53 protein-coding genes (2 of these 53 only partly in view) are annotated in these 56,577 nt (G+C 72.6%); 34 read left to right on the top strand and 19 right to left on the bottom strand.

The features are described 5' to 3' along the window. The 6 genes from ACGF3I_RS13195 to ACGF3I_RS13170 form a co-directional block, all read left to right on the top strand. Window positions 1-1,213 carry the 3' portion of a hypothetical protein gene (locus ACGF3I_RS13195; RefSeq protein WP_393131221.1) on the top strand. Its footprint begins 275 nt before the window's first position, so the window shows 1,213 of its 1,488 coding nt (coding positions 276-1,488); its start codon lies beyond the left edge, outside the window; it ends in the stop codon at window positions 1,211-1,213. 189 nt (window positions 1,214-1,402) lie between these two features. Beyond that, entirely contained in the window at window positions 1,403-1,558 is a 156-nt protein-coding gene (locus tag ACGF3I_RS13190) for a hypothetical protein (RefSeq protein WP_393131219.1), read from the top strand. Between the two features lie 327 nt (window positions 1,559-1,885). Further along, a complete protein-coding gene (locus ACGF3I_RS13185; RefSeq protein WP_393131217.1) occupies window positions 1,886-3,472 on the top strand; it encodes a phage tail sheath subtilisin-like domain-containing protein in 1,587 nt (528 codons plus the stop codon). 56 nt (window positions 3,473-3,528) lie between these two features. Continuing rightward, window positions 3,529-3,972, top strand: a complete 444-nt coding sequence (locus ACGF3I_RS13180) for a phage tail protein (RefSeq protein WP_393131215.1) — start codon at window positions 3,529-3,531, stop codon at window positions 3,970-3,972. A 20-nt stretch (window positions 3,973-3,992) separates the two neighbouring features. Further along, window positions 3,993-4,415, top strand: coding sequence for a hypothetical protein (locus ACGF3I_RS13175; RefSeq protein WP_393131213.1), 423 nt, complete (start codon window positions 3,993-3,995; stop codon window positions 4,413-4,415). Further along, window positions 4,412-4,570 carry a DUF6760 family protein gene (locus tag ACGF3I_RS13170; protein WP_162952566.1) on the top strand — a complete coding sequence of 53 codons (159 nt, stop codon included), beginning with the start codon at window positions 4,412-4,414 and terminating at the stop codon, window positions 4,568-4,570. The genes ACGF3I_RS13175 and ACGF3I_RS13170 overlap by 4 nt, the downstream gene beginning before the upstream one ends. A gap of 713 nt (window positions 4,571-5,283) precedes the next feature. Here ACGF3I_RS13170 and ACGF3I_RS13165 read toward each other — a convergent pair. Together ACGF3I_RS13165 and ACGF3I_RS13160 are read right to left on the bottom strand one after the other, a co-directional pair. Further along, a complete protein-coding gene (locus ACGF3I_RS13165) occupies window positions 5,284-6,246 on the bottom strand; it encodes a hypothetical protein (RefSeq protein WP_393131211.1) in 963 nt (320 codons plus the stop codon). A 273-nt stretch (window positions 6,247-6,519) separates the two neighbouring features. Further along, window positions 6,520-6,963, bottom strand: a complete 444-nt coding sequence (locus tag ACGF3I_RS13160) for a hypothetical protein (RefSeq protein WP_393131209.1) — start codon at window positions 6,961-6,963, stop codon at window positions 6,520-6,522. Between the two features lie 10 nt (window positions 6,964-6,973). Between ACGF3I_RS13160 and ACGF3I_RS13155 the strand changes: the two genes are divergently transcribed. From ACGF3I_RS13155 to ACGF3I_RS13120, 8 genes are read left to right on the top strand one after another with little or no spacing between them, the layout of a single operon-like run. Further along, window positions 6,974-8,317 carry a hypothetical protein gene (locus ACGF3I_RS13155; RefSeq protein ID WP_393131207.1) on the top strand — a complete coding sequence of 448 codons (1,344 nt, stop codon included), beginning with the start codon at window positions 6,974-6,976 and terminating at the stop codon, window positions 8,315-8,317. Window positions 8,318-8,364: 47 nt separating this feature from the next. Next, window positions 8,365-8,802: a phage tail protein gene (locus tag ACGF3I_RS13150; RefSeq protein WP_267058993.1), complete on the top strand. Its 438-nt coding sequence runs from the start codon at window positions 8,365-8,367 to the stop codon at window positions 8,800-8,802. Window positions 8,803-8,804: 2 nt separating this feature from the next. Next, the gene (locus ACGF3I_RS13145) at window positions 8,805-9,530 is read left to right on the top strand and encodes a LysM peptidoglycan-binding domain-containing protein (protein ID WP_393131204.1); all 726 of its coding nucleotides are present in this window, start codon (window positions 8,805-8,807) and stop codon (window positions 9,528-9,530) included. Continuing rightward, on the top strand, window positions 9,527-11,452 hold the full coding sequence (locus tag ACGF3I_RS13140) for a VgrG-related protein (protein WP_393131202.1): 1,926 nt from the start codon (window positions 9,527-9,529) through the stop codon (window positions 11,450-11,452). The genes ACGF3I_RS13145 and ACGF3I_RS13140 overlap by 4 nt, the downstream gene beginning before the upstream one ends. Window positions 11,453-11,463: 11 nt before the next feature. Beyond that, a complete protein-coding gene (locus tag ACGF3I_RS13135) occupies window positions 11,464-11,904 on the top strand; it encodes a GPW/gp25 family protein (protein WP_393131200.1) in 441 nt (146 codons plus the stop codon). Further along, window positions 11,904-13,850, top strand: a complete 1,947-nt coding sequence (locus ACGF3I_RS13130) for a putative baseplate assembly protein (protein WP_393131198.1) — start codon at window positions 11,904-11,906, stop codon at window positions 13,848-13,850. Before ACGF3I_RS13135 ends, ACGF3I_RS13130 begins: the two co-directional genes overlap by 1 nt. After that, window positions 13,847-14,416, top strand: a complete 570-nt coding sequence (locus ACGF3I_RS13125) for a phage tail protein (protein WP_393131196.1) — start codon at window positions 13,847-13,849, stop codon at window positions 14,414-14,416. Before ACGF3I_RS13130 ends, ACGF3I_RS13125 begins: the two co-directional genes overlap by 4 nt. A 6-nt stretch (window positions 14,417-14,422) precedes the next feature. Next, on the top strand, window positions 14,423-15,694 hold the full coding sequence (locus ACGF3I_RS13120; RefSeq protein ID WP_393131194.1) for an NADase-type glycan-binding domain-containing protein: 1,272 nt from the start codon (window positions 14,423-14,425) through the stop codon (window positions 15,692-15,694). A 363-nt stretch (window positions 15,695-16,057) separates the two neighbouring features. Here the strand turns inward: ACGF3I_RS13120 and aspS are convergent, their stop codons facing one another. Then, window positions 16,058-17,824, bottom strand: coding sequence for an aspartate--tRNA ligase (aspS, locus tag ACGF3I_RS13115; protein ID WP_393131257.1), 1,767 nt, complete (start codon window positions 17,822-17,824; stop codon window positions 16,058-16,060). Window positions 17,825-18,056: 232 nt separating this feature from the next. Here aspS and ACGF3I_RS13110 point away from each other — a divergent pair, with 232 nt between their 5' ends. Beyond that, window positions 18,057-20,213: a SpoIIE family protein phosphatase gene (locus ACGF3I_RS13110; protein WP_393131192.1), complete on the top strand. Its 2,157-nt coding sequence runs from the start codon at window positions 18,057-18,059 to the stop codon at window positions 20,211-20,213. A 3-nt stretch (window positions 20,214-20,216) separates the two neighbouring features. Here ACGF3I_RS13110 and ACGF3I_RS13105 read toward each other — a convergent pair whose 3' ends face one another. Continuing rightward, window positions 20,217-20,414: a hypothetical protein gene (locus tag ACGF3I_RS13105; RefSeq protein WP_393131190.1), complete on the bottom strand. Its 198-nt coding sequence runs from the start codon at window positions 20,412-20,414 to the stop codon at window positions 20,217-20,219. Window positions 20,415-20,530: 116 nt separating this feature from the next. Between ACGF3I_RS13105 and ACGF3I_RS13100 the strand changes: the two genes are divergently transcribed. From ACGF3I_RS13100 to ACGF3I_RS13060, 9 genes are all read left to right on the top strand, one after another. Continuing rightward, complete coding sequence (locus ACGF3I_RS13100) at window positions 20,531-21,376, top strand: helix-turn-helix domain-containing protein (RefSeq protein ID WP_393131188.1); 846 nt, start codon at window positions 20,531-20,533, stop codon at window positions 21,374-21,376. After that, window positions 21,377-21,538 carry a DUF397 domain-containing protein gene (locus tag ACGF3I_RS13095; protein WP_393131255.1) on the top strand — a complete coding sequence of 54 codons (162 nt, stop codon included), beginning with the start codon at window positions 21,377-21,379 and terminating at the stop codon, window positions 21,536-21,538. Between the two features lie 44 nt (window positions 21,539-21,582). Beyond that, complete coding sequence (locus tag ACGF3I_RS13090) at window positions 21,583-22,044, top strand: SseB family protein (RefSeq protein ID WP_393131186.1); 462 nt, start codon at window positions 21,583-21,585, stop codon at window positions 22,042-22,044. 181 nt (window positions 22,045-22,225) lie between these two features. Then, window positions 22,226-23,197: a pirin family protein gene (locus ACGF3I_RS13085; RefSeq protein ID WP_393131184.1), complete on the top strand. Its 972-nt coding sequence runs from the start codon at window positions 22,226-22,228 to the stop codon at window positions 23,195-23,197. Window positions 23,198-23,424: 227 nt separating this feature from the next. Beyond that, on the top strand, window positions 23,425-25,260 hold the full coding sequence (locus ACGF3I_RS13080; protein ID WP_393131182.1) for an acyl-CoA dehydrogenase: 1,836 nt from the start codon (window positions 23,425-23,427) through the stop codon (window positions 25,258-25,260). 449 nt (window positions 25,261-25,709) lie between these two features. Continuing rightward, complete coding sequence (locus ACGF3I_RS13075; RefSeq protein WP_393131180.1) at window positions 25,710-27,005, top strand: M18 family aminopeptidase; 1,296 nt, start codon at window positions 25,710-25,712, stop codon at window positions 27,003-27,005. 89 nt (window positions 27,006-27,094) lie between these two features. Continuing rightward, window positions 27,095-27,316 carry a DUF6458 family protein gene (locus ACGF3I_RS13070; RefSeq protein ID WP_393131178.1) on the top strand — a complete coding sequence of 74 codons (222 nt, stop codon included), beginning with the start codon at window positions 27,095-27,097 and terminating at the stop codon, window positions 27,314-27,316. Between the two features lie 207 nt (window positions 27,317-27,523). After that, window positions 27,524-30,220 (top strand): BTAD domain-containing putative transcriptional regulator, encoded by a 2,697-nt coding sequence (locus ACGF3I_RS13065; RefSeq protein WP_393131176.1) that lies wholly within the window; start codon window positions 27,524-27,526, stop codon window positions 30,218-30,220. Window positions 30,221-30,514: 294 nt separating this feature from the next. Continuing rightward, window positions 30,515-31,261: a DUF4232 domain-containing protein gene (locus ACGF3I_RS13060; RefSeq protein WP_393131174.1), complete on the top strand. Its 747-nt coding sequence runs from the start codon at window positions 30,515-30,517 to the stop codon at window positions 31,259-31,261. Window positions 31,262-31,374: 113 nt separating this feature from the next. Here the strand turns inward: ACGF3I_RS13060 and ACGF3I_RS13055 are convergent, their stop codons facing one another. The 3 genes from ACGF3I_RS13055 to ACGF3I_RS13045 form a co-directional block, all read right to left on the bottom strand. Beyond that, window positions 31,375-33,192 (bottom strand): NHL domain-containing thioredoxin family protein, encoded by a 1,818-nt coding sequence (locus tag ACGF3I_RS13055; protein WP_393131172.1) that lies wholly within the window; start codon window positions 33,190-33,192, stop codon window positions 31,375-31,377. 66 nt (window positions 33,193-33,258) lie between these two features. Next, window positions 33,259-33,960 carry an SAM-dependent methyltransferase gene (locus ACGF3I_RS13050; protein WP_393131170.1) on the bottom strand — a complete coding sequence of 234 codons (702 nt, stop codon included), beginning with the start codon at window positions 33,958-33,960 and terminating at the stop codon, window positions 33,259-33,261. A gap of 92 nt (window positions 33,961-34,052) precedes the next feature. Further along, window positions 34,053-34,508, bottom strand: a complete 456-nt coding sequence (locus tag ACGF3I_RS13045) for a glycine-rich domain-containing protein (RefSeq protein ID WP_393131168.1) — start codon at window positions 34,506-34,508, stop codon at window positions 34,053-34,055. Window positions 34,509-34,842: 334 nt separating this feature from the next. Here ACGF3I_RS13045 and ACGF3I_RS13040 point away from each other — a divergent pair, with 334 nt between their 5' ends. Continuing rightward, a complete protein-coding gene (locus tag ACGF3I_RS13040) occupies window positions 34,843-35,622 on the top strand; it encodes a helix-turn-helix domain-containing protein (RefSeq protein WP_393131166.1) in 780 nt (259 codons plus the stop codon). Between the two features lie 201 nt (window positions 35,623-35,823). Here the strand turns inward: ACGF3I_RS13040 and ACGF3I_RS13035 are convergent, their stop codons facing one another. Further along, window positions 35,824-36,231 carry a VOC family protein gene (locus ACGF3I_RS13035; protein WP_393131164.1) on the bottom strand — a complete coding sequence of 136 codons (408 nt, stop codon included), beginning with the start codon at window positions 36,229-36,231 and terminating at the stop codon, window positions 35,824-35,826. Window positions 36,232-36,330: 99 nt separating this feature from the next. Here ACGF3I_RS13035 and ACGF3I_RS13030 point away from each other — a divergent pair, with 99 nt between their 5' ends. Then, window positions 36,331-37,095 carry a TetR/AcrR family transcriptional regulator gene (locus ACGF3I_RS13030; RefSeq protein ID WP_393131162.1) on the top strand — a complete coding sequence of 255 codons (765 nt, stop codon included), beginning with the start codon at window positions 36,331-36,333 and terminating at the stop codon, window positions 37,093-37,095. 50 nt (window positions 37,096-37,145) lie between these two features. Next, the gene (locus ACGF3I_RS13025; RefSeq protein ID WP_393131160.1) at window positions 37,146-37,640 is read left to right on the top strand and encodes an LURP-one-related/scramblase family protein; all 495 of its coding nucleotides are present in this window, start codon (window positions 37,146-37,148) and stop codon (window positions 37,638-37,640) included. 226 nt (window positions 37,641-37,866) lie between these two features. On the opposite strand, the gene ACGF3I_RS13020 is transcribed toward ACGF3I_RS13025, so the two are convergent. Next, window positions 37,867-38,640 (bottom strand): carbon-nitrogen family hydrolase, encoded by a 774-nt coding sequence (locus tag ACGF3I_RS13020; RefSeq protein WP_393131158.1) that lies wholly within the window; start codon window positions 38,638-38,640, stop codon window positions 37,867-37,869. A gap of 165 nt (window positions 38,641-38,805) precedes the next feature. On the opposite strand from ACGF3I_RS13020, the gene ACGF3I_RS13015 reads away from it, so the two are divergent. Next, entirely contained in the window at window positions 38,806-39,630 is an 825-nt protein-coding gene (locus ACGF3I_RS13015) for a maleylpyruvate isomerase family mycothiol-dependent enzyme (RefSeq protein WP_393131156.1), read from the top strand. 25 nt (window positions 39,631-39,655) lie between these two features. Here the strand turns inward: ACGF3I_RS13015 and ACGF3I_RS13010 are convergent, their stop codons facing one another. The 6 genes from ACGF3I_RS13010 to pdhA all read right to left on the bottom strand — a co-directional run bounded on the left by ACGF3I_RS13010 (window position 39,656) and on the right by pdhA (window position 45,833). After that, a complete protein-coding gene (locus ACGF3I_RS13010) occupies window positions 39,656-40,954 on the bottom strand; it encodes a nitrate/nitrite transporter (RefSeq protein ID WP_393131154.1) in 1,299 nt (432 codons plus the stop codon). Further along, complete coding sequence (locus ACGF3I_RS13005; protein ID WP_393131152.1) at window positions 40,951-41,613, bottom strand: GntR family transcriptional regulator; 663 nt, start codon at window positions 41,611-41,613, stop codon at window positions 40,951-40,953. The genes ACGF3I_RS13010 and ACGF3I_RS13005 overlap by 4 nt, the downstream gene beginning before the upstream one ends. Before the next feature lie 85 nt (window positions 41,614-41,698). Beyond that, a complete protein-coding gene (locus ACGF3I_RS13000) occupies window positions 41,699-42,112 on the bottom strand; it encodes a hypothetical protein (RefSeq protein ID WP_393131150.1) in 414 nt (137 codons plus the stop codon). Between the two features lie 160 nt (window positions 42,113-42,272). Continuing rightward, the gene (locus tag ACGF3I_RS12995) at window positions 42,273-43,688 is read right to left on the bottom strand and encodes a dihydrolipoamide acetyltransferase family protein (protein WP_393131148.1); all 1,416 of its coding nucleotides are present in this window, start codon (window positions 43,686-43,688) and stop codon (window positions 42,273-42,275) included. Window positions 43,689-43,698: 10 nt separating this feature from the next. After that, a complete protein-coding gene (locus tag ACGF3I_RS12990) occupies window positions 43,699-44,679 on the bottom strand; it encodes an alpha-ketoacid dehydrogenase subunit beta (protein WP_393131146.1) in 981 nt (326 codons plus the stop codon). 2 nt (window positions 44,680-44,681) lie between these two features. Continuing rightward, window positions 44,682-45,833, bottom strand: coding sequence for a pyruvate dehydrogenase (acetyl-transferring) E1 component subunit alpha (pdhA, locus tag ACGF3I_RS12985; RefSeq protein ID WP_393131144.1), 1,152 nt, complete (start codon window positions 45,831-45,833; stop codon window positions 44,682-44,684). Window positions 45,834-46,217: 384 nt separating this feature from the next. On the opposite strand from pdhA, the gene ACGF3I_RS12980 reads away from it, so the two are divergent. The 3 genes from ACGF3I_RS12980 to ACGF3I_RS12970 all read left to right on the top strand — a co-directional run bounded on the left by ACGF3I_RS12980 (window position 46,218) and on the right by ACGF3I_RS12970 (window position 48,426). Then, a complete protein-coding gene (locus ACGF3I_RS12980; protein WP_393131142.1) occupies window positions 46,218-46,880 on the top strand; it encodes a response regulator in 663 nt (220 codons plus the stop codon). Window positions 46,881-46,980: 100 nt separating this feature from the next. Beyond that, entirely contained in the window at window positions 46,981-47,397 is a 417-nt protein-coding gene (locus tag ACGF3I_RS12975; RefSeq protein WP_393131140.1) for a pyridoxamine 5'-phosphate oxidase family protein, read from the top strand. 15 nt (window positions 47,398-47,412) lie between these two features. After that, on the top strand, window positions 47,413-48,426 hold the full coding sequence (locus ACGF3I_RS12970) for a phosphotransferase (RefSeq protein WP_393131138.1): 1,014 nt from the start codon (window positions 47,413-47,415) through the stop codon (window positions 48,424-48,426). A gap of 80 nt (window positions 48,427-48,506) precedes the next feature. Here the strand turns inward: ACGF3I_RS12970 and ACGF3I_RS12965 are convergent, their stop codons facing one another. Further along, on the bottom strand, window positions 48,507-50,192 hold the full coding sequence (locus tag ACGF3I_RS12965; RefSeq protein WP_393131136.1) for a protein kinase: 1,686 nt from the start codon (window positions 50,190-50,192) through the stop codon (window positions 48,507-48,509). A 323-nt stretch (window positions 50,193-50,515) separates the two neighbouring features. Between ACGF3I_RS12965 and ACGF3I_RS12960 the strand changes: the two genes are divergently transcribed. The 3 genes from ACGF3I_RS12960 to ACGF3I_RS12950 all read left to right on the top strand — a co-directional run bounded on the left by ACGF3I_RS12960 (window position 50,516) and on the right by ACGF3I_RS12950 (window position 53,544). Next, window positions 50,516-52,132 carry a protein kinase gene (locus ACGF3I_RS12960; RefSeq protein ID WP_393131134.1) on the top strand — a complete coding sequence of 539 codons (1,617 nt, stop codon included), beginning with the start codon at window positions 50,516-50,518 and terminating at the stop codon, window positions 52,130-52,132. A gap of 198 nt (window positions 52,133-52,330) precedes the next feature. Next, entirely contained in the window at window positions 52,331-52,858 is a 528-nt protein-coding gene (locus ACGF3I_RS12955) for a hypothetical protein (RefSeq protein ID WP_393131132.1), read from the top strand. 137 nt (window positions 52,859-52,995) lie between these two features. Beyond that, complete coding sequence (locus ACGF3I_RS12950) at window positions 52,996-53,544, top strand: bacterial proteasome activator family protein (protein ID WP_393131130.1); 549 nt, start codon at window positions 52,996-52,998, stop codon at window positions 53,542-53,544. A 237-nt stretch (window positions 53,545-53,781) separates the two neighbouring features. Here ACGF3I_RS12950 and ACGF3I_RS12945 read toward each other — a convergent pair whose 3' ends face one another. The 3 genes from ACGF3I_RS12945 to ACGF3I_RS12935 form a co-directional block, all read right to left on the bottom strand. Continuing rightward, window positions 53,782-54,759, bottom strand: coding sequence for an NAD(P)H-quinone oxidoreductase (locus ACGF3I_RS12945; RefSeq protein WP_393131128.1), 978 nt, complete (start codon window positions 54,757-54,759; stop codon window positions 53,782-53,784). A gap of 10 nt (window positions 54,760-54,769) precedes the next feature. After that, window positions 54,770-55,858 carry a potassium channel family protein gene (locus ACGF3I_RS12940; protein WP_393131126.1) on the bottom strand — a complete coding sequence of 363 codons (1,089 nt, stop codon included), beginning with the start codon at window positions 55,856-55,858 and terminating at the stop codon, window positions 54,770-54,772. 70 nt (window positions 55,859-55,928) lie between these two features. Further along, window positions 55,929-56,577, bottom strand: the end of a protein-coding gene (locus ACGF3I_RS12935; RefSeq protein WP_393131124.1) for a molybdopterin molybdotransferase MoeA. Its footprint extends 842 nt past the window's final position; 649 of the gene's 1,491 nt are visible here — the last part of the coding sequence; its start codon lies off the right edge, out of view; its stop codon occupies window positions 55,929-55,931.

Here is a 56,577-nt window from a genome sequence, read left to right as displayed (position 1 = left end):
CCAGGGGCCCGAGCCGCGCTGGGCGATGGGCGGCGGCGACGGACGCGAGCCGCGCGACATCCGCGAGCGGCTGCGCTACGAACTCGCCGAAGTGGGCCCCGCGAACGCCCCGTTGAGGGTGGCCGACGACGGCACGCTCGCCGTGCACGGCGTGGACGAACCCAAGGAGTTCTACGCCGTGCAGGCCGTCGTGGACAACGCCAACGCGGCGCTGCGCGCGGTCAACAGTACGGTCGAACTCACCACCGGCGGACGCAGCATCGGCGTGGGCGGGCAGCGGCTGCTGCGGGTGCAGCCCACCGTGATCGGGGACCAGGCGGCCGACAGCAGGCCGGGGCAGTTCGTCTCGCTGCTGCGCTCCACGTGCATCTCGGTGGCGTGCAGCCTCATCGGCTCCGAACACGCCAAGCGCGCCCAGGCGGTGCTGGCCGACGACAGCGACTTCCTGCTCACTCCCGGCTCGGACAGCGACACCCGCGCCAACCGGCTGGCCGACGCGGTCGCCGGCGACCACACGGACACCCTGGGCCCGGACGGCGCGCTCGCCGCCGCCCGGGGCGAGGGCCGGCCGGCCGCCGACCTCGGCCGCCGATACGGCGAGGCCACCCGGGACGGCGGCCGGGACACCACCGAGCGGCGGCTCGGCATCAACAAGTACGCCTCCCCCGCGCCCGGCGAGGGCTTCGCCATCTTCAGCATGCTGGCGGCGGACCAGCGCGACCACTCGGTGTCCCCGCCCGCCACGCGCGGCGAGAACGTGTGGGGCTACCACTTCGCGGCCGTCGTCGCCCGCTCCCTGGACGGCAGCTGCCAGGTGACCCTGGAGAACTACAGCCGCAACGAGTTCGACGAGAAGGCCCGGGCCGAGCTGTACGCGGTGCTGCTGCGCCGGGCCAACGCCGGGCGCGGCTGGTTCGCCCAGCTCAAGCCGCTCCTGGAGAGCGACGACCAGCAGGCGTTCAAGGCGAAGTTCGACGAGGTGCTCGCGGCCCTGGTGCGCGACCCCGAGGTCCGGCGCAACCGGGGCATGCCGCGCCTCCAGCTCCAGCAGGACTTCGAGGACCACACCTGTCGCTCCTGGTTCTTCCGGGTCTACGGCGGCGGCCCCGGCGAGAGCTTCCACGAACAGCAGGCGGCCTCGGGCTACTTCAACAACCCCATGACGCTGCGGGTGCAGCGGCCACGGGCCGAAGCGGGGGCACCGGCGCAGTAGCGGGCGCCCGGCGCTTCCGTGCGCCCCCGTGCCCACCCGCGTTTTCGGACAAAGGAGTTGGAGGGGCGCGCCCACTTTCCAGGTCCGTGCCCCGGGGAGCACGCTGCTTGACGTACGGACAGCGACCGCACGATCACGGACTGGGGCGGGCCGGACGGGGAGCCGGCATCCGCCCAGGGGGTGCGCGCCATGAGGGACAGCAGTGCGGAACAGCAGGCGGCCGAGGACAGACGGCGCAGGGAGGAACTCCTGGAGAAGGTGCGCGAGGCCAACCGGCTGAGCACCGGGCGGCTCGGCTCACCGGCGGGCCCGGCGGGGCCGGCCGACGACGAGGACGAGAACTGACCGGCCCCCTTCCGGGGTTTTCACCGCGCGAGCGCGGGCACCGGAGCGGCACGCGCCGTACCCGATCCGGCCGGGCGATCCCGCGCCGATGACCGGAAGGGCAGCTTGGCCTGCCCTCGTCCACGCACCTTCTTCCCTCCCGGCGCCGCTCGCGCTACGGAAGCCTGGAGGGGTAATTGGCCGGTGGCAGCGTTTCGGGGGGCGGGACAGCCGCATGCAGCTCGGATGCGGAGCGAGCCGTCCGCCCCGCGCTCTGCCGGGGCAGGGCCCCTCAGCTTCCGGGCGCCAGCCCACCCTCCGTACACCAGCATCAAGGAGCAGCTTCCCGTGCCCAACTACCTGTCCCCCGGCGTGTACGTCGAGGAAGTCGCCAGCGGATCCCGCCCCATCGAAGGGGTCGGCACCTCGGTGGCGGCCTTCGTCGGGCTCGCACCCGTGGGGCCGCTGAACGAGCCGACGCTGGTGACCAACTGGTCCCAGTACGTCGCCGAGTTCGGTGAGTTCACGGACGGGTACTACCTGGCGCACTCCGTCTACGGCTTCTTCAACAACGGCGGTACCGCCGCGTACGTGGTGCGTGTGGGCGGGACCGACGCCGGCGTGCACCAGAGCGCCCCGCAGTCCTCGGCCGCCGCCGCGCCCCAGGCGATCACCGCCGGTGAAGCCGTCGCGCTCGGCTCGTTCAAGGTCTCCGCGATCACGGCCGGCACCGCCAACGGCGGCGCGCTGACCGTCGAGGTGCAGGACGCCGAGGGCGAGGGCAACGGCGACCGCTTCAAGCTGATCGTCAAGGACGGCGAGACCGTCGTCGAGAACTTCGACGTCAGCGCGAAGAAGTCGGCGCGCAACTACGTAGTCACGCAGGTCAAGCAGCGCTCCAAGACGATCACCGTCGAGGAGGCCACGGCCGGCGCCCAGCTGGCCAAGCCGGACGCGCAGGCCGTCACCCTGGCCCCGCCGGCCGCCGCCCCCGCCCCGGCCGCCCCCAGCGGCACGGTCGCCCGCATCGAGTCCGGCCAGTTCATCGGCGACTCCGCGGACCGCACCGGCTTCGGCGGCCTGGAGGCCCTCGACGAGATCAACATGGTCGCGGCGCCGGACCTGATGGCCGCCTACCAGCAGGGCCTGATCGACCTGGAGCAGGTCAAGGCCGTCCAGCTCGGCATGGTCTCGCACTGCGAGCTGATGGGCGACCGCATGGCCGTCCTCGACCCGCCGCCCGGCCTCAACGCCCGCGACATCCGCAAGTGGCGCATGGAGGTGGCGGGTTACGACTCCCGCTACGCCGCGCTGTACTACCCCTGGATCAAGGTCTTCGACCCCGCCAGCGGCCAGACCAAGGTCGTCCCGCCGTCGGGTCACATGTCGGGCATCTGGGCCCGCAACGACTCCGAGCGCGGTGTGCACAAGGCCCCCGCGAACGAGATCGTGCGCGGCGCCGTCGACCTGGAGCTCCAGATCACCCGCGGTGAGCAGGACCTCCTGAACCCGGTCGGCGTCAACTGCATCCGCGCCTTCCCGGGCCGCGGCATCCGCGTCTGGGGCGCCCGCACCCTCGCCTCCGACCCGGCCTGGCGCTACCTGAACGTGCGCCGCTACTTCAACTACCTCGAAGAGTCGATCCTCATCGGCACCCAGTGGGTGGTGTTCGAGCCGAACGACCAGGCGCTGTGGGCCCGTATCCGCCGCAACATCTCCGCGTTCCTGGTCAACGAGTGGCGCAACGGCGCCCTGTTCGGGCAGCGCCCGGAGGACGCCTTCTACGTGAAGTGCGACGCGGAGACCAACCCGCCGGAGTCGGTCGACCTCGGCCGCGTGGTCTGCGAGATCGGCATCGCGCCCGTCAAGCCCGCCGAGTTCGTCGTGTTCCGGCTCGCCCAGTTCTCGGGCGGCGGCGGCGAGCTGGAGGAGTAGGCCGCCCCAACTCGCCCAGCCCACAGCCCTTTTCGCACGAACAGGAGTAAACCAGCATGTCGCTTCAGCCTGGTGATGCGCTCACCACACACAACTTCGGCCTGCAGATCGACGGCGTCATGGTCGAGTACCTCCAGGAGGTCTCCAGCCTCTCGATGGAGCAGGACGTCATCGAGTACCAGCAGGTCTCGGCCGACGGCAAGCCGATCATCAAGAAGCTCCCCGGCGTCAAGAAGGCCGGCGAGTGCACGGTGACGCGCGGTGCCACCCAGTCCTCGACGTTCTCCGAGTGGATCAAGCAGTCCATCGACGGGAACATGGGCTCGGCCCGCAAGAACGCCTCGATCATCATGATGGACTACCAGGACAGCCCGGTGAAGCGCTACAACCTGCGCAACGCCTGGTGCACCAAGGTCGAGGTCAGCGCGGTCAAGGCGGGCGACGCCTCGGCCATGACCGAGCAGGTCACCATCACCTTCGAAGAGCTGGTCATCGAGTAATGCGCCGCGAAGGTCCTGGAATGGCCGGCGCGCCCGGGGTCGACACCCCGGCCGCGTCCGGCGCGCGGGAGACCCTGCGCACCGAGTTCGAGTTCGAGCTGCCGCGCGGGTACGTCGACGAGTCGGGCACCGTGCACCGGCGCGGCGCCATGCGGCTCGCCACGGCACGCGACGAGCTGGTGCCGCTGCGGGACGTCCGGGTCCGCGAGAACCCGGCGTACCTGTCGGTGGTCCTGCTCGGCCGGGTCATCACCCGGCTCGGCACGCTCGGTGACGTCCACGACGGCACGGTGGAGAGCATGTTCGCCTCCGACCTGGCCTTCCTCCAGGACTTCTACCGGCAGATCAACGCCGAGGGCCACACCCGCGCGGCCGTGGCCTGCCCGCACTGCGAGCAGTCCTTCGAGGTCGAACTGGCCGGGAGCCGCCTGGGGGAATCGTGACGTACGCGGCCGACCGGATCGAGGAGGAGACCGCGTACCTCGCCTACCACTTCCACTGGGACATGGACTCCATCCTCGACCTGGAGCATGCGGACCGGCGGGCGTACGTACGGCGGGTGGCGGCACTGGTGGAACAAGGCGAAGGGGAGCGGTGACGGGGGATGGCCCTGTTCAAGCGCCGGCGTAACCGGCCGTCCGAGGACGGATCCGCAGCCGGGTACGGAACCGGGTCCGGGGCCCCGGCCCCCGGGGCCGCGCCCCAGGCCGCCCCGTCGCCGTCCCCCGCGCAGGGGGACGGCGGCTGGGCCGCCGCGCCCCTGATGCAGCGTTCGCTGGCCGCGCCCCGCCTCACGGCGGAGTCGGCCTTCGGCTCCACCCTGGCCGCGCACCAGGACCTCTCGGTGGTGCGCCCGCTCACCCACGCGGTCTCGCCCACGGCCCCGCACGGCGTCCTGCACAACGCCCTGACGCCGGTCGCGGGCCGGCCGTCGTCCCTTCCGCTGCCCGCCCTGCGCCTGCCGGTCGCGGGCCGCGAGGCCCCTGCCGCCCCGGGTGCCGAGCCCACGGGGGCTCCGGCCGCCGGGGTCGTGCAGCGCGCGGCCGCGTCCCGGCCCGCGCCGGCCGCGCCGGCCCCCGGTGCCGGGGCGGCGCCTCGCGCCAACTCCTCGGCCCCTCCTTCTGGTTCGGCCCGTACCGGCGGTGCTGCCCCGGCTGCCGCCTCCGCACCGAGCGGCCCTGCGTCCCGCTCCGCCGGGCCGACTCCGGCCGGTGGCGCGGCCACGGGGAGCGGCTCCGCACCGAGGGGTGCGGCTCAGACCGGCGGCTCCGGGCTTCCGGTCGGGGGGTCGGGTCCGGTTGCGGCGTCGGCTCAGGGTTCGGCTTCGGGCACGGGATCGGTGCCGGGTGCGGGCTCGGCTTCGGGTACGGGATCGGTGCCGGGGACGCGCCAGGCCCCGGGCACGGGTTCGCTGCCAGGTACGCGACCGGCTCCGGCGGCTCCGAGCCGGGGCACGGTACCCGCCGCTCCGACCGGCGCTTCGGCGACGCCCGCCGGTGCCTCGGCGGCTCCCGCCTCCGGTTCCGCTCCCTCCGTACAGCGGGCGCCCTCGTCGGCACGGCCGTCCCCCAACACCCCGGCCGGGCCCGCCGCTTCGGCGCCCGGCAACACCTCGACCAGGGGGCGCACGCCGTCGTCCCCGAGCGGATCGGCCCCGGCAGGCGGATCGGCTCCCGTCGGCGGTTCCACCCCTGCCGTGCAGCGCTCGGCCGCTCCGGCACAGGGCCCCACCGCCGCGCCGCGCAGCTCCACCGCGCCGGGCGCCGGCCCGACGCCCCCCGTGCGACGCTCGGCCACCCCGTCGCAGGGCGCCTCCAACACCCCGGCCGGCTCCACGCCGAGCACCCCCGCCGCCGGCTCGACCCCCGCAGGGCAGCGGGCCGCCTCGCTTCCGCGCGCGACGCCCAACTCGACGTCTCCTGGCGCCACTTCAGCCACCCCCGGCCCCTCCACACCGCCCAGCGGGCCGTCCCCCGCCACGGGCTCCGCGCCCTCCGTACAGCGAGCGGCCACGCCCCCGCCGGGGACGCCCAACGCCCCGTCGACCCCTCCCGCGCCGACGCCGCGCAGCGCCTCCGCTCCGGCCGCCGGATCGACGCCGTCCAGCGGCCCGGCCCCCGCCGTGCAGCGTGCTGCCGCGCCCTCGCCGGGCCGTGCCCCGAACGCCCCGACGGCTGCGCCCGGTTCGACCCCGCCCGGCGGCCCCGCACCGGTCGTGCGCCCCTCCGTCCCGCCTGCCCCTGCGGCGAGCACCCCCGCCGTGACACCCGGCACGGGCCCTTCTGCCTCAACTCCCGCCATTCCGCCGCCCGTTCGCCCCAGCACGACGCGGGCCGCGGGCGACCCCGGCCGTTCTGCCGCACCGAACCCGTCCCCCGCCGGCCCCGCCGTCCAGCGCGCGGTTCAAGCGCCGCCGCCCGCGTCCGGCGGCACGAAGAGCCCGGCTCCGGCGACCCCGGCCGCGCCCGGCACGAGCCCCTCGGCCCAGCGCGCCTCCACGCCGCCGAAGTCCGCACCCGGCTCAACTGCGCCTAGCTCACGGCCTGTTCAGCCCTCGGCGGAGTCCGTGAGCGGCCCGTCCGCCGCCCCGGCCCAGGGCTCCGGTCCGGCATCGAGCCCGTCGGCCCCGGCCGCGCCCACGCCCGCCGTCCAGCGCGCCACGACCCCGCCCGCCCCGCCGACGCGCCCCGAGCCGCCGCGGGCCGGGGGCCCCGACCTGCCCGTGCGCAGGAGCGGCCCCGGCGCGGAGGGCAGCGCGGCGCAGACCGGTACGCCCTCGGTGCAGCGGGCCGCAGCACCCGGCCGGACGCCGGACACCGCGTCCAACCCCTCTGCCCGCGCGGGCAGGCCCGCTCCCGCGAGCCCCATCGGGCCCCCGATCCAGCGGTCCGCCGCGACGCCGCCCGGCACGCCCGCGCGCCCCGCGAACTCCGGACCGTCCTCGGGCAGCCCCGCCGTCCAGCGTGCGGTCTCGCCGTCGTCCGGCCCCACCCCGCCCGGGGTGACGAGCGCTGCGGCCGAGCTTCCCCTCGCGTCGGTGCGCCCGCCGATCGGGGCGGCTCCGGCCGGCCCGGCGCAGGGCGCGGACGCGGGTGTCCCCCCGGTGCGGCGGGACGTCGGCGCCCCGGCGGGCCCCGCCGGGTCCGCCGCGGCCTCCGCGGGCCCGCGGTCCGCCGGGCAGAACCCGGCGCGGGCCGCGGTGCCGGTACGCCGGGTGGCCCCGACCGGAACAGCGCCCGCGGGCGGTGCGGCCGGGGCGGGGTCGACTCCCGTGCTGCCCCTGCCCGTTCAGCGGGCCGCCGCACCGGGGCGGGGGCTCACCGCGGCTCCGCGTCCGGTGGTGCCCTCCTACCGGCTCGATCCGGTCGGCATGGTGCGCCGCCCGGCCGAGCCCGCGCAGGCCCCGGCGCCGGCCCCTGCCGCCGAGCCCGCCGTCCCGAGCGAGGCCGCCCGGCCGGCGCCCGCCGCGCCGCCCGCGCCCGCCACCCCGCCCCCGGCCGCGCCTCCCGTCCAGCGCAAGCCCATGGTGCGCCGGGTCAGCCGGGTGCAGAGCCAGGGTCCGGACGCGGCCCGGCGCCGTCCTCTGATCGGGGCGCCCCTCACCCCGCCCCCGGCGCAGCCCGCCGCCCCGGCCCCCTCGCTCCCGTCGCCGTTCACGCCGCCGGCAGCGGCGGGCCCGGCCGTCCAGCGCGCCGCCGCGACCGGTCCCGCCCTCGCCCCGCCCCCTGCCCCCGAGCCGGTGGCCGCGCCGGCCCCGGCCGCGCCCGCCGCACCCCCGTCCCCGCTGCGCAAGGTGCGCCTGCCCGCGCCAACTCCCTTGCAGCGCGCGGCGGTTGGCGGGCCGCCGCTCGCCTCGTCCCGGCCGCTCACCACCCGGCACCAGAGCGCCCCCGCCGTGCCGAGCCCGGCCGGTGCGCCCGCGCCCGCGGCCGTCCCCGCGCCGCTCACCCGTGCGCCCGCGTCCGGCGACAGCCGTCCCGTGGTGCCGCTGCGCGGCCCCGCCCCGCGGCCCGGCATGGCGCAGCCCTCCGTACAGCGGGCGGTGACGCAGCAGGCCCCGGCGCCCGTCGTGCCCGTACGCCGCAGCCCCGCGCCGCCACCGCCCCCGGCGCCCGCGCCGGGCCCCGCGTACTCGGCCCCCGTACAGCGGCGGGCCGATCCGCCGCCCGTGCAGCGCACCGCGCAGGCGCAGGCCCCCGCGCCCGAACCGGCCGGTGCCGACGCCGAGCAGACGCCGCACGACATCGACGCGCTCGCCCGGCGTCTCGTCGCCCCGCTCTCGCGGTTGCTCCGCGCCGAACTGCGCGGGGACCGCGAACGCCTGGGCAAGCTGCGCGACCGATGACCCGCCACGACCGCCCGTAACCACTCCCACCGACGGAAGACCACCCCATGCCCACCACCCTTGACCCCGGCTCCACCGTCTTCTTCAAGCTGACCATCGACGGCCAGAACCTCGGCCTGTTCAACGGCTGTGACGGTCTCGCCTCGGAGGTCGAGGTGGAGCAGCGCCAGGAGGGCGGCAACAACGGGTTCGTGTGGCAACTGCCCACCCGGGTCACGTTCTCCACGATCCGGCTGACCCGCCCGCTGACCGCCGACACCTCGAAGGTCGCCTCCTGGATCTCCTCGCTCGCCACCGGCATCACCCGGCCCACCGCCCAGATCGCGGCGCTGCGCGCCGACGGCTCGATCGTCGCGCAGTGGGGTCTGGTCGAGGTCCTTCCGGTGCGCTGGACGGGTCCGAGTCTGGACCCGGCGAGCCCGAGCGTGGCCACCGAGACCCTGGAGATCGCCCACCACGGCTTCACCGACGCGGGAGGTGCGTGAGCATGGCCGCCCCCTCCGGAGGCAAGTCCGCCAAGGGACTGTCCCGCGCCACCCTCGCCATCCACCAGCCGCCCACCGACCTGGGCGGCTCGATGGGCGGGCGCATCGGCGAGGTCAAGTTCCAGTTCAACCCGTCCCAGGTGCAGCTGGGCCGCTCCGCGAACTGGGTCACCACCCCCGCCATCTCCTACAACCGGGGCGCTCCGCCCAAGTTCACCGGAGCGATGCCGGCCTCGCTCCAGCTGGAGGTGTTCCTGGACGCCTCGGGCACCCCGAGCTCCAACACGGTGCAGAACCAGGTGGAGTTGCTGCTGTCGTGCTGCGAGGTGACCTCGCAGAGCATCAGCGCGAAGGCGCCCTCGCCGCCGTGGGTCGAGTTCAGCTGGGGTTCGTTCTCGACGGTCCAGTTCGTCGCGTACGTCACCAGTGTCAACGCCCACTACACGCTGTTCAGCCCCAACGGCATTCCGCTGCGGGCCACGTGCAGCCTGTCGCTGACCGAGGTCGCCAGCGAGACCAAGCGCCAGAACCCGACCTCCGGCGCGCTGTCGGCGCGCCGGGTGCACCGCACGGTCGCCGGGGACACCCTGGCCTCGCTCGCCTGGCGCGAGTACGGCGACGCCACCCAGTGGCGCGTCATCGCCGAGGCCAACGAGATCGACGACCCGATGCGGCTGCGCCCCGGCACCGAGCTGCTCCTGCCTGCTTCCTCGGAGGGCCCCGCGTGACCGAGAAGACCTTCACCACCGTCCTGCACGTGCAGCTGAACGGCACCGTGCTGCCGGATCCGCTGGCGCTGCGCCTGGTCGAGGGCTGGGTGGACTCCTCGGTCAACGTACCGGCGGCCTTCCAGCTCACGTTCAGCGACAAGGACAGCAAGCTCACCACCAAGTTCCCGATGCTGAAGATCGGGGCCAAGGTGGTGATCAGCCCGTTCACCGACGGCCGGCGCGGCGATCCGATGATGACCGGCGAGGTCACCGCGCTGGAGATGGACTCCGAGCCCGGCAGCGGCCGCCACCTGCTGGTGCGCGGCTACGACCCGGGCCACCGGCTGCTGCGCAACCGCCGGGTCGAGGGCTACCCGAACATGACGGCCTCCGACATCGTGCGCCGCGTCGCCGGGCAGAACGGCCTCAAGATCGGCAAGATCGAGTCGACGTCCACGGTGTACGACCTGGCGACCCAGCCCAACATCACCGACTGGGACTTCCTGTCGCGGCTGGCCGCCGAGAACGACGTGCGCCTGTCCTTCGACAACAAGGGCAAGCTCAACTTCGCCGGACTCGACCCGGCCTCGGGCGCCCCCTCCGACACCACCCCGGCCGCGCAGAGCCCGTACGTCCTGGACTTCGGGTCGAACAACCTGCACAGCCGGGCCACGATGACGGCCGCCGGGCAGGTCAGGAAGGTCAATGTGCGCGGCTGGGACATGCGCACCCGGCAGAAGCTCCAGGCGCCCGTCCCCGCGGTCACCAGCAAGGACATCGACGCCGACATGACCCCGGGCCAGGTGACGCTGCCCTTCGGCGCCTCCGAGCTCACCGCCACCCAGGTCCCGTACACCACCCTGTCCCAGGTCACCCACGCCTCCAAGGCGCTGGCCGACGACGTCACCGGCGCGTTCGCCGAGCTGGAGGTCGCCATCACCGGCAACCCCGCGCTCCAGCCGGGCACCCCCATCGCCGTCAAGGGCGCGGGCTTCCCCTTCGAGGGCAAGTACACGGCGACCGGTGTACGGCACGTCTTCGCCTCCGGCGACCTGTACACGACGTGGCTGACCGTCTCGGGCCGTCAGTTCCGCTCGCTGTACGGCCTCGCCTCGGGCGGCACCGACCAGGCGCCTCCGATGCCGGGCGTCGCGGTCGCGCTCGTCACCAACACCAAGGACCCGCTGCGCATGGGCCGGGTCAGGCTGTCGTTCCCGTGGCTGTCCGCCACGTACGAGAGCGACTGGTGCCGGGTCGCCCAGTTCGGCGGCAAGGGCGGCGGCGGGCTGCTGCTGCCCGAGGTCAACGACGAGGTGCTGTGCGCCTTCGACCGGGGCTCCCTGGAGCACCCCTATGTCATCGCCGGGCTCTACAACGGCATCGACAAACACACCCGCGAACCGGACAACTACCCGGCCGTCGACCCGACCAGCGGCGAGATCAACTGGCGCTCGCTGACCGGACGCAGCGGCCACACCCTCGAAATCCTCGAATCGGGCGGGGCGGCCCGGATGGAGAGCGGCATCCGGCTGCGCACCGGCAAGGGGCGGCTGCACATCCAGATGAACGAGGCCCGCACCTCCCTGACGATCAACAGCGACGGCAGCGTCGACATCAGGGGCATGCGCAGCGTCGACATCGAGGCGGGCGGCGACCTGTCCCTGAAGGCCGGCGGCAATCTGAGCCTGAAGTCGGGCGGCGCCATCGAGATCGACGCGGGCATGGCCGTCAACGTGAAGGCGGGCCTCGCGTTCGACGTGAAGGCGGGCGGCGAGGCGTCCATCGGCGCGGGCGGACTGCTGGCGCTGAACTCGGTGGCCGAGACGACCATCAACGCGATCGCCAATGTCTCCATCGACTCGGCGACCGTCATGGTCAACACGCCTGCCTTCACACTGCAGTCGGCGCTGCCGCTGGTCAACGGCATGCCGATCGTCTAGGAAGAGTTGAGATGAGCGAACACTTCGTCGGGGCCGGCTGGGCCTTTCCGATGCGCATCGAGCCGGGCGGCGGCATCGCGCTGGCCCGCCGCGACCGCGAGATCGAGGAGTCCATGCGCCTGGTGCTCGCCACCGCACCGGGCGAGCGGCCGATGCGTCCCGAATTCGGCTGCGCCGTCCACGACTTGGTGTTCGCGCCCGTCAACGACGCCACCGCCGGGCGGATCCGCTACGAGGTGCGCACCTCGCTCGACCGCTGGGAGCCGAGGATCGAGGTCGAGGACGTCACGGTGACCCCGGCGCCCGACGAGCCGACCGTGCTCCACATCGACGTGCGCTACTCGGTGCGTGGCACCAACAATCCGCGCAGCCTCGTCTTCCCCTTCTACGTGATTCCCTCCGAGGGCGGCGACCAGCCAGGCCCGACGCCCGGCGAAAGCGAACGAAACTGATGGCCCTGCCCGCACCCCATCTCGACGACCGCCGCTTCCAGCAGTTCGTGGACGACGCCAAGCGCTACGTCCAGCAGCGCTGCCCCGAGTGGAGCGACCACAACGTCTCCGACCCCGGCGTCACCCTGATCGAGGCCGTCGCGCACATGGCGGACCAGCTGGTGTACCGGCTCAACCGGGTCCCCGAGAAGAACCAGCTCGCCTTCCTCGACCTGCTCGGCGTCACGCTGTTCCCGCCGTCGGCGGCCAAGGCGGCGGTGACGTTCTGGCTGTCCGCGCCGCAGGCCGAGCCCGTCGTGCTGCCCCGGGGCACCGAGGTCGCCACCGGGCGCACCGAGACCGAGGAGGCGGTGGTCTTCGCGTCGGACGAGGACCTGACCATCGTGCCCTGCCGGCTCGACCACGTCCTGCGCCAGCCCGCCGGATCGGCCCCGGAGAACTGCTCGCAGGACGTGCTCGGCGGCACCGACGTGTCCGTGTTCAGCTCCGGCCCGCTGCCCGGCGACATCCTGCTGTTCGGCCTGTCGGCGGCGCTGCCGCACTGCACGGCGGCGCTGCGCCTGGAGAGCCGCGTCGACGGTGTCGGCGTCGACCCGCGCCAGCCGCCCCTGGTGTGGGAGGCCTGGACGGCCGAGGGCTGGGCCGAGTGCGAGGTCGCCGAGGACACCACCGGCGGACTCAACCGCCCCGGCGAGGTCATCCTGCACATGCCGACCGCGCACACCGTGTCCCGCATGGGCGGTCTCGACGCGGGCTGGCTGCGCTGCCGCGTCGTGGAGGCCGCCGCCGGCCAGCCGTTCTACAGCGTCTCGCCGACCGTGCGCGGCGCCTCCGCCTTCACCATCGGCGGCACCACCCGCGTCTCGCACGCCGAGACGGTGCGCGACGAGTCGCTCGGCGACTCCGAGGGCGTCCCCGGCCAGCGGCTCATGCTCGCGCACGCCCCGGTCGTCGGCGGCGTACGCCTGGAGGTCTCGGCGGGCGAGGGCTGGGAGGAGTGGGAGGCGGTGGACGACTTCGCCTCCTCCTCCCCCCTCGACCGTCACTTCACCCTGGACGCGGCCACCGGCGAGCTCGCCTTCGGCCCCTCGGTGCGCCAACCCGACGGCTCCGTGCGGCAGTTCGGCGCCGTGCCCATCAAGGGCGCGGCCATCCGGGCCTCCCAGTACGGCACCGGCGGCGGGCGCGCCGGCAATGTGGCCCGGGGCGCGATCCAGGTGCTGCGCAGCTCCATCCCGTACATCTCCCGGGTGGAGAACCGGGAGGCGGCGCGCGGCGGCGTGGACGGCGAGACCGTCGAGGAGGCCAAGACGCGGGCGCCGATCGCGCTGCGCGCCCAGGAGCGCGCGGTGACCGCGCGCGACTACGAGGAGCTGGCCCGCCGGGCCGCGCCCGAGACCGCCCGCATCGCCTGCCTCGCGGCGGACGCCGTCGAGTCCGGCGACAACGCGGTGCGGGTGCTGGTCGTCCCGCAGGCCGTGCCCGACCGGGGCGGACGGCTGCGCTTCGAGCAACTGGTGCCGGGCGAGGAGCTGTTGGGCCGGGTGACGTCCTTCCTGGACGAGCGCCGTCCGCTCGGCACCCGCCTCGCGGTGGGCCCGCCGTTCTACCAGGGCGTGACGGTGGTCGCCACCCTGCACTCCTTCCGCGCGGCCAAGGCCGACCACGTCCGCGAGGAGGCGCTCAACGCGCTGTACTCCTATCTGGACCCGCTGACCGGCGGCGCCCACGGCACCGGCTGGCCCTTCGGCCGTCCGCTGCGCGCGGGCGAGATCTTCGCCGCGCTCCAGCGGGTGCCCGGCGTCGAGCTGGTGGACGAGGTCCTGCTGCACCCGGCGGACCCGCTGACCGGCCGCCGCGGCGACGCCACGGACCGCATCGAACTGGCCCCGTCGGCGCTGCTGTTTCCCTTCGACCACCGCGTCCGCGTCATCGAGGCCCGATGAGCGCGCGCGGATCCGTCGACGGGCTCGCCTCCTCGCACCCGCTGGGCGCCCAGCTGCCCGCCGTGTACGCGGACGACGACCTGGCCCAGCGTTTCGTCGAGGGCCTTGACGTGGTGCTCGCGCCGCTGTTCAACGTCCTGGACTGCCTGGAGGCGTACTTCGATCCGGCGCTGGCCCCCGAGGACTTCGTGGACTGGCTGACCGGCTGGGTCGGCACCGAGCTCGACGGCACCGAGCCGCTGGCGATCCGCCGGCACGCGGTGGCCACCGCGGTCTCGCTGCACCGGGTGCGGGGCACCGCCCTCGGGCTCGCCCGCGCGGTCCACCTCGCCTTCGGGGTGCGCCCCGAGATCACCGAGAGCGGCGGCGCGAGCTGGGCGGCCCGGCCGCTCGGGCCCTTCCCCGGCGACCCCAAGGCCTCGCTCCGGGTGACCCTGCGGGTCGCCGACCCGTCCACCGTCGACCCCTACCGCCTCCAGGCGGTGGTGGCGGCGGCCCGCCCCGCGCACCTCCCTTTCACGGCCGAGGTAACCGCCCGCAAGACCCTCACCCCCGAAGGGAACTGACCTCTCATGTCCACCCCGGCCATGGTCCCCTGCCCCGACTGCGGCACCCCGGCCCGCGCCACCGGCCAGTCGTTCTGCGACTCCTGCGGGGCGTTCCTGCGCTGGACGGCCCCGGGCGCCCCGGCCCCCGACGCCGCCCCTTCGGCGCCCGCCGCCTCCGCGCCGGCCGCGCCCTCCGCCCCGGCCGCGCCGCCGGCCCGCCCGGCCCCGGAGCAGGCGCGGCCGGCCGCGCAGCCGGCCGCCGAGCCGGTCCGCCGGAGCATCGCCCCGGACGCGCCGACGCCGCCCGCGGGCACGCCCGTGTTCGTCCCCGGCACCCCGGCGCAGCCCTCCCGGCCGCCGCAGACCGACGCGGTCACCGTCCCCACCCCGGCGGTACAGGACCCGGCGCGCGACACCCGGGACACCGCGGCGGTGCCGGAGGCCCGCGCGGCCTCGGCCTCCGACGCGGCCCGGGCCCTGCTGGTCCCCGTCGCCGAGGCCTCCGCGGCGCAGCCGCCCGAGGCCCCCGGCACCGTGCTGCCCGGCCGCCCGGAGGCCGCCCGGCCCCGGGTCGCGGCGGCCCAGGCCCCCGCGCCGGAGAGCGGCGCTCCCTGCCCGGCCTGCGGCATCCCCAACCACCAGCACCGCAACTTCTGCCGCAGCTGCGCGACGCCGCTCGGCCCGCGCCGCGAGGACAACGCGAGCGGCCCGTACGCCGGGCAGCGCCCGCCGCTGCACCGCAACCGCAAGCGCTGGATCGCGCGGGCCCTGGTCGCGGTGGCCGTGGTGGGCGTGGTGGTGGGCGGTTTCATCGGCGGACCGCCGGCCGCGCGGGCCGTGCAGGACCACTTCGCCAAGCGCGTGGCCGTCCACCCCACGGAGTGGAAAGCCTCCCACTCCGACCCCAAGCACGGTCCGGACCTGGCCGGCGACAGCTACTCCAACACCTGGTGGGGCACCGGCTACGCGGAGGACGCCGAGGGCACCTACCTGGAGGCGACCTTCGGCCAGCCGACCGACCTGCTGGCCCTGCTGATCACCCCCGGCACGTCCAAGCGCACCGGCCAGCAGTCGGAGCAGGCACGGCCGCAGGAGTTCGACCTGATCGTCACCGACACGAGCGGCAAGCAGCACCTGTCGCACCGCGCGATCAACGACGGCGGGGTCCAGCAGATCAACGTCCGGGTACGCGACGCGGCCTCGGTCCGCCTGATCCTGCGGTCGGCCTTCGGTGCGGCGAAGGACAAGCAGGTGGCGATCGCCGAACTGGAATTCTTCGCCCGCTCCAAGAACTAGCCGACGCCCCGGCTCCTCCGTCGGGAGGAGCCGGGCCACCGGTCACCGTCCGTGCCCCGACTCCGTCGCTCCGGACGCGGTCGTGCGGTGCCGCGCCGCGTGCGGCATGCCCCGCGCCGCCCCGTCACGGCCCGTTGAGCCGCTCCAGCGCCGCACGGCTCGCGCCGTCGGCCGCCCGCAGGAGCAGCACCCGCTGACCGGGGTCGTGCAGCGGTGCCGGCACCTCGGCGTGCAGCGCGGGCATCGACGGCCGCGGCCGGAACCGGGCCGACCCCCCGGGCCGCAGGGCCCGGGGGGTCGGTAAGGGGCACGAGCCCCCCGGGGAGACCGCCCCCGGGAGGGCCAACTCCCTTGCGCGAAGCCCTACTTGTCGGCCACCGGCTTGCGCAGCGCGATGTTCAGCTCGCGCAGGCGCGACTCGTCCAGCTCCGTGGGCGCACCCATCATCAGGTCCTGCGCGTTGCCGTTCAGCGGGAACGCGATGGTCTCCCGGATGTTCGGCTCGTCCGCGAGGAGCATCACGATGCGGTCGACGCCCGGCGCGATGCCGCCGTGCGGCGGGGCGCCGAGACGGAACGCGCGCAGCATGCCCGCGAACTCGGCCTCGACCGTCTCGCGGTCGTAGCCCGCGATCTCGAACGCCTTCAGCATCAGCTCGGGCTCGTGGTTGCGGATCGCGCCGGAGGACAGCTCGATGCCGTTGCAGACGATGTCGTACTGCCAGGCCAGGATGTCGAGCGGGTCCTTCTCCTCCAGGTCGGCGAGGCCGCCCTGCGGCATGGAGAACGGGTTGTGCGAGAAGTCGATCTTCCCGGTCTCCTCGTCCTTCTCGTACATCGGGAAGTCGACGATCCAGCAGAACCGGAAGACGCCCTCCTCGAAGTGCCCGGCCCGCTTGGCGGCCTCGACGCGTACACCCGACATGATCTTGGAGACCTCGTCGAACTCGCCCGCGCCGAAGAACACCGCGTGCCCGGGGACCAGGCCGAGGCGCTCGGTGAGCACCTTGACGTTCTCCTCGGTGAGGAACTTGGCGATCGGGCCGGACAGCGAGCCGTCCTCGCCGACGCGCACCCAGGCCAGGCCCTGCGCACCGAGCGAGACGGCGTACTCGCCGAGCCCGTCGAAGAACTTGCGGGACTGCGCCGCCACGTCCGGCACCGGCAGGGCGCGCACGTGCTTGCCGGCGAACGCCTTGAACTCCGAACCCTCGAACACATCGGTGATGTCGGCGAGTTCGAGCTTGGCGCGCAGGTCGGGCTTGTCGTTGCCGTACTTCAGCATCGACTCGCGGAACGGGATCCGCGGGAACGGCGAGGTGACGTGCCGGCCGCCGCCGAACTCCTCGAACAGCTCCGTCATGAGCTTCTCGATCGGCTGGAAGACGTCCTCCTGCTCGACGAAGCTCATCTCGACGTCGAGCTGGTAGAACTCGCCCGGCGAGCGGTCCGCGCGGGCGTCCTCGTCGCGGAAGCAGGGCGCGATCTGGAAGTACCGGTCGAAGCCGGAGATCATCAGCAGCTGCTTGAACTGCTGCGGCGCCTGCGGCAGGGCGTAGAACTTGCCCGGGTTCAGGCGGGACGGCACGACGAAGTCGCGGGCGCCCTCGGGGGAGGTCGCCGTCAGGATCGGCGTCGCCATCTCGTTGAAGCCGAGCGCGACCATCTTGGAGCGGATGGAGGCGATCACGGCGCTGCGCAGCATGATGTTGCGGTGCATGCGCTCGCGGCGCAGGTCGAGGAAGCGGTACTCGAGGCGCCGCTCCTCGTTGACGCCGTCCTCGGCGTTGATGGTGAACGGCAGCGGGTTCGCGGTGCCGAGCACCTCGACCTCGCCGACCTCGATCTCGATCTCGCCGGTCGCCAGCTCGCCGTTCACGTTCTCGGCGCCGCGCGAGACGACCTTGCCGTCCACGCGGACGACGGTCTCCTTGGACAGCTTGTCCAGCGCCTCGGCACCGGCCGTGCCGGGGCGGGCCACCAGCTGCGTGATGCCGTAGTGGTCGCGCAGGTCGATGAAGAGGATGCCGCCCAGGTCTCGGCGATTGTGCAGCCACCCGCTGAGCCGGACGTCGCTGCCGACGTCGGAGGCGCGGAGCTCACCGCAGGTGTGGGACCGGTACCGGTGCATCATTCGTCCAATTCTTCGCGCGACGGCGCGACTCTTCGCGAGATTCTTCGCGAGACAGGCGGGAATCAACTTGTCCAGGTTACCGCCCGGTGCGCCCCCCGTTCCGCCCGCCCGGAAGGCCCCCCGGGCCCGGCCCGGGGTGCGCACCGGGCGGCCCGCGCGGGACGGCCGGCCCGGCGCGCGGCCCGGGTCGCGGTGGCGACGGATGCGGACATCTTCTTAAATAGGGGCAATGCGCACCGAGGACGTCCTGGCCGCCATCGCGACCGGCCTGTGGCGCTGGGACAACGGATCCGGGACGGTCACCCTCGACGCAGAGGCCGCCCGGCTCCTCGGGCTGCCCGCGCAGCCGGTCACCCTGACGGAGGCCGCCGTACGGTCCCGGTTCCACCCCATCGACTGGAACGAGGTCGACGGCATCGTCAACCTCGCGGTCGCCGAGGGCACCCTCGCCGAGGTGCGGCTGCGCATCATGGACGAGCACGGCCACGTCCTGCGCACCGTGCGCAGCCGCTCCAAACCGATGCTCAAGGGCGACGACTACCTGCTGATCGGCACCATCCAGGAGGTCGCCGAACCCCAGCCGGGCACCACCGCCGCGCACCCCTCCATCACCGGCGACTGGCGGCGCTCGCGCGAGGCCTTCCTCCTCGACGCCGGCCGCGCGCTCGCCGAGGCCCGCTCCACCTCCGAGGTGCTGCGGGTCGCCGCGTCCCTGTCCATGCCGGGGTTCTCGCCGGACGGGCTCGCCGTGTTCGGGGTGGCAGGCGAGCGGCTGACGATCATCGGGCACCACGGCCACAATCCCGGCGACGACGGCCCCTTCACCGACATGGCCCTGGACACCGACTATCCGGCCGCCGACGTCGTGCGCAACGGACGGGCCATCTACCTGCCGACCCCGCAGGAGTACCGGCGCCGCTTCCCCGCCACCTGGCCGCTGGCCCAGCGCTTCGACCGCGAGTCGTGGGCGTTCGTCCCGCTGATCGTCGCCGGGCGCACGATCGGCGCGTGGATGGCCGCGTTCAAGAACCCGGTCGCCTTCACGCCCGACGAGCGCTCGGTCCTCACCACGGTCGCCCGGATGCTCGCGCAGGCCCTGGCCCGGGCGGGCGAGGCGGAGAGCGAGCGCGAACTCTCGCTCGGCCTCCAGCGCTCGATGATGCCGACGCTCGGCCCCGAGATCCCCGGCATGACCGTCGCCGCCCGCTATGTGCCGACCGGCGGCGGCCTCCAGGTCGGCGGCGACTGGTACGACATGATCCCGCTGCCCGGCGGCGGCTCCCGCACGGACGGGGGCGGCGGCAGGTTCGCCCTGGTCATCGGGGACGTACAGGGCCACGACGTCCGCGCGGCCGGCCTCATGGGCCAGCTGCGGATCGCGCTGCGAGCGTACGCGAGCGAAGGCCACAGCCCCGACGCGGTCCTCTCCCGCGCCTCCCGCTTCCTGTACGGGATCACCGAGTCGTACGGGGTACCCGACCCCTACGGCGACGGGTACGAGGACTATGCCCCGCGCTTCGCGACCTGCCTGTACATCGAGGTCGACCCGGCCACCGGCACCCTCGACATCGCCCGCGCCGGCCACCCCGACCCGGTGATCCGCACCGCCGACGGCACCGCCCTGATCCGCTCCACCGCCGGCGGCCTGCCGCTCGGCATCGAGGCGGACTCCGACTACCCGACGACCCGGCTCGTCCTCGACCCGGACGAGACCATCATGATCTGCACCGACGGTCTGATCGAGACCGGCGGCCACGACATGGCGAGCGGCTGGACGCGGCTGCGCCCGGTCCTGGAGAAGCACACCGGGGACAGCCTGGAGCAGCTCGCCGACGAACTCGTCCAGGCGGTGCACGGCCCCTCCTCGCACCACACCACGGGCCCGCTGGTGGACCGCCGCGAGGACGACATCGCGCTGCTGCTGCTGCGCCGCAACACCCCGGCCGACCTCGCCGGGACCGTCCCGCCCGCCGCGGTGCGCCGCACCGCCCTCACGATCGCCCAGGCCGAACCCGAACGCATCGCGGGCGCCCGCCGCCAGCTGCGCGAGCTGCTGCACGACTGGGCGGACGAGGAACAGGTCGACTCGGCGGTCCTGATGATCTCCGAGATGATCACGAACGTCCTGGTCCACACGGACGGCGACGCGCTCCTGGTGGCCGAGGCGCGCGGCCCCCTCGGCACCCGCCGCCTGCGCGTCGAGGTCGCCGACGCGAGCGACGAGCTCCCGCACCGGCGCCGCCCCGGCGAAATGGCCTCCAGCGGGCGGGGGTTGATCCTCATGGAGATGCTGGCGGACGCGTGGGGAGTGGATCCCCGGGGCGACGGCAAGTCGATCTGGTTCGAGCTGTACGAGCCCGGCCCCGACAGCGCCCCGGCCCCCTAGCTCTCACCCGTCCCGCAGGGCCTGCGTCAGGGCCCGCGCGGTGGCGGTGTTGCAGTTCCCGAGGATGACGAGCGGGGGCGCCCCGAAGTCCCGCCCCAGCGAGGGGAGGGTGATGCCGTGTTCCGCGAGCGCGGCTCGCAGCTCCATGACGACGGCGTAGGTGTCGTCCTTGCGGGGTGGGAGGGGGGTGGTTGCGTTCATGGGGGCCTCCTGTGAGTGCGGTGTGTGACGAACCCCGCACAGGATGAAGCCATGCCCTTTACCTTTGGAAGTGCTTTGCGTTTCACCCGTCAACTGGCAAATGGTGGTGGCGAGTTATGCCCTCGCGTAAGGACCCGGATGCGTCGGCGAGCGTGCCGTCCTTCTACGGTGCGGAGCTGCGTTACAGACGCGAGGCGGCAGGCCTCACCCTTGCTCAACTGGCCGACGACAGCTTCCGCGGCGTGCCGTTCCTGAGCCAGATCGAACGCGGCGAACGCCGCATGCCCATGGATCTGGCCAAGCATGTGGACGCCCGCCTGGGCACGGACGGCTTTTTCCAGCGTCGCTGTGAAGACGTCTATCGCGCCCGGCAGTCCGGGCACGCGGAGTACTTCGCCGATGTCGTGGCGATGGAGCAGGGAGCGGAGACGATTGAGGAATGGTCTCCCCTCCTGGTACCGGGCCTGTTGCAGACCGCCGCCTACGCACGGGCGGTTGTTCAGGCGGCCCAGCCCAGGTACACCCATGAACAGGTGGAGGAGAAGGTGTCGGCCCGCATGTCCCGCGCCTCCCTTTTCAAGCAGGAAGCGCCCCCCGAGTTCTGGGTGATCCTCGATGAGTCGGTGCTCCGGCGCCGGGTGGTGCCGCCCTCGCATATGGCCGAGTTGCTGGAGCACGTCGTCGACGTCATCCACGCTGCACGCGGCGTTTTGCAGATCATTCCGGAAACGGTGGGTGCCCATCCGTTCATGACGGGAACGACCAGGGTGGTGACCTTTCCGGACGCTCCGGCCATGACGTACATGGAGAGCATGTACTCCGGCCAAGTCATCGACCAGCCCGATCTCGTGAAGACGTACCGGAGGTCCTACGACCGGCTGAAGGCGGCTGCCCTGCCCCCCAGTGCCTCGCTGGCCATGATGGAAAAGGCGGCCGAGGGCTACCGAACTGCCAGACGCTGAATTCGACTTGAGCGGTGCCCGTCGGCGCAAGGACAAACCACAGCGAGCGGGATCGTCCCCATCCGGGACAGCAAGGCCACCGACGGCCCGGCACTGATCATCGCGGCCAGCGCCTGGGCACCCTTCATAGAGGCCGTGAAGGGCACGGCCCCCCGGGGCTGAGATCGCGGTGTTCGGCGGGAGCCCGCGTCGGTAGTCTTGGGCCCATGTACGGCTACGACCAGAACCCGGGCGCGCAGCAGCAGTACGCCCCGCCCCAGCAGCAGATGCAGGGCGGGTACGGCGAGCAGCCGCTGTACCCGGAGCCGTCACCGCCCTCGCTCGCCGACGCGGTGCGGGCGTTCACGACGGGGTCGCTCTCGGCCGAGGACTTCCAGCAGATCTTCGCGGGGTCCAAGGTGTACTGCCCGCGCGGCGACAACCCGGGGTTCCTGGCGCTGCACAACACGCAGCAGCCGGTGATCCCGATGTTCACCTCGCTCAAGGAGCTGCGCCGCTACGCCGGCAAGGAGTCCAAGTACTTCGTGATCACCGGCGCCGAGGTGATCGACCTCCTGCCGACCGGGTACGGCTTCGTGCTCGACATGGAGGGCGACCACCGGATGGTCTTCGACGCGAAGGCCGTGGAGCAGATGGTCGACTTCGCGATGCGGCGGATGTACGGATAGCTGCCGCGCAGGTCCCCGCGGCTCGGGCCCGTACCCCTCGGGGGTGCGGGCCCGAGCCGCGTGCGGACGGGCAAAAGGGGCGTGACCAGGCAGAACCCGACCCGGGAATGAAGCACGCCTTGCAGGATGTTCAGCATTCAACTACTTTGAAGGCAGAGCACCCCCCGAGGAGGGCCGTCCCATGCCAGCTGTGACCGTCGAGAACCCGTTGACCCTGCCGCGCGTCGTCGCGCCGGAGGGCGCCTCGGCCCGTCCCGTCCTTGCCGTGACCACCGCGCCGCAGGGGTTCGAGGGGGAGGGCTTCCCGGTGCGCCGCGCGTTCGCCGGGATCAACTACAAGCACCTCGACCCGTTCATCATGATGGACCAGATGGGCGAGGTGGAGTACGCGCCGGGCGAGCCCAAGGGCACCCCCTGGCACCCGCACCGCGGCTTCGAGACCGTCACGTACATCATCGACGGGATCTTCGACCACCAGGACTCCAACGGTGGTGGCGGCACGATCACCAACGGTGACACCCAGTGGATGACGGCGGGCTCCGGGCTGCTGCACATTGAGGCGCCGCCGGAGCAGCTCGTCATGTCCGGCGGGCTCTTCCACGGGCTCCAGCTCTGGGTGAACCTGCCGGCCCGGGACAAGATGATGGCCCCCCGCTACCAGGACATCCGCAGCGGCTCCGTCCAGCTGCTCACCTCGCCCGACGGCGGCGCGCTGCTGCGCGTCATCGCGGGTGAGCTGGACGGCCACGACGGTCCCGGCATCACGCACACCCCGATCACGATGGTGCACGCCACGCTCGCGCCGGGCGCGGAGGTCACCCTGCCGTGGCGCGAGGACTTCAACGGCCTCGCGTACGTGCTGGCCGGGCGCGGGTCCGTCGGGGCCGAGCGCCGGCCCGTGCACATGGGTCAGACGGCGGTGTTCGGCAGCGGCGGCTCGCTGACCGTCCGCGCGGACGAGAAGCAGGACGCCAACGCCCCCGACCTGGAGGTCGTGCTGCTCGGCGGGCAGCCGATCCGTGAGCCGATGGCGCACTACGGGCCGTTCGTGATGAACACCCGGGCCGAGCTGGAGCAGGCCTTCGAGGACTTCCAGAAGGGCCGTCTCGGCTCGGTCCCGGCGGTCCACGGCATGACCGAGGGCGGCCTGTAGGCGGCATCCCGAACGCCGTGGGCCGATCGCCCATCGGTGATCGGCGCACGGACCGGGCCGCCCGGGGCTCGACGGCGAGCCCCGGGCGGCCCTTGTGCGTTTCCGTGCCTGACACGTCACAGTTCCCGGCCAGAGGTTGCGCGTTATTACCGGTGGGTAGCATCATCGGAGGTACTGAGCTACTTGCTGGTAGATGTAACCGACACCCTGCTTACGGAGCCGTCGCCATGGGGCACTACAAGTCGAATCTCCGCGACATCGAGTTCAACCTCTTCGAGGTGCTCGGACGCGACAAGCTGTACGGCACCGGCCCGTTCGGGGAGATGGACGTCGACACCGCCAAGTCGATCCTGGAGGAGATCGCCCGTCTCGCCGAGAACGAGCTGGCCGACTCCTTCGCGGACGCCGACCGCAACCCGCCGGTCTTCGACCCGGCCACCAACACCGCTCCGGTCCCGGCGTCCTTCAAGAGCTCCTACAAGGCGTTCATGGACTCCGAGTACTGGCGTCTCGGCCTGCCCGAGGAGATCGGCGGCACCGTCTCGCCGCGCTCCCTGATCTGGGCGTACGCCGAACTGCTCCTGGGCTCGAACCCGGCGATCTGGATGTACTCCTCGGGCCCCGCCTTCGCGGGCATCCTCTTCGAGGAGGGCAACGAGCAGCAGAAGAAGATCGCCGAGATCGCGGTCGAGAAGCGCTGGGGCTCCACGATGGTGCTGACCGAGCCCGACGCGGGTTCAGACGTCGGCGCGGGCCGCACCAAGGCCGTCCAGCAGGACGACGGCTCCTGGCACATCGAGGGCGTGAAGCGCTTCATCACCTCCGGTGAGCACGACATGGAGGAGAACATCCTCCACTACGTCCTCGCCCGCCCCGAGGGCCACGGCCCCGGCACCAAGGGCCTCTCGCTCTTCCTGGTCCCGAAGTTCCACTTCGACTGGGAGACCGGCGAGCTGGGCGAGCGCAACGGCGTGTACGCGACGAACGTCGAGCACAAGATGGGCCTGAAGGCGTCCAACACGTGCGAGATGACGTTCGGCGACCAGCACCCCGCCAAGGGCTGGCTGATCGGCGACAAGCACGACGGCATCCGCCAGATGTTCATGATCATCGAGTTCGCCCGCATGATGGTCGGCACGAAGGCGATCGCGACGCTGTCGACGGGTTACCTGAACGCGCTGGAGTACGCCAAGGAGCGCGTCCAGGGTTCGGACCTCTCCCAGTTCATGGACAAGACCGCGCCGAAGGTGACGATCACTCACCACCCGGACGTGCGGCGTTCGTTGATGACGCAGAAGGCGTACGCCGAGGGCATGCGCTCGCTCGTCCTCTACACCGCCTCCATCCAGGACGCGATCCAGGTCAAGGAGGCCGCGGGCGAGGACGCCAAGGCGCTCGTCGGCCTCAACGACCTGCTGCTGCCCATCGTGAAGGGCTACGGCTCGGAGAAGTCGTACGAGAAGCTCTCGCACGAGTCGCTCCAGACCTTCGGCGGCTCCGGGTACCTCCAGGAGTACCCGATCGAGCAGTACATCCGTGACGCGAAGATCGACACGCTGTACGAGGGCACGACGGCGATCCAGGGCCAGGACTTCTTCTTCCGGAAGATCGTCCGGGACCAGGGCGCGTCCCTGAACGCCCTCTCCGAGGAGATCAAGAAGTTCCTCGCCGAGCAGAACGGCAACGAGGCGCTGGGCGGCGCGCTCGACTCCCTCGCCAAGGCGGCCGTCGACCTGGAGGCGATCGTCGGCACGATGATCACCGACCTCACGGCGACCGGTGAGGACGTCAAGAACATCTACAAGGTGGGCCTCAACACGACCCGCCTGCTGATGGCTTCGGGCGACGTGGTCGTGGGCTACCTGCTCCTCAAGGGGGCGGCGGTGGCGGCCGAGGCCCTGTCCTCCGGCTCGCCCTCCGCGAAGGACGTCGCGTTCTACACCGGGAAGATCGCTGCGGCGAAGTTCTTCGCGGCGAACGTGCTGCCGGGGGTCGGGATGGCTCGTTCTCTGGCCGAGTCGGTGGACAACTCCCTGATGGAGCTGGACGAGGCGGCGTTCTAGCCCCCTCCTCCCAGGGGCTCGGGGTGGTCGGACCCCGAGCCCCTTTCCCATGCCCGGGCCCCCGTTCCGCGCGCCCCTAACCCCCGGTCGTCTGCGGACCGTGCCCGCTCCTCGCGCAGTTCCCCGCGCCCCTGGCGGGACCGGTGCTGGGCCGCACGTGTAGCCCGGCCTGCCTCGCGCAGTTCCCCGCGCCCCTTAACTGCTCGGTGCTGGGCAGCATCGGCCACCTCAGCCCGTCCGGCGTTTGAGGACGAGCGCCGTTCAGGCGTGATGGGGGTGCAGGGGGCGCAGCCCCCGCCGGGGTCCGAGGGGCGGAGCCCCTCAGCGGGTCTGGGGCGCAGCCCCAGGGGCCGGGCCTCTCCAACCCCCCGCACGGGCGGGCGGGTGGGCAAACCCCTCCGGGGTCTGGGGCGCAGCCCCGGGTGGCGGGGCGCCGTTAGGGTGGCCGCATGAGCACACCGCCCCGCTTCGACCGCGGCCACACCGACGACCTGATGACCTTCCTCGCGGCCAGCCCGTCGCAGTACCACGCCGTGGCCAACGCAGCCGCTCGCCTGGAGAAGGCCGGGTTCCGTCAGGTCCGCGAGACGGATGCCTGGGACGGCACGCACGGCGGTAAGTACGTGCTGCGCGGCGGCGCCATCGTGGCCTGGTACGTGCCGGAGGGCGCCGAACCCCACACCCCGTACCGCATCGTCGGCGCCCACACCGACTCCCCGAACCTCCGCGTGAAGCCGCAGCCCGACTCGGGCGCGTACGGCTGGCGTCAGGTCGCCGTGGAGATCTACGGCGGAACGCTGCTCAACACCTGGCTGGACCGTGACCTCGGCATCGCCGGCCGCCTCACCCTGAAGGACGGCAGCCACCGTCTGGTCAACGTCGACCGCCCGCTCCTGCGCGTACCGCAACTGGCCGTGCACCTGGACCGCTCGGTGAACACCGACGGCCTCAAGCTCGACCGCCAGCGCCACCTCCAGCCGATCTGGGGCCTCGGCGACGACGTGCGCGAGGGCGACCTCATCCGCTTCCTGGAGCAGGAGGCCGGGCTCGCCGAGGGCGAGGTGACCGGCTGGGACCTGATGCTGCACTCCGTCGAGGCCCCCGCCTATCTGGGCCGCGACCGGGAGTTGGTGGCCGGGCCCCGCATGGACAACCTGCTCTCCGTGCACGCCGGGACGGCCGCGCTGGCCGCCGTCGCGACGGCCCCGGCCCTCCCGTACATCCCCGTCTTCGCCGCCTTCGACCACGAGGAGGACGGCTCGCAGGCCGACACCGGCGCCGACGGCCCGCTGCTCGGCAACGTCATGGAGCGCTCGGTGTTCGCCCGCGGCGGCACGTACGAGGACCGCGCCCGCGCCTTCGCCGCCACGGTGTGCCTGTCCTCCGACACCGGCCACGCCGTCCACCCCAACTACGCGGAGCGCCACGACCCGACGCACCACCCGCGCGCCAACGGCGGCCCCATCCTCAAGGTCAACGTGAACGCCCGGTACGCCACCGACGGCGCCGGCCGCGCCGTGTTCGCGGCGGCCTGCGAGCGCGTCGGGGTGCCGTGGCAGACGTTCGTCTCCAACAACGCGATGCCCTGCGGCACCACCATCGGCCCCATCACCGCGGCCCGCCACGGCATCCAGACCGTCGACATCGGCGTGGCGATCCTGTCGATGCACAGTGCCCGTGAGCTGTGCGGCGCCGACGACCCGTACCTGCTGGCCAACGCCCTGGCCGCGTTCCTGGCGGCCTGAGGCCGCCAACCGCCGCCGTGCGCACGGTGATTGGCCGTCCGGGTCGCGGGTACCCGGACGGTCCACCACCTTTCACGGAGGCGAGATCCATGGGCTTGGGCGGCTGCATCATCCTCATCGCGGTCGGGGCGATACTCACGTTCGCGACGGACTGGCACGCGAGCGGAGTGAACGTCCACGTCGTGGGCCTGATCCTGATGGCGGTCGGCATCATCGGCGTCGCCGTCTTCACCAGCGTGCTGCGCAGGCGGCGCGTGGTGCCCGGGGCCACCATCGTGGAGGAGGACCGCCACCACGACGGCCTCATGTGACCCCGGCCGGCCCCTGACCGCGTGACCCCGGCACCCCCGGGCCACCGGCCCGGCGGCACCCCGCGACGTGTTCCTCACCTCACGTGACCCGCGCCACCTGTGGCCCGGGACGTGGGGGAACCCCGCCGTGCCCCGCGTATCCTCGGTGTCCGGGCCCTGACCAGGTCCGGGAAGTCCGGGAACGGGGAGCAAGGGGGTACCGCCGCCGTGGAGTTCCGCGTCCTGGGAACGGTGGCCGTGGCGACGGAGGACGGCGCGTTCCTGCCGCTCGGCCCGGCCAAACGACGCAGCCTGCTGGCCATGCTGCTGCTCCAGCCCAACACCGCGGTCCCCGTGGAACGCCTCATCGAGGCCCTCTGGGACGAAGAGCCGCCCCAGCACGCCCGCACCGTCCTGCAGGGCCACGTCTCGCGTCTGCGCGCCCTGCTCGCCGAGCACGGCGCCGAGGCGTACGGCATCGAACTCGTCACCCAGGGACCCGCCTACGTCCTGCGGCTGCCCGAAACCCTCGTGGACGCCCACCGGTTCGAGGAACTCGTCTCACTCGCCCGCGGCCAGCGCGGCCCCGGCGACGCGGTCCTCATGCTCCGCGAGGCGCTCGCCCTGTGGCAGGGCCCCGCCCTCACCGGCACCGTCACCAGCCCGCCCCTGCAAGCCGCGTCCCACACCCTCGAAGAGCTCAGGCTCGCCTCCGTCGAAGCGCTCGCCGAGGCTTACGGGGAGCTGGGCGAGCACGGCCGGGCCGCCGCCGTCCTGCGCACCGAGGCCGTCGCCCACCCGCTGCGCGAGCCCCTGTCGGCCGCGCTGATGCTGGCCCTGAGCCGCTCGGGACGCCAGTCCGACGCCCTGGAGTGGTTCCACCGCACCCGCCGTCTGCTCGCCGACGAACTCGGCGTCGACCCCGGCCCCGCGCTCGCCGAGGCCTATGCCGCGATCCTGCGCGCCGGCACCCCCGCCGCCGCCCCCGCCGACGCCCCCCATCCGGCCCCGTCCGAGCCCGAACCTCCGCTGCCCATACCGGAGTTGCTGCCCCGGCGCCCGCGCGGCTTCACCGGGCGTCAGGCCGAACTCGCCGCGCTGGGGCGCGCGACCGCCGGACAGTACGGCGCCATCGCGCTGGTCACCGGCGGTGCGGGGGTCGGCAAGACCGCGCTCGCCGTGCACTGGGCCCACGAGCGCCGCGCCGACTTCCCCGACGGCCGCCTCTTCGTCGACCTGTGCGGCTACAGCGACACCCCGGCCCGCCATGTCACCGTCGTCCTGCGGGAGTTCCTGCTCGCGCTCGGCGTCCCCGCCCAGCGGGTCCCCGAGACCGAGGCCGGGATGGGAGCGCTCTACCGCTCGCTCACCGCCGACCGCCGGATGCTGGTCGTGCTCGACAACGCCCGCGACTCCGAACAGGTACGCCCGCTGCTGCCCGGCGGCGACCACTGCGTCACCCTCGTCACCAGCCGCGACCGGCTCGGCGGGCTCGTCGCCTCCGACGCGGCCCGCCCGGTCCGCCTCGACGAACTGCCCGCCGCCGACTGCACCGCCCTGCTCGGCGCGGTCCTCGGCGCCGACCGCGTCGCCGCCGAACCCGAGGCCGCGTCCCGTCTCGCCGCCCTGTGCGACGGGCTCCCGCTCGCGCTGCGCGTCACCGCGGCCCGCCTCGCCGCCCGACCCCAGGGCACCCTCGCCGCCCTCGCCGCCGAACTGGCCGACGAACAGCACCGGTTGGGACTGCTGCGCGTCGAGGACACCGGAGTCGCCGCCGCCCTGCGCCTGACCGTCCAGCAACTTCCCGAGCAGGCCCGCCGCATGTTCCGCTCGCTCGGCCTGCACACCGGCTCCGAACTCGACCGCTACACCGCCGCGGCCCTGGCCGGCTGCACCCCCGACCAGGCCGCCGCCGCCCTCGAACACCTCGCCGCCGCCCACCTCGTCGTCGAATCCGGCCCGCACGGCGCCGCCCCGCGCGCCCGCTCCGACTCGTACACGCTGCACGACCTGGTCCGCCTCTACGCCCGCGCGCTCGCCCCCGAGGCCGACCCGGACGGGCTCGCCCGCCTCCTGGACCACTACCTGCACACCGGCCTCATCGCCACCGCCACCGCCGAGCCCGGCAGCCGGCCCTGCTTCGCGCCGCCGCCCGGCGCCCGCCGGCCCGCGGCGGTCCGCGAGTTCGAGGACCGCCAGGCCGCGCTCGCCTGGTTCGAGGCCGAACGGGCCACCCTGCGCGGGGCGGTGGCCGCCGCCGTCGACGCGGGGCTGCACGACCGCGCCTGGCGGCTCGTCCTGCTCCAGTGGCCGCTCATCGTCTGGCGGGTCCGCGACGGCTGGGTGCCCCTCCTCGAACAGGCCCTGGAATCGGCCGAGTTGGAGCAGGAACTGGACGCACAGTCCCGCACCCGCGCCCTGCTCGGCTGGGTCCTCCAGGAGGAGGGCCGCTACGACGAGGCCCTGGCCCAGCTGGAGAAGGCCCCCGACCTCGCCCGCCGGGCCGGCGACGTCACCAGCGAGGCCGTCGCCCGCATCAACCTGGCCCTCATCCTCACCCAGTACGGCGAGACCGACCGCGCCGGCGACCTGCTCGGCCACGCCCTCACCCTGGCCGGCCGGGCCCGCGACCACTCCACCGAGATGCTCGCCCACCAGCACCTGGCCCGCCACTTCCTCACCGCCGGCGCCCACCACCAGGCACTCCAACACGCCCTGCGCGGCCTCGAACTCGGCCCCTCGCCCGAGGCGATCCCGCGCCGCGTCCTGCTGCGCACCAGCTACGGAGAGGCGCTGGCCGGCCTCGGCCGCACGGACGAGGCCCGCCTCCAGCTCACCGAAGCCGCCGACGAGGCCGACAGTCACGGCTACGAGGAGGGCGCGGCAGCCGCCCGCGCCCGACTGGCCGCGCTCCCACCCGCGTAAGCTCACGCGGTGCCCACCCGGCACCGTTCACCGGCCCGCGCCACACGCCCGGGCCGCACGCGCCGACCGTACGCGCGGAACCGTACGACCGGCGCGTTAGCCGGACGACAGGGGCGGCTGCGAGGCTGGCGCGGTACATGACCGGAACCAAGGGACGCGATGCGCAGGGGCAGGACGAGGAGCGGGGCGATCAGGACTCCCGGCGGGATACCGCACGTCCCGGCGCGCCCGGCACGGCACGGGGGCCGGCGGGACGCGGCGGGGCGGAGCGTCGCCGGGCTCATCGGGGCCGTTGTGCTTGTCGCGGCGCTCGCGGCCTGCACCGACCGCGTCCCCTCCGCGACCCCCGGCACCACCGCGAAGACGGTCGCGCACGGTACGCCGTCCGCGACGCCGTCGGGCACCTCGGCCGCCCGGCCCGGCCCCTCCACCACGGCCCCCGCCGCGAGCCCGTCAACGCCGGGCCCACCGGACGGCACCGGCTCACCCGCGCCGTCCGGCCCGCCCGCGGCGAGCCCGGCCCCCAGCACCCCGGCGCCCGGCACCGCCACCCCCACCGGGCCCGTCGACGACGGCGGTGAGGACGCCCGCGTCTTCTGCTCGCCGACCGCCCTGTCCATCGCCGTCCGCGTCCTCGGCGACTCCGCCCGTCCGGGCAATCCGCGTCACGGCGCCGGCCCGCGGAGCGGCGGCGAGGCCGTCCTGGTGGTCCGCAACATCTCCGGGCACACCTGCGTCCTGCACGGCACGCCCACCCTGACCGTCCTGGACGACCGGGGCCGGGCCGCACCGCTCGCCTCCGTCCCGGCCCAGCCGTTCGCGAAGCCCTTCGCCCTGCACCCCGGCGCGAACGGAGTGGCCCGTGCGCGGTTCGCCGCGCCCGGCGGCTGCGCCGCGAAGGGCGCCACCGCGCGGGTCACGCTGCCCGGCTCCAAGGCCCCGGTCACCGTGGCCGTCGTGGACGCCCACGGCCGCCCCGCCACCCTGCCCCTGTGCGGACCGGCCCCCCGAACCGGCCCGTTCAAGCCCGGCTTCGCCTAGACCGCGCGTCCTTCGCGCCCGGACGGGATCCGCCGGGCAGGCCCTGGACCGCGCCCCGCACAAGACCGCCGGCAGGCCCTGGACCGCGCCCCGCACGGCACCGCCGGCAGGCCCTAGACCTCGCCCCGGTCGAGGCCCGCCAGCACCAGCGGCAGCCTGCCCACGCCGCCCTCGACGAGCCGCACCGGCACGCCCCAGTCCTGCTGGTGGACGTGGCAGGCCGGGTACTCGTTCGCCGGGTCGTCGTCGCAGGAGGCCGCCATCGCCGAGACGTGCAGGACGCCCTCGGTGACCTCGGAGTTCAGCATCAGCTCGCGGGCGAGGTCGGTACCGGTGCCCGCGCCCGCCATGAGCAGCTCCGGCGGCGTCGCGGACACCAGGAGCCGGGTGGACGGCCCGTAGCGGGTGTCCAGCTTCTGCCCGGCCGGCGCCTCGAACACCACGTCCAACTGGAGCCCGCCCGGGGCCACTTCGGTCGCCGTGCGCTGCGTGCGGTGCGCGACCGCCTCGACCCGTACCGTCTCTTCGGGCAGCCGCAGGCGGGTCAGCCGGTGCCGCGCGGACTCGACGACGACGATGTCGTCCCCGACCAGGACCGCGTCGCTCGGCTCCCTCAAGTCCGTTGCCAGCGTGGTGACTTGACCGCTCGCCGGGTCGTAGCGGCGCAGCGCGTGGTTGTAGGTGTCCGCCACGGCGACCGAGCCGTCCGGCAGCGCGGTCACGCCCAGCGGGTGCTGGAGCAGGGCCTGCGCGGCGTCCCCGTCACGGTGCCCGAAGTCGAAGAGACCGGTGCCGACGGCCGTGTGCACCGCGCCCTCGGTATCGACCCAGCGCAGCGCCGAGGTCTCCGAGTCGGCGACCCACAGCCGCTCCTCGGTGGCCGCGAGCCCCGACGGCTGGGCGAACCAGGCCTCGGCGCCCGGCCCGTCCACGAGCCCCTCGTTGGTCGTGCCCGCCGCCACCTCGACGGTGCCCGTCTGCGGGTCGTACGTCCACAGCTGGTGCACACCGGCCATGGCGATCCACACCTTGCCGCGCCACCAGGCCACGTCCCACGGCGAGGACAGGTCCACCTCAAGGGCGGGCCCCGACGTGGGCTGCCCCTGCCACCACTGCCGGCCGGTGCCCGCGAGCAGCTCGATCTCCCCGCTCCGCGGGTCGAAGGCGCGCAGCGCGTGGTGCACGGTGTCGGCGACCACGACCCGGCCGTCCGGCAGCAGCGCGAGGCCCTGCGGCTCCTTGAACTGCCCTTCCCCGCCGATCCGCCGCACGACGCCCTCGCCGTCCGGGCCGAGCTCCACGAGCTGGTGGCGCGTGGTGTCGGACACCAGGAAGTTCCCGCTGGGCAGCACCAGCGCCTTGCCGGGGAAGCGCAGGTCGGTGGCGACGGGCTCCGGGGGCACGTACGGCCCGTCCCCGCGCCGCAGCGTCCCCTTCGCCGCGTGCTCCTCCTCCAGCTCCTCGACGAGCCGCTCGATGGCGTGCGCATGCCCCTCGCCGGCGTGCTGGGCGACGACGTACCCCTCGGGGTCGATCACCACCAGCGTGGGCCAGGCCCGCACCGCGTACTGCTTCCAGGTGGCGAGCTCCGGGTCGTCCAGCACGGGGTGCTCCACCCCGTACCGCTCGACGGCGTCGACCACGGCCTGGTGCTCGGCCTCATGCACGAACTTGGGCGAGTGCACACCGACGATCACCACGGTGTCCCGGTGCTTCTCCTCCAGCTCGCGCAGTTCGTCGAGGACGTGGAGGCAGTTGATGCAGCAGAAGGTCCAAAAATCGAGGATCAATGTGCGACCTCGGAAGTCGGCGAGCTTCAGATCCTTGCCACCGGTATTGATCCAGCCCCCCTTGCCGATCAGCTCGGGGGCACGGACACGGGCGCGGCGGGGTGCGGGCGCGGGGGTGGGCGCCGGGGCAGCATCGTTCATCCTTCAAGCTTGCCATCCACCCGTGAACGCGGAATCACTCCCGTACGACGCCTTGGTCCTGCGCAGCTACGGGATTCGCTCCACCACGGACTGACCTCCTTGGACGCCCCGGACGAACAGGGTTCCCGTGCGCCGACCACCGGGGGGTGGGGCAAGCACGGACGCTGATACGTCCACGAAGCCGTGTTCCTTGAGAATCAGCGCCCACCCATCGGGTTCGTAGTCCCACCGTTTGACGACAGCGGGGTCTTCTTCGGGCCCGCGCGGGATGTATGACGCCTGACAGCCGTAGCACCCTTCGACCGGGGGCCGCTGGGAGAAGGCGAAAACGCCACCCGGCTTAAGGTTCGCGTGAACCATCGGCAGCAGAAGACCGGGGGCAATGAACCAGGCAGCGCCGAACACGCTGTAGATCGCATCGAAGATCGTGAACGTGTCTCCAAGGTAGGTGAGGGCGTCGGCCTGGTGGAGTTCGATCCCGTCCACGCTTGGCCACCGCTCTCGTGCCTTGTCGAGCTGCTTGGCGGAGAGGTCGATCCCGACGGACTTCATGCCGAGCGTCGCGAGGTGAGCGGCGTTCCCTCCAGACCCGCACCCGAGATCGAGCACGCGGTCGCCCTGGTTCAGGTTGAGCACGTCGGCCCTGGGGCCGTGGTCCGGGTACTGGGTCCAGTTGAACCATGTGGTCTCGCCCGCGGCATTGGTCTTCCGCCGCTGGGGCTTGCTCTGCGAGTAGGTGTCCCATGCGGTGCTGCGAGCGTCAGTCACTACCTGTCCGTTCTCGTTCCTGGCTTCAGCCGCCCGGCACGATACCGGGCGGCTGAAGCTCTCGTGGGTCAGTCGCTCCGCTTGAGTCGGAGCTACTTGGCAACGGGGCTGTCGGAGCAGCCCGCGTAGCTCTGGGTGCAGTCGGCCACGCCATCGATCGGCCAGAACTCCGGGTCCACGTCGAAGCCGGCCGATCGGATCATCTCGGCCGTCCGACGCATCGCGGCCCGGCCCTCGGCCGGGTCGTGGCCGCTGTTGCGGTCGGGGACGTGGTGGATGAAGCCGCCGAGCGCGTCGCAGAACTCGGCGTAGTGCTTGGTATGGAGCACGAGCGCGTGCCAAAAGAGGTCCACGCGAAGGCTGGGCGTGGCCCTCTTTGTGGTGTTCGCGGCTACGGCGAGGAAGGCCGCCAGCTGGTTGACGCCGCGCTGGCCCTGGTCGTCGGTCATCTCCGGCCAGGAGTCCTCGCGGACCATGGTGATGAGGTCGGCCCTCAGTTCCCGGGTGATGAGGTCGTACACGGTCTTCGTCGTGTCGGTGATCGTCACGTCTGTGCCTTCCTGGTCTGTGCGGAACATCGGTGGCACTTGCAGGGGGGCCGGGCGGCGGAGGTCATGGGGATCAGCGGCTTCTCGGCGCTGCCGGGGCAGATCGCCTCAGCGCCGAACGTCCGGCCGGAGTCGCGAGAATCCCGCACGGTCATGGTCATCGTTGGCCTTCCGCCTGCCCGGTCCGATTGGTGAAGCGATGTTCCCGCCGCCGGTCCGTCGGAGCGACGACACTTCGGGCGTCGCCCGGGCGTCGCTCAGTGGGGTGTCACTGACGCCCTCCAGGGCGTCAAACCGGTGTCATTGCATGGCTGTTCGGTCTAGCTTTGACGTCATGACGACGTCCGCCGTGGTGCCGAATGATGTGCTGCGGGCCGTGCGTATTGGCCTGCGCTTGAGCCAAGACGACTTTGCCAAGGCGCTCCGCCGGGCAGGTGCGGAACTGGGGGAGCCGAACGAGGCCTCCAAGCGGCTGGTGCAGCGCTGGGAGTCCGGCACGAGCAAGACGCCTCGGGGCGTGTACGCAAGGGCTCTGGAACGGGTCACTGGGCGTCCGGTGGAGGCACTGGGGTTCGCCCTGCCGGTGCCGACGGCACGAGTCCACGCAGACGGGAAGGGAGGGCATGACATGGAGACCGGCACAACCGGTGTCGCGTCTGCCTCTGTAGGCGCGCAGTCCACTGCGCAGACGGGTGAGGAGACGTTTTCGGGGCTGTGGCTCAGCCGCTACGAGTTCTTCTCTTCGAGCCGGGCCGACTCGTACGAGGGCAAGCACTACGTAGTGATCGTCCAGCACGGGAACCGGCTGACCGTTCAGAGCCTGCCCGGGGCGAGCAGCAACCCGGACAGCCCACTCACGCTGGATCTCACGGTCGATCGCAACGTGGTCACGGGTACGTGGGTCGAGCAGACTGCCGCAGACGGCTACTACAACGGGGCCCGCTATCACGGGGCCATCCAACTCCTGGTCGAGCCGACCGGACGGCGCATGGCCGGAAAGTGGGTCGGCTTCGGTAAGGACTTCGACGTGAATACCGGCCCCTGGGAACTGCGGCTGGTGGACCGGTCCACCAGCAAGGCGACACTGGAGAGGTACAGTCGGCCGCCGGAGTGACATCGGACGGAGCATCTGCTGGGGCCCGGACCGCACGGGGGCCTTGCCGCCGGTCCGGCCGAGCCCGACGACGCCCCGTCCGTGAGGGCCGAGTGGTACGGAACCGCGCTGCGCGAGTTCGTGAGCAACGAGCACCTGGATGTCCGCCGCATCCTGCCGGCCCTGCCGCTCCGGAAGTCGCCCTGGCCGTCCGGCACGGCACTACGGGGCCACGTTCGCGCTCTCGTCGCTGTGCTCCTTGACCCATTCGACCAGCTCGATGGGGACCCCGTTGGGGTCGGCGACCATGAACAGCCGCTCGCCCCACGGTTCCTCGCGCGGCTCCAGGGTGATGGCGACGCCTTCCGCGCGCAGCCGCTCGTACTCCTTGTGCAGGTCACTCACGACGAAGGCGAGAATCACCCCGTCCGCCGGCCGGTCGCGAAAACCCTCGGGCAGCACTTCGAGACCGCGCCGGTGAAAGACCACGCTGGGCGCGTCGGGGTGGCCGAGGGAGGCGAAGCCGTCGGCTGACATGTTCTCGGTGTAGCCGAAATGCCTGGTCAGGAACGAGGCGGAGGCGGAAACGTCGTCCACGGTCAGGCATATGGCGGTGTCGGTGATCTGCACGGCACTCCTCGCTGGGGGCGGCTCTCTACTTTCTCTCTACTATGTACTGTGTACTACGTACAGTGTCGCGCGCAACGTTATGGAAGGGCTGGAGGGGCTGTGCCGAAGAACCGCAGCGGGGGCGGGGACCCCGTCCGCACGCTGGAGTTGCTGTGGCGCGCTTCGGGCGCGCCGCAACCGTCGGCCGGGCGGCGCGGCCCTCGTCAGGGGCTGACCGTCGATGCGGTGGTCGGCGCGGCGGTCGAGCTGGCCGATGCGGAGGGACTGGACGCCCTGACCATGCGCGCCCTGGCCCAGCGGCTCGGGGTGACGCCGATGACGCTCTACACGTACGTCCCGGGCAAGGCCGAACTGCTCGATCTCATGCTGGACGACGTGTACGGGCGGATGGAGCTGACGCCGTTCGGCCCGGACGAGCCGTGGCGGGACCGGGTCACCCGCGTCGCCCGGGACAACCGGGCCCTGCTGGTGCGCCACCCCTGGATCGCCGAGATGTCCGTGACCCGCCCGCCCCTGGGCCCCGGCGTGATCGGCAAGTACGAGCACGAGCTGGCGGCCTTCGAGGGCATCGGCCTGCCCGACGCCGAACGGGACACCGCCCTCACCCACCTCCTGGGTTTCGTCCACTCCACCGCCCGGGCCGCCGCCGACGCGGCCGAGCTGAACGGCCGGCGGAGCGACGACGACTGGTGGGCCGAGGCCGGGCCGCTGCTCGCCCAGGTGATCGACGCCGACCGCTACCCGCTCGCCGGACGCGTGGGTGAAGCGGCCGGCGCCTACGACCCGGACGCGGTGTGGGCCTTCGGGCTCCAGTGCGTGCTGGAAGGGCTCGGACGGTGGGCCGAGCGGCAGAGCCCGGTATGAACAGCCGCGTCGCCGTTCGGCAGGGGGCCCGCATGGGCAGGGGTGTAGCCATGAAATACCTCGTGCGGGACAAGATCTTCGCCATCGGCGACGACTACTGGATCGAGACCGAGGACGGCCGCCAGGCGTTTCTCGCCGACGGCAAGGCGCTGCGCATGCGCGACACCCTGGAGCTGAAGGACCCGTCGGGGCGGGTCCTGATCACGCTGCGGGAGAAGATGTTCAGCCTGCGGGACGCGATGACCATCGAGCGGGACGACCAGGCCCTGGCCACGGTCCGCCGCAAACGGCTCTCGCTGCTCCGCAACCACTACCGCGTCAGCCTCGTGGAGGGCACGGAGCTGGACGTCTCGGGCCGCATCCTGGACCGCGAGTTCACCATTGAGTACGACGGGGAACTGCTGGCCCACGTGTCACGCAAGTGGTTCCGGGTGCGCGAGACGTACGCGGTCAACGTGGTGCGCGAGGACGCGGACGCGGCGCTGCTGCTGGCGGTGGTGATCTGCGTGATCCGCATGGACGAAAAGGACCACGACCACGACTGACCCCTGAGCGGCCCGGGGAGCCCGCGCGGGAGGGGGCGCTTAGGGGCGCGAGAAGCGACCACGTCCCGCACGCAAAAACAGGCGGCACCCCATAAGGGGCGCGGGGAACTGCGCGAAAAGCGACCACGGTCCGCACACGAAAACGACGGGCCGACCAAAGGGGCGCGGGGAACTGCGCAGGCCCCCGGCACGGCAGAGCCGAACCCCGGCCACCCCGAGCGGAGCCTCAGAGCACCCTGTCCCGGAGGACCGGAAAGACCTCCCGGGTCTCGGCGACCTTCGCCGGAGAGAGGTCCACCGTCAGAACCTCCTCCCCCACCCCCGCGGCAGCGAGAACATCCCCCCAGGGATCCACCACCACACTGCGCCCCGCCTGCTCCACCCCCGCGTGCGCCCCCGCCGTCCCGCACGCCAGCACGTACGCCTGGTTCTCCACGGCCCGCGCCCTGGCGAGCAGCGTCCAGTGCGCGCTGCGCCGCTCGGGCCAGCCGGCCGGGACGACGAAGGCGTGGGCGCCCGCGTCCACCAGGCCGCGGAACAGTTCGGGGAAGCGGAGGTCGTAGCAGGTCGCGAGGCCCAGGGTGAGGTCGGGCAGCGGGACGCTGACGAGGCGGTCGCCCGCGCCCATCAGCACCGCCTCGCCCTTGTCGAAGCCGAAGCGGTGGATCTTGCGGTAGGTGGCCGCGAGGGCGCCCTCGGGCGAGAACACGAGGGAGGTGTTGTAGACCGTGCCGTCCTCGCCGCGCTCCGGCACGGACCCCGCGTGCAGCCACACCCCGGCGTCCCGTGCCGCCGCGGACATCTCGCGCGCCGTGGGCCCGTCGAGCGTTTCCGCCTCGTCCGCGAACCGCTCGTACGCGAAGGCCCCGGTGGTCCACAGCTCGGGAAGGACGACCAGATCACTGCCGCTCTGCTCGCGCACCAGCGAACCCGCGCGCACGCGGCGGGATTTGATGGTCTCGTCCGGGTTCACGTCGATCTGGATGAGCGAGGCGCGCACAGTACCACCGTCCTAACCTTCGAGCCGTCAGCACTCCGGGAAACAGCCTACGATCGTCACACCAAAGCACTGCCGGGGTCCTGCCCGGCAGCGTAACTTAGCGACCAAGCCTCCCACGCAGTCCCGCAGTCCAGCCCGCGTACAAAAGAACCGCCGAGGGGTCCCGTGACCGTCCATCCCAGCCTTCAGACCTACGCCGATGCCTGGACCCACTCCATCGAGGCGATATCCGAGCTGGTGCAGCCGCTCGTCGAGGGCGAGTGGAACCGGCCGACACCGTGCCCCAACTGGTCGGTGCGGGACATCGTGTCGCACATCATCGGCATGGAGTGCGAGCAGCTGGGCGACCCGAGGCCGATCCACACCCTGCCGCGCGACATCTTCCACGTCCAGACCGAGTTCGCCCGCTACATGGAGATGCAGGTCGATGTGCGCCGGCACCATACGGCGCCGGAGATGACCTCCGAGCTGGAGTACACGATCATTCGCCGGGCGCGTCAGCTGCGCAACGAGAACCGGGATCCGGACACCAAGGTGCGCGCCCCCCTCGGCGCGGAGCAGACCCTTGAACTGGCTCTGCGGATGCGGGCGTTCGATGTGTGGGTGCACGAGCAGGACCTGCGCTGGGCCCTGAACAAGCCGGGGAACCTGGATTCGCCGGGCGCGTACGTGGCGCGCGACATCCTGCTGCACACGCTGCCGAAGGTCGTCGCGAAGAACGCCGGCGCCCCGCCCGGCTCCGCGGTCGTCTTCGACATCCACGGGCCGGTCGAGTTCCTGCGGACGGTACGGGTCGACGCGGACGGGCACGGCACGATCGACGGCGCGCCCTCACTGGGCCCGCTGGTCACGCTCGCCATGGACTGGGAGACGTTCCTGCGGCTCGCCTGCGGCCGGGTCCGCCCGCACGCGGTCGCCGACCGCGTCAAGACGGAGGGCGACCAGGCGCTGGCGGACGCGATCCTGCGGGAGTTCGCGGTCACGCCGTAGGGCGCGGTCACGCCGTGGGGCGGGCCTATACCGGGACGTGCACGGCTTCCACCCGGCTCGCCACGAGCCGTTCCCGCTCGCGGCGCTGGGCCCGGGCCCTCAGCCGCAGGATCTGGGCGAGGCCGAGCGCCTCCAGGAAGAACACCGACGAGAAGGCGATCCGGTAGTTGTCGCCGGTCGCGTCCAGCAGGACGCCCACCGCGAGCAGGGTCGTCATGGAGGCGATGAAGCCGCCCATGTTGGTGATGCCGGACGCGGTGCCCTGGCGCTCCGGCGGGTTGGCGGGGCGGGAGAAGTCGAAGCCGATCATCGACGCGGGCCCGCACGACCCGAGGACCACGCACAGGGTGACGAGCAGCCACATCGGCGCGTGGGCGCCGGGGTAGGCGATGGTGGCGGCCCAGATGAGTGCGGTCGCTCCTATGGTGCCGAGCGCCAGGGGGAGTCGGGCCGCGTGGTGGCGGGCGATGAGCTGGCCATACACCAGACCGACAACCATGTTGGAGAGCACCACCAGGGTCAGCAGTCCGCCGGCGGTGCCGCGGTCCAGGCCCTGCGCCTCGACGAGGAACGGCATGCCCCACAGGAGCAGGAAGACCATCGCCGGGAACTGCGTCGTGAAGTGCACCCACATCCCGAGCCGGGTCCCCGGTTCGCGCCAGGACTCGACGATCTGACGGCGTACGAAGGCCGCTCCGGCGTGGTGCGCGGGCGGCGGCTCGTGGCCCTCGGGGTGGTCGCGCAGGAAGAGCAGGACCAGCACCAGGACGACGACACCGGCGAGCGCGCTGCCCGCGAAGGTCTGCGTCCAGCCGACGCCGTGCAGCGCCCGGGCGATGACGAGGGTGGACACCAGATTGCCCGCCATGCCGAACAGCGCGGCGACCTGGCCGATCATCGGCCCGTGCTTGGCGGGGAACCAGCGCGAGCCGAGCCGGAGCACGCTGATGAAGGTCATCGCGTCCCCGCAGCCGAGCAGCGCGCGGGAGGCCAGTGCGGCGGCGTACGAGGGCGACAGGGCGAAGCCGAGCTGTCCGACGGTGAACAGGACGGTCCCGAGCACCAGGACCTTCTTGGTGCCGAGCCGGTCGACCATGAGGCCGACGGGTATCTGCATGCCCGCGTACACGAGCAGCTGGAGTATGGAGAAGGTGGAGAGCGCCGAGGCGTTGACGTGGAAGCGGTCGGCGGCGTCGAGGCCGGCGACGCCGAGCGAGGTGCGGAAGATGACGGCGACGAAGTAGACGCCGACGCCCGTGCCCCACACGAGGGCGGCCCGGCGCCCGCCCAGCGGCTGGGGCGCCGGGTGTGCGGCAGAGCTCATCGGTCGTCCCCCCTGACCAGGATCTTGACCCAGCTGAGGTGCTGGCGCACGCAGTGCGCGGCCCGCTCGCCGTCGCCGTCCCTGATGGCGTCCAGCATTTCCTCGTGCTCGGCGATGTTCTTGGCGACGCGGTCCGGCTGTGCGTGCATGACGGCGACGCCCATGCGCAGCTGGCGGTCCCGCATCTGGTCGTAGAGCCGGGCGAGGATCTCGTTGCCGGCGTGGCGCACGATCTCGGCGTGGAAGCAGCGGTCGCTCACGGCGAGGGCGGCGAGGTCCCCGGCGGCGGCGTGTGCCTTCTGCTCGGCCAGGATCGCCTGGAGGCGCTGGACGAGGCGCTCGGGCGCGGGAATGGCGCGGCGGACCGCGAACTCCTCGACCAGCAGCCGGGTTTCGACGACGTCGGCGGTCTCCTGTGCGGAGACGGCGAGCACCAGGGCGCCCTTCTTCGGGTAGAGCTTGAGCAGCCCTTCGACCTCCAGTTTGAGCAGCGCCTCGCGCACGGGCGTGCGCGAGACCCCGACCGCCTCGGCCAGCTCCCCCTCGGTGAGCAGCGTGCCGCCCTCGTAGCGGCGGTCGAGGACGGCCTGCTTGACGTGCATGTAGACGCGGTCGGCGGCAGGGGGCTGCTTGGTGGCGGGGGCCGGGGCGGGAGGCATGCGCACAGGATAGATACAACAGGGGTGCATCAGAAAGCACCGTCCGCATCCCGGGACGAAGGCGCCCCGCGCCCTCCGGGCGGCGCTAGCGGGTTCGCGCGCAGCCGCGGGGCAGGGCGGGGAAGTCCTGGATCTGGTACGGCGCGTCGGGGCCGCCCTCGACCTTGGTCCTGAGCACGGGCGCGGGCCCGTATGGCGTGCGGATCTCGGCCCGGATCCCGGCGGACGCGGGCAGTGCGGGGCGTGTGCGGTCCAGGGTGCCGAAGCCCGTGAGCGGTCGGCCGGGGCCGTCCTTGAACGTGACGGCCGGGCCGGACGGGCTCAGGGACAGGACCGCCGTGACACCGGCGCCGATGGAGACCTCCAGGGTCGCGGTGCAGACCCGGGCGGCGGGCGTGCGGGCCTCGGCCGGTCGGGCCGCGGCCGGGTCGAACAGGGGCCCGGCGAGCGCGGCCGCGATCAGCGCGGCCCCGAGACCGGCCCGGACGTACGGCGCCATGCACGACTCCCCTCGGGCGTGCCCCCTGCCCTCACTCTCGGCCGCGGCGGGGGCCCGTGCAACCGGGCAGGGGCCACTGCAGCCGGGAGCTGCCCCGGGCACGCCGCGGCCCCCGCCGCGCGGGGTGCGCGGCGGGGGCCGGAGGTGGTGCCGGGGCCGGTCAGGCCCAGGTGATGAACCGCTTCGGCTGCTCCAGGACGGCCGCGACATCGGCGAGCACCTTGGAGCCGAGCTCGCCGTCGACCAGGCGGTGGTCGAAGGAGAGGGCCAGCGTGGTGACCTGGCGCGGCTTGATCTTGCCCTTGTGCACCCAGGGCTGGAGCTTGATCGCCCCGACCGCCAGGATCGCGGACTCGCCCGGGTTCAGGATCGGGGTGCCGGTGTCCACGCCGAACACGCCGACGTTGGTGATGGTCACCGTGCCGCCCGACATCGCCGCCGGCGAGGTCTTGCCCTCACGCGCCGTCGCCACCAACTCGCCCAGCGACTCGGCCAGTTGCGGCAGGGTCTTGTCGTGGGCGTCCTTGATGTTCGGGACGATCAGGCCGCGCGGGGTGGCCGCGGCGATGCCCAGGTTCACGTAGTGCTTGAGCACGATCTCCTGGTTCGCCTCGTCCCACGCGGCGTTGACGTCCGGGTTGCGCTTGATCGCGACCAGGAGCGCCTTGGCGATCAGGAGCAGCGGGTTGACCCGCAGGCCCGCCATGTCCTTGTCGGACTTGAGCTCCTGGACCAGCTTCATCGTCCGCGTCACGTCGACGGTCACGAACTCCGTGACGTGCGGCGCCGTGAACGCCGAGCGGGTCATGGCCTGCGCGGTCGCCTTGCGCACCCCCTTGACGGGGATCCGCGTCTCGCGGACGTCGCCCTGAACGACCGGCGCCGGAGCGGGAGTTGTTTCACGTGAAACAGGGGCCTGCTCGGCGACCGGGGCCGCCGCCGCGTGCACGTCCTCGCGGGTGACGATGCCGTCGGGGCCGGTGGGCACCACGGTGGCGAGGTCGATGCCGAGGTCCTTGGCGAGCTTGCGCACCGGCGGCTTGGCCAGCGGGCGGGCCGGGGCGGGGGCCTGGCCGTTCAGCTCGGTCTGCACGGCGCGCAGCGCCTCGGCCGGGGCCTGCTCGGGCACCGCGGCGCCCTTGCGCGGGCGGCGCTTGGTGGAGGCCTCGGACACGCCGTAGCCGACGAGGACGGGCTGGCGGCCCTTGGGCGCCCCCTCCTCGGCGGGGGCGGCCGGGGCGGGGGACGCGGCCGGGGCGGCGGGCACGGCCGGTGCCACGGGCTCGGCCGCGGGGGCCTCCTCGGCGCCGGGGGCCACGTCCACGGTGATGATGGACGTGCCGACGTCCACCGTCACGCCCTCCTCGAAGTGGAGTGAGTGCACCACACCGTCGTAGGGGATGGGCAGTTCGACGGCCGCCTTGGCGGTCTCGACCTCGCACACGACCTGTCCGTCGGTGACGGTGTCACCGGGCTGGACGTACCACTTGAGGATCTCGGCCTCGGTGAGTCCTTCGCCGACGTCCGGCATCTTGAACTCGCGGAAGCGGGCTGCGTTCTGCGTCATTGTCGTCACGACCATTCCCTCAGTACGCCAGCGAGCGGTCGACGGCGTCGAGCACCCGGTCGAGGCCCGGCAGGTACTCCTCCTCCAGGCGGGCCGGCGGGTACGGGGCGTGGTAGCCGCCGACCCTGAGCACCGGGGCCTCCAGGTGGTAGAAGCAGCGCTCGGTGATCCGGGCCGCGATCTCCGCCCCGGCGCCGTAGAAGACCGGCGCCTCGTGCACGACGACCAGGCGGCGGGTGCGCTCGACCGAGGCCTGGATGGCGTCGAAGTCGATGGGCGACATCGAGCGCAGGTCCACGACCTCGACCGACTTGCCCTCCTCCTGCGCGGCGGCGGCCGCTTCGAGGCACACCTTCACCATCGGGCCGTACGCCACGAGCGTCAGGTCCGAACCCTCGCGCACCGTACGGGCCTTGTGCAGGGGGCCCGGGATGGCGTCGGTGTCGACCTCGCCCTTGTCCCAGTAACGGCGCTTGGGCTCGAAGAAGATGACCGGGTCGTCGGACTGCACGGCCTGCTGCATCATCCAGTACGCGTCCGACGCGTTGGAGGGGCTGACCACCTTGAGCCCGGCCACGTGCGCGAACAGCGCCTCGGGGGACTCGCTGTGGTGCTCGACCGCGCCGATGCCGCCGCCGTAGGGGATGCGCACGACGACCGGCAGCTTGATCTTGCCGAGCGCGCGGGCGTGCATCTTCGCCAGCTGCGTGACGATCTGGTCGTATGCGGGGAAGACGAAACCGTCGAACTGGATCTCCACGACGGGCCGGTAGCCGCGCAGGGCCAGGCCGATCGCGGTGCCGACGATGCCGGACTCGGCGAGCGGGGTGTCGATCACCCGGTCCTCGCCGAAGTCCTTGAACAGGCCGTCGGTGACGCGGAAGACGCCGCCGAGCTTGCCCACGTCCTCGCCCATGACGAGAACCTTGGGGTCGGTCTCCATCGCCTTGCGGAGCGACTCGTTGATCGCCTTGGCGATCGGCAACTTCTTTACAGCCATGGCTAGTTGCCCTCCCCGTCCGAGAACGACGCCTGGTAGGCGGCGAACTGGGCGCGCTCCTCGTCGACGAGCGCGTGGCCGTCGGCGTAGATGTTGTCGAAGATCGCCATGGGCTCGGGGTCCGGCATGGCGCGGACCACCTCGCGCACCCGCTTGCCGAGCGTCTCCGACTCGGTCTCCAGCTCCTCGAAGAACGCGGCGTCCGCGTGGCCCGCCTTCTCCAGGTGGACGCGCAGACGCAGGATCGGGTCCTTGGCCTCCCAGGCCTCGCGCTCCTCGTCGGCCCGGTACTTCGTCGGGTCGTCGGAGGTGGTGTGGGCGCCCATCCGGTAGGTGAACGCCTCGACCAGGGTGGGGCCCTCGCCGCGGCGGGCCCGCTCCAGGGCGGACCGCGTGACGGCCAGACAGGCCAGCACGTCGTTGCCGTCGACCCGCACGCCGGGGAAGCCGAAGCCCTGGGCGCGCTGGTAGAGCGGCACGCGCATCTGCTTCTCGGTGGGCTCGGAGATCGCCCACTGGTTGTTCTGGCAGAAGAACACCACGGGGGCGTTGTAGACGGCGGAGAAGGTGAACGCCTCCGCCACGTCGCCCTGGCTGGAGGCGCCGTCGCCGAAGTAGGCGACGACCGCGCTGTCCGCGCCGTCCTTGGCCACGCCCATCGCGTACCCGGTCGCGTGCAGCGTCTGCGAGCCGATGACGATCGTGTACAGATGGAAATTGTTGGTCGTCGGATCCCAGCCGCCGTGGTTGACGCCGCGGAACATGCCGAGCAGATTCGTCGGGTCGACGCCGCGGCACCAGGCGACGCCGTGCTCGCGGTAGGTCGGGAAGACGTAGTCGTCGTCGCGCAGGGCGCGCCCGGAGCCGATCTGGGCGGCCTCCTGGCCGAGCAGCGAGGCCCACAGGCCCAGCTCGCCCTGGCGCTGCAGCGCGGTGGCCTCGGCGTCGAAGCGCCGGGTCAGCACCATGTCGCGGTAGAGACCGCGCAGTTCCTCGGGGCTCAGGTCGACGTCGTAGTCAGGGTGCTCGACCCGCTCGCCCTCGGGCGTCAGCAGCTGTACGAGCTCGGGTTCGGCGGCCTTCTTCGCGCCGGCGCCGGCGGTGCGCTTGCTGCTGCGTCGCGGTTTGCGCGCGGCAGTGCTCTCCACGGTCACGTGCGTGCTCCTCCGTCTGTCCGGCTCCCGGGTTCGCCGGTGAGCCTGGGGGTCCCCCGGCTCACCGAGAGCTTGGGGGAGGCTCGCCTGTCCGTCTCAAGTGCACGGGGTGTGTGCGCTCGGCCGGGGTCCAGGCGTGACAGGTGCCCCGGCGAGCGCCCTGTCAAAGGCACGTTACCCAGTGCTGCGCATTACTGCGAAACCCCACTTGACCTGCAATTTTGCTTGGATTTCCAAGTAAATCGAGAAACTGGGGAACAGCCGCTGGTCACAGCCTTGCAGGCCGCCGGAACAACGGCACGTTATCCCGGTCGCGCACGTTCGGGAAGGGGTCACTTATGGCACCTTCCGGCGGCCTTCGGATGAATGTGTGAGACTGATTCCGTGCGCGAAACAGGCAAAATCACCGTATTCCTGCTCGACGACCACGAGGTGGTGCGTCGCGGCGTCCACGAAATGCTCTCGGTCGAGGACGACATCGAAGTGGTGGGCGAGGCCGGTACCGCGGCCGACGCCCTGGTCCGGATCCCGGCCACCCGCCCCGATGTCGCCGTGCTCGACGTACGGCTCCCGGACGGCAGCGGCGTCGAGGTCTGCCGCGAGATCCGTTCGCAGAACGAGGACATCAAGTGCCTGATGCTCACCTCGTTCGCGGACGACGAGGCCCTGTTCGACGCGATCATGGCCGGCGCCTCGGGCTACGTCCTGAAGGCGATCCGCGGCAACGAACTGCTCACCGCGGTGCGCGACGTGGCGGCGGGCAAGTCCCTGCTCGACCCGGTGGCCACCGCCCGGGTCCTCGAGCGACTGCGCGACGGCGGCCGGAGCAAGGGCGACGACCGCCTGGCCAGCCTCACCGAGCAGGAGCGCAAGATCCTCGACCTGATCGGCGAGGGCCTGACCAACCGCGTGATCGGCGAGCGCCTGCACCTCGCGGAGAAGACGATCAAGAACTACGTCTCCTCGCTGCTGTCCAAGCTGGGCATGGAACGCCGCTCCCAGGCGGCCGCCTACGTGGCCCGCATCCAGGCCGAGAAGAACCACTAGCGCCCCACGGGCGGCTCCCCGCGCATTCGGGACCTAGGGCCCGGGCGGGCGGGGGCGCCGGGCTCTTACGACGGGCCGCGGCGGACGCGAGAGTGGGGGCATGTCCACCGAGGAAGCCCGCGCCATCGAGCTGCTCGGCCGCGTTCCGTACGGCCGGGTGGCGACCAGCATGCGAGCCCTGCCGTTCGTGGCCCCGGCCCGCCACATCGTGGTCGACGGCCGGGTGGTGCTGCGCCTGCACGCCGGGCTCGGCTACCACCACGCCTGCCTGGGCAGCGTGGTGGCCTACGGCGCCGACAACCTCAGCACCGGGGAGCGCGCGGTGTGGTCGGTGCAGTTCACCGGTACCGCCGAGCCCTTCGAGCCGTCCGCCGAGGAGCTGCGGCTGTTCGGCGCCGATCCGCGCGAGGTGGACGGCGAGCCCTTCGACGCCGTCTACATGCGGATCGAACCCCAGTTCGTGACCGTCCATTCGCTGGACTACTCCACGGAGCGCCGACTCAAACACGTTGCGTGATCTAGCATCTGACGGGTGCCGCGCTCATCTGCAACTCCCCCGGTCGGCGACCTCCTGCGGCGCTACGAGGCGCCCGGTGAGCCGCTCTCCTGCGAGCGGGTCGCCCAGGGCCTGCTGAACCGCGGCTACCGGCTCGCCACCACCCGCGGCGACTACTTCCTCAAGCACCACCTGGACGGCGACCGCGAGGCCATCGCCCGCCAGCACCGCGCCACCGAGCGCCTCCAGGCCCTGGGCGTCCCCGTGGCCCCGCCCGTGCCGGACGCCGACGGCGACACCGTCGCGGTCATCGGCGGCCACTGCTACGCGCTGCACCCCTGGGTGCACGGCCGCCACCGCGACGGCGCCCAGCTCTGCACGGTGGAGTCCCGCCGGCTCGGCGCGCTGCTCGGGCTCGTGCACACCTGCCTCGCCCAGGTCATGGAGCCCGACGTGCCCCAGGGCGAGCACGCCAGCGCCGACCCCGCCGACACCCTCGCGCTCATCGACGACCTGGTGGCACGGGCCCGCCGGCACCGGCCCCGGGACGCCTTCGACGAGCTCGCCGAACACCGCCTCCTGGAGCGCCGCTTACTGCTCGGCGTGCACGCCCACCGCCGCCCGGCCGCCCCCGCCACCGGCGCCTGGGTGCACGGCGACTTCCATCCGCTGAACCTGCTGTACCGGGGCGAGGGCCGCTCGGCCGAACCCGCGGCGATCGTCGACTGGGACCGGCTCGGCGTCCAGCCCCGCGCCGAGGAGGCCGTACGGGCCGCGGCGATCTTCTTCGTCCGGCCCTCGGGCGAACTGGAGCTGGCGAAGGTACGGGCGTACGCGCGCGCCTACCGCCGGGCCGCGGGCGCCGACGCCGAGGAGCTGGCGGCGGCGGTGCACCGGGTGTGGTGGGAGCGGCTCAACGACTTCTGGATCCTGCGCTGGCGCTACCAGCTGCACGACCGAAGGGCCGACCCGCAGTTTCCTGCGGCGTCGGCCCTTGCGGTCTGGTGGACCCGCGAGTACGAGGCGGTGTGCGAGGCCTTCGCGGGGTGATGACCCGCGCTCTCCTGCTCGGCCCTGCGGTGTCGTGCTCGGCCCTGCGATGTCCAGCGCGGTCCTGCGATGTCCTGCGGTCAGGGGGTCGGCTTGGTGCCCCCGGGGCCGGAGGTGGTGCCGGTCGTGGTGCCCTTGGTGGTGCCCTGGTCCGTACCGGCGGTGGTGCCCTTGGTGGTGCCCTGGTCCGTACCGGCGGTGGTGCCCTTGCTGGTGCCCTGGTCGGTGCCCTGGTCCGTACCGGTCGTCGTGCCCTGGTCCGTGCCCTCGCTCGTACCGGTCGTGGTGCCCTGGTCCGTGCCCTCGCTGGTGCCCGACGTCGTGCCCTGGTCGGTGCCAGGGGAGTGCGAGGTCTGCGACTTGCTCGGGGACGGCGAGGCGGAGCGCGAGCGGCGGTGCGAGGGGGACTCGCCGTTGCCGTTCGTGCTGCTGTAGGACTGGCCCTGGCTGGTGTCGGGGGTGTCCGGCGTCGAGGGGGTGTCCGAGTCGGAGACCGACGGCGAGGCCTTCGGGGAGTCCGACGTCGTGGTTCCGGTGCCTCCGGAGCCGCCCGACCCCTGCGCCGCGTTCAGCGCGAAGGCCACGCCCGCGGCGATCGCCACGATGGCGAGCACCACGAAGAGCACCATCCGACCACCGCGGCCGCCGCTCTGCTTGTGGCCGCCCGTGTCGTAGCCGTCGTAGCCGCCGTCGTTCGGGTTCATCGGCGGCAGGATCGGCCCGCCCATCTGCGAGGTCTCCCCGTGCATGGGGTGGCCCATGGCCGTCGTGGCGCCGGTGACGCCCATCGCCGGGGTGTGGGCGCCCTCGTGCATGAGCTCGACCGGGCCGGTGTTCCACGTCCCGGTGTGGCCGCCCTGCGCCTGGAGCATCTGCAGCCCGTACTGGACCAGGCCGCGCATCTCCTCGGCGGACTGGAAGCGGTCGTCCGGGTCCTTGGCCAGGGACCGCATGACCAGGCCGTCGAGCTCCGGCGGCGCCACATGGGCCACCTGCGACGGCGGCACCGGCATGTCCTGGACGTGCTGGTAGACCACGCTCAGCGGCGTCTCACCGATGAACGGGGGCCGCAGCGCGAGCAGTTCGTACAGCAGGCAGCCCGTCGCGTACAGGTCGGAGCGGTGGTCGACGGCCTTGCCGAGCGCCTGCTCGGGCGAGAGGTACTGCGGGGTGCCCATGACCATGCCGGTCTGGGTCATCGTCGACTGGGCGCCGTGCAGGGCCCGCGCGATGCCGAAGTCCATCACCTTGACCGCGCCGGTGTCCGTGATGATCACGTTGGCGGGCTTGATGTCACGGTGCACGATGCCGTGCTGGTGCGAGTAGGCGAGCGCCTCCAGGACACCGGAGACGATGATCAGCGCCTGCTCCGGCGGCGGGGCGTCCGCGTCCACGAGCAGGTCGCGGATGGTGCGGCCCTCGACCAGCTCCATCACGATGTACGGGACGGTCTGGCCGCCCACGAAGTCCTCACCGGAGTCGTACACCGCCACCACCGCGTGGTGGTTGAGCCCGGCCACCGACTGCGCCTCACGCGTGAAGCGCGCCTTGGACACCGGGTCCTCGGCGAGATCGGCACGCAGCAGCTTCACGGCGACGGTGCGGCCCAGGCGCACGTCCTCGGCGGCGAACACCTCCGCCATGCCGCCCCGCCCCAGGCGGTGCGTGAGGCGGTAGCGGCCGTCGCCGACGAGTCCGCCGACCCACGACTCGTGGTCCTGGGCATCGGGCATCCCGGCGCCGCTTCCGTCGGGTTCGGGTGCCATCAGTCCTCGCCGTCGTATCTGGCCGCGTCCGCGGTCTTCCTTACGGTCTTCCGTCATGCTGTACCGCTGGTTGTGCAGTAGTGCACGCTACAGCGTTCGCGCGGGGCGCCGGTCCGGGATGGACCGGCCATCCCATCGGTTCCGTGTGTACCCATGCAAATCCCGTACGTTTTCCATGCGGGTCCTGTAACGCTTGCGAGACGCTTCCAGCGCGTACGGTCACGGAACGGGCACTCGGCTTGACGTGACCGACCCCTCGGGCAGACTTGGCCTGAAAAATCGAGGATCAGCACGGGCCACCGCGCCAAGGGGGATGCACAGTCATGAGCCAGGACGGCGCACAGGGCCGCTATGCGGGCGGTTCCATCGCGGGCGGGCGCTACCAGCTGCGCGACCTCCTCGGCGAGGGCGGCATGGCCTCGGTGTACCTCGCGTACGACTCGGCGCTCGACCGCCAGGTCGCCATCAAGACCCTGCACACCGAACTCGGCCGGGAACAGTCCTTCCGCGAGCGGTTCCGCCGCGAGGCCCAGGCCGTCGCCAAGCTCCAGCACACCAACATCGTCTCGGTCTTCGACACCGGCGAGGACGAGCTGGGCGGCGCCCTGATGCCGTACATCGTCATGGAGTACGTGGAGGGCGAGCCGCTGAGTTCGACCCTGCACCGCGACACCCAGCAGTACGGCGCGATGCCCGCCGACAAGGCGCTCAAGGTGACCGCCGACGTGCTGGCCGCCCTTGAGGTCAGTCACGAGATGGGCCTGGTCCACCGCGACATCAAGCCCGGCAACGTGATGATGACCAAGCGCGGTGTCGTCAAGGTCATGGACTTCGGCATCGCGCGCGCCATGCAGTCCGGCGTCACCTCCATGACGCAGACCGGCATGGTCGTCGGCACCCCCCAGTACCTCTCGCCCGAGCAGGCGCTCGGCCGCGGTGTGGACGCCCGCTCCGACCTGTACTCGGTCGGCATCATGCTCTTCCAGCTGCTCACCGGGCGCATCCCCTTCGACGCCGACTCGCCGCTGGCCATCGCGTACGCGCATGTCCAGGAGGAGCCGGTCGCCCCGTCCTCCCTCAACCGGTCGATCACCCCGGCCGTGGACGCGCTGGTCGCCCGCGCCCTGAAGAAGAACCCGAACGAGCGCTTCCCCAGCGCCCAGGCCATGCACGACGAGATCCACCGGATCGCCTCCGCGGGCCAGATGGGGGCCGCCCCGGTCATCACCGGCGGCGCCCCGCCGGTCAGTGGCGCGGGCGTCGGCGCGACGGTCTTCCCGCCGCTGGACTCCCAGGCCGCGCCCGGCCTCCAGGGCAGCGTGCAGACGCCGTACCAGTCGGGCCCCTACGGCCCGCCCACCCCGGCGCCCACCGCCCAGCCCTCCTACGGCTACCCGCAGCAGCCCGCCCCGATGGCGGCCCAGACGCCGCCGCCGTACTCGATGACCCCGTCGCACACCGCGCCGCACACCCCGCCGGCCGCCTCCGGCGGGTCGACGCGGAACACCCCGGTGATCGTGGGCGCCATCGCGGTCGCCCTGCTCGCGGTCGGCGGCCTGATCACCGCGCTCGCGCTCAACAACAACGGCGACGAGGGGGGCGGCGGCGACGCCAAGGCGAGCAGCAGCGCGTCCACGTCCGCCAACCACAAGGGTCCTGAGCGCGACCGCACGATGAAAACCGACAAGTGCACCTCGCCGCAGACCTCCACCGTGGACCCGGGCAAGGTGCAGGCTCCCGACTTCACCTACAAGGACATCCTGTCGGTGAAGTCCTGCATCCAGGCCGCCGGCTGGAAGGTCAACACCGAGACCATCGACAACGGCCAGTGGGGCCAGGACACCGTGGTGACCCAGTTCCCGGCCGCGGGCGTCGATGTGGACAAGAAGAACGCGCAGTTCACGCTGCAGATCTCCTCGGGCAACCCGCCCGCTCAGTAGGCCATCGCGCAGCAGGCCGTCGCCCTTGGCGCGGAAGGCCCGGCACCTCTGGTGCCGGGCCTTCGCGCTGCCCGGTCGCTCCCTCCTCTCCCGTTCGGCGCACCCCCGGCGGCTCTCGGGATGCCGTCCAACTCCCCGCGTGTGACGCTGATTCGGTCACCCCAGGCGCTCCATGTCGGTACGGGAAGGGGCCCTCCCATGGCTCCAGGGATCCGGTCGCTCACCTCGGCCGTCTCGCTGACGGGAGCGCTGCTCCTGATGCCCCTTCCGTACGCCGTCGCCGTCGGGCCGCCGTCACCCGGCCCCTCCACCACCGCGCTCCTCTCCCCCTCGGTCCGGCCCTCGGTGCAGCCCTCGCCGCAAGCCCTGGTCGACGACCAGCGTCTGGCGGGCAGCCGGGCGGGGGTGGGCCGTACCCGGCCGGGTCGTGTGGAGTCGACCGAGGACCTGCTGCCCGACGTCTCCGACGCGATGGCTCCCGACGAGCCGGCCCCGGCCCGTGAGGCGGCCGACCCGCCTGCCGCACAGCGCCCGCCCCATGAGCCCGAGAGGCCGTCGTCCGCGCCCACGCCGGCCGAGCGCCCGCCCTCGGCCCGCCATCGTCAGCGCTCGCAGGCCCTGTCCACCAGTGACGATCTGCGCTTCCACGTCCTCTCCCTGGGGGCCGGGCTCGCCCTGACGGGTCTGGGGCTCGGGTTCCTGGGGCTGCGGCTGCGCAGGCCGTGACGGGAGCGGCGCCGAACGGCCGACGTTTCACGTGAAACACGGCCCATCCGGCCGGAATCCCCGCCCGCGGGACGGTGGATCACCGCGTGCCGGGGGCACAACGTGAGGTGAGGCACGTGTGCGAGAGAATGGACGGCATGGAGATGCCGAGGAACGACAAGTCGCCGGACAGCCCCCACATCCTGGTCGTCGGCCAGGACGGTATGGCGATCGGCGGTGGAGACGACGAGTCCCGCGAGGTCCCGGTGACGGAGATGGTCGAACAACCCGCCAAGGTCATGCGGATCGGCAGCATGATCAAGCAGCTCCTGGAGGAAGTCCGCGCGGCTCCTCTCGATGAGGCGAGCCGTGTCCGCCTCAAGGACATCCACGCCTCCTCGGTGAAGGAGCTGGAAGACGGCCTTGCGCCGGAACTGGTGGAGGAGCTGGAGCGGCTCTCCCTGCCGTTCACGGACGAGAAAATTCCCTCGGAGGCCGAACTGCGCATCGCTCAGGCCCAGTTGGTGGGCTGGCTCGAAGGCCTCTTCCACGGAATCCAGACGGCCCTGTTCGCCCAGCAGATGGCGGCCCGCGCCCAACTGGAGCAGATGCGCCGCGCGCTGCCGCCCGGCCTCTCGCACGAGGACGACGACGACGACGAGGACGGCGGTCCGCACGCGGGCGCCCGCTCGGGCCCGTACCTGTAGGCCCGTACCTGTAGGCCGGACCCGGCGGTGCCGGGGCAGGGGCAGTGAAGGAGGGGGCGCCGTCGCGGCGCCCCCTCTTCGTGTTCACCCGACCGTCGGGCTCTGAGGCTCTCGGACTCCCGGGTTCTGGGGCTTTCGGGTTCTGGGGCTTTCGGGTTCTGGGGCTCTGGGGCTTTCGGCCGCCAGGCTTCGGGACGTCGAGCTGTCAGGCCGTCGGGCTGCTCAGCCGTCGGGCTGTCAGGCCGTCAGCAGCACCTTGCCGACGTGGCTGGAGGCCTCGAGCACCCGGTGGCCCTCGGCGGCGTTCGCGAGCGGCACGTGCTGGTCCACGACGGGCCGCACCCGGCCGTCCGCGATCAGCGGCCACACGTGCTCGCGCACGGCCGCGACGATCGCCGCCTTCTCCGAGGCGGGACGGCCCCGCAGCGAGGTCGCGGTGACCGCGGCCCGCTTGGTGAGCAGGGCGCCCAGGTTCAACTCGCCCTTGGCGCCGCCCTGGAGACCGATCACCGCGAGCCGCCCGTTGACGGCGAGCGCGGACACGTTCCGCTCCAGGTACTTCGCGCCCATGTTGTCGAGGATGACGTCGGCGCCCGCACCGTCCGTGGCCTTCAACACCTCGTCCACGAAGTCCTGTTCGCGATAGTTGATCAGGACGTCGGCGCCCAGCTCCGCACAGCGCTCCAGCTTCGCGGGGCTGCCCGCCGTGACGGCGACCCGGGCGCCGACGGCCTTGCCCAGCTGGATCGCCATGGTGCCGATCCCGCTGCCGCCGCCGTGAGCGAGGAGCGTCTCGCCCGGACGCAGGTGGGACACCATGAACACGTTGGACCACACGGTGCAGACGACCTCGGGCAGTGCGGCGGCCGAGATCAGGTCCACTCCGTCGGGCACGGGCAGCAACTGCCCGGCCGGCACGGCCACCTTCTCGGCGTAGCCGCCGCCGCTCAGCAGCGCGCACACCTCGTCACCGACGTGCCAGCCGGACACGCCCGCCCCGAGTGCGACGATCCGTCCGGAGCATTCGAGGCCCGGGTAGGGGGAAGCGCCGGGCGGCGGGTTGTAGAAGCCCTGGCGCTGGAGCACATCGGCACGGTTGACGGCGGTGGCGGCCACCTCGACGAGGACCTCGCCCTCGCCCGGTACGGGGTCGGGGACCTCGGCCCACACCAGCGCCTCGGGACCGCCCGGCTCAGGAATCGTGATCGCATACATGCGGCCGACGCTACTCCGGCTGCCCCTCGGACGCCGCGCCACCCGCTCGTACGATCGTGATCAGCCGGTCGGTCAGTTGCAGCGGGCTCGCCTTGGGGTCGTCGTAGGCCAGCAGGCGGTGGCCGCGCAGCACGCTCACCACCAGGTCCGAGGTCTCGCGCACCCCTCGCCCGACCTCGCTCTTGGTCACCGGCCGTTCCACCATGTCGAGGCCGCTGCCCTGCTGGATGATGTCCTCCATCACCGCGCCCGCGCTGGGGCTGAGCACCGAGAGACCGAGCAGCCGGCCGGCCGCGCTGGCGCTGGTGATGACGGCGTCCGCACCGGACTGGCGCAACAGCGGGGCGTTCTCCTCCTCGCGGACCGCGGCGACGATCTTCGCGCCCCGGTTCAGCTGGCGGGCCGTCAGGGCGACCAGGACCGCGGTGTCGTCGCGCTGGGTGGCGATGATGATCTGGCGGGCCTTCTGCAGTTCGGCCCGCAGCAGCACGTCGCTTCGGGTGGCATCACCGATGACGCCGACGAAGCCTTCCGCGTTGGCGGTCTCGATCACCTTGGCGCTCGGGTCGACGATGACGACCTGTTCCTTCTTCAGGCCGGTCGCGCACAGGGTCTGGATCGCGGAGCGGCCCTTGGTCCCGAAGCCGATGACGACGGTGTGCTCGCGCAATTGGGCCTTCCAGCGATTGAGCCGCCACTCTTCACGGGTCCGTTCGGTGAGGACCTCGAGTGTGGTGCCGACGAGGATGATCAGGAACAGCACGCGCAGCGGGGTGACCAGCAGGATGTTGGTGAGCCGTGCGCTGTCGCTGTACGGGACGATGTCGCCGTAGCCCGTCGTGGAGAGCGTGACGGTGGCGTAGTAGACGGCGTCGAGGAAGTCGACCTTGCCGTTGGCGTTGTCGTGGTAGCCGTCACGGTCCAGCCACACGATGAGTGTGGTCAGCATCAGCACGGCGAGCGCCATGAGGATCCGTTTGGCGACCTGGCGCAGCGGCCGGTCGACGACTCGGCGGGGCAACTGGACCCGCCGGGTGATCAGATGCTCGCCCGCCTGGCGTGCCATCGCGTCATGGCCGGGCAGTTTCACGTGAAACATCCTTGTACACGGCGGCAGTCGGTAGTGCGCGGAGGGTACCGGCGGCGGTGGGCGTCGCGAAAGCGGTGTTTCACGTGAAACATCCCTCGCCCGTGCCGGCCTGCGCCCAGGGCAGATCGAGGATCTCGGTCTCCTGTCCGGCCCGCGCACCCCCGGGCGGCACCACGGCGAGGCCGTCGGCGGCCGCGATCCCGCGCAGCATCGCGGGGCCGTTGTAGTGCAGCGCCACCACCAGGTCCCCGCGGTGCACCACCGGGACGAGCCGGGTGTCGTGCGGATGCCCCTGCACCTCGTGGCGCAACGGCGCGGTGTACGTCAACGGACGGGTGCGGCAGGCGAGTTCGCGGAGCAGCGGTTCGGCCAGGGTGAACAGGCCCGAGACCGCGGCGAGCGGATTGCCGGGCAGCCCCACCAGGTGCTTGCCCGTCCCGATCTGCGCCAGCAGCATGGGATGGCCCGGTCGCACGGCGACCCCGTCGACGAGAAGCTCGGCACCGGCCTTGTGCAGCACGGGATGGACGTGGTCGACGGGCCCGGCCGCGGTGCCGCCGGTCGTGATGACGAGGTCGGCGGACGAACCGGTGACGGCGGCGAGCAGCGCCCCCGCGTCGTCCTTCAGGCGCCGGGTCGCGATGACGTCGGCGCCGAGCGCGCGCAGCCAGAACCCGAGCATGGGGCCGAGCGCGTCACGGATCAGCCCGTCGCGGGGGAGGCCCTGG

It is taken from the genome of Streptomyces sp. NPDC048111, assembly GCF_043202815.1.
Taxonomy (GTDB): Bacteria; Actinomycetota; Actinomycetes; order Streptomycetales; family Streptomycetaceae; genus Streptomyces.
This window is presented reverse-complemented; position numbering and strand designations above follow the sequence as displayed.

Coding starts and splice junctions, on each gene's coding strand:
- ACGF3I_RS12975 (WP_393131140.1), top strand. CDS start 46,981: ATGTCCACCGAGGAAGCCCGCGCCATCGAGCTGCTCGGCCGCGTTCCG.
- ACGF3I_RS13075 (WP_393131180.1), top strand. CDS start 25,710: ATGAGCACACCGCCCCGCTTCGACCGCGGCCACACCGACGACCTGATG.
- ACGF3I_RS13025 (WP_393131160.1), top strand. CDS start 37,146: ATGAAATACCTCGTGCGGGACAAGATCTTCGCCATCGGCGACGACTAC.
- ACGF3I_RS13070 (WP_393131178.1), top strand. CDS start 27,095: ATGGGCTTGGGCGGCTGCATCATCCTCATCGCGGTCGGGGCGATACTC.
- ACGF3I_RS13125 (WP_393131196.1), top strand. CDS start 13,847: ATGAGCGCGCGCGGATCCGTCGACGGGCTCGCCTCCTCGCACCCGCTG.
- ACGF3I_RS13110 (WP_393131192.1), top strand. CDS start 18,057: ATGCGCACCGAGGACGTCCTGGCCGCCATCGCGACCGGCCTGTGGCGC.
- ACGF3I_RS13180 (WP_393131215.1), top strand. CDS start 3,529: ATGTCGCTTCAGCCTGGTGATGCGCTCACCACACACAACTTCGGCCTG.
- ACGF3I_RS12955 (WP_393131132.1), top strand. CDS start 52,331: ATGGCTCCAGGGATCCGGTCGCTCACCTCGGCCGTCTCGCTGACGGGA.
- ACGF3I_RS12990 (WP_393131146.1), bottom strand. CDS start 44,679: ATGGCTGTAAAGAAGTTGCCGATCGCCAAGGCGATCAACGAGTCGCTC.
- ACGF3I_RS13005 (WP_393131152.1), bottom strand. CDS start 41,613: ATGCCTCCCGCCCCGGCCCCCGCCACCAAGCAGCCCCCTGCCGCCGAC.
- ACGF3I_RS13085 (WP_393131184.1), top strand. CDS start 22,226: ATGCCAGCTGTGACCGTCGAGAACCCGTTGACCCTGCCGCGCGTCGTC.
- ACGF3I_RS13055 (WP_393131172.1), bottom strand. CDS start 33,192: ATGAACGATGCTGCCCCGGCGCCCACCCCCGCGCCCGCACCCCGCCGC.
- ACGF3I_RS12965 (WP_393131136.1), bottom strand. CDS start 50,192: ATGGCACCCGAACCCGACGGAAGCGGCGCCGGGATGCCCGATGCCCAG.
- ACGF3I_RS12945 (WP_393131128.1), bottom strand. CDS start 54,759: ATGTATGCGATCACGATTCCTGAGCCGGGCGGTCCCGAGGCGCTGGTG.
- ACGF3I_RS13040 (WP_393131166.1), top strand. CDS start 34,843: ATGACGACGTCCGCCGTGGTGCCGAATGATGTGCTGCGGGCCGTGCGT.
- ACGF3I_RS13150 (WP_267058993.1), top strand. CDS start 8,365: ATGCCCACCACCCTTGACCCCGGCTCCACCGTCTTCTTCAAGCTGACC.
- ACGF3I_RS13130 (WP_393131198.1), top strand. CDS start 11,904: ATGGCCCTGCCCGCACCCCATCTCGACGACCGCCGCTTCCAGCAGTTC.
- ACGF3I_RS13135 (WP_393131200.1), top strand. CDS start 11,464: ATGAGCGAACACTTCGTCGGGGCCGGCTGGGCCTTTCCGATGCGCATC.
- ACGF3I_RS13100 (WP_393131188.1), top strand. CDS start 20,531: ATGCCCTCGCGTAAGGACCCGGATGCGTCGGCGAGCGTGCCGTCCTTC.
- aspS (WP_393131257.1), bottom strand. CDS start 17,824: ATGCACCGGTACCGGTCCCACACCTGCGGTGAGCTCCGCGCCTCCGAC.
- ACGF3I_RS12950 (WP_393131130.1), top strand. CDS start 52,996: ATGGAGATGCCGAGGAACGACAAGTCGCCGGACAGCCCCCACATCCTG.
- ACGF3I_RS13000 (WP_393131150.1), bottom strand. CDS start 42,112: ATGGCGCCGTACGTCCGGGCCGGTCTCGGGGCCGCGCTGATCGCGGCC.
- ACGF3I_RS13120 (WP_393131194.1), top strand. CDS start 14,423: ATGTCCACCCCGGCCATGGTCCCCTGCCCCGACTGCGGCACCCCGGCC.
- ACGF3I_RS13090 (WP_393131186.1), top strand. CDS start 21,583: ATGTACGGCTACGACCAGAACCCGGGCGCGCAGCAGCAGTACGCCCCG.
- ACGF3I_RS13190 (WP_393131219.1), top strand. CDS start 1,403: ATGAGGGACAGCAGTGCGGAACAGCAGGCGGCCGAGGACAGACGGCGC.
- ACGF3I_RS13145 (WP_393131204.1), top strand. CDS start 8,805: ATGGCCGCCCCCTCCGGAGGCAAGTCCGCCAAGGGACTGTCCCGCGCC.
- ACGF3I_RS13175 (WP_393131213.1), top strand. CDS start 3,993: ATGGCCGGCGCGCCCGGGGTCGACACCCCGGCCGCGTCCGGCGCGCGG.
- ACGF3I_RS13080 (WP_393131182.1), top strand. CDS start 23,425: ATGGGGCACTACAAGTCGAATCTCCGCGACATCGAGTTCAACCTCTTC.
- ACGF3I_RS13010 (WP_393131154.1), bottom strand. CDS start 40,954: ATGAGCTCTGCCGCACACCCGGCGCCCCAGCCGCTGGGCGGGCGCCGG.
- ACGF3I_RS13105 (WP_393131190.1), bottom strand. CDS start 20,414: ATGAACGCAACCACCCCCCTCCCACCCCGCAAGGACGACACCTACGCC.
- ACGF3I_RS12960 (WP_393131134.1), top strand. CDS start 50,516: ATGAGCCAGGACGGCGCACAGGGCCGCTATGCGGGCGGTTCCATCGCG.
- ACGF3I_RS12940 (WP_393131126.1), bottom strand. CDS start 55,858: ATGTTTCACGTGAAACTGCCCGGCCATGACGCGATGGCACGCCAGGCG.